This is a genomic window from Vibrio sp. YT-19(2023) (assembly GCF_033337395.1).
Genome location: NZ_JAWOQN010000021.1, coordinates 1 through 57671, shown reverse-complemented (window position 1 = coordinate 57671; position 57671 = coordinate 1). Strand labels below are relative to the sequence as shown.

At 44.0% G+C, this 57671-nt stretch carries 54 protein-coding genes and 1 pseudogene (1 of these 55 running past the window's edge); 26 read left to right on the top strand and 29 right to left on the bottom strand.

What is annotated here, in order from left to right; translation table 11 throughout:
* Nucleotides 1-51 carry the final stretch of a hypothetical protein gene (locus R7E78_RS16185; protein WP_005373524.1) on the top strand. Its footprint begins 123 nt before the window's first position, so only the last 51 of its 174 coding nucleotides appear in the window; its start codon lies beyond the left edge, outside the window; its stop codon occupies nucleotides 49-51.
* Between the two features lie 90 nt (nucleotides 52-141).
* On the opposite strand, the gene R7E78_RS16180 is transcribed toward R7E78_RS16185, so the two are convergent.
* Nucleotides 142-756, bottom strand: coding sequence for a response regulator (locus R7E78_RS16180; RefSeq protein WP_031777156.1), 615 nt, complete (start codon nucleotides 754-756; stop codon nucleotides 142-144).
* Between the two features lie 4 nt (nucleotides 757-760).
* The gene (gene narQ / locus R7E78_RS16175; RefSeq protein ID WP_025998659.1) at nucleotides 761-2497 is read right to left on the bottom strand and encodes a nitrate/nitrite two-component system sensor histidine kinase NarQ; all 1737 of its coding nucleotides are present in this window, start codon (nucleotides 2495-2497) and stop codon (nucleotides 761-763) included.
* Nucleotides 2498-2744: 247 nt separating this feature from the next.
* Between narQ and napF the strand changes: the two genes are divergently transcribed.
* The 6 genes from napF to R7E78_RS16145 all read left to right on the top strand — a co-directional run bounded on the left by napF (nucleotide 2745) and on the right by R7E78_RS16145 (nucleotide 7359).
* Nucleotides 2745-3230, top strand: coding sequence for a ferredoxin-type protein NapF (napF, locus tag R7E78_RS16170; protein ID WP_318058055.1), 486 nt, complete (start codon nucleotides 2745-2747; stop codon nucleotides 3228-3230).
* Between the two features lie 47 nt (nucleotides 3231-3277).
* Nucleotides 3278-3586: a chaperone NapD gene (locus tag R7E78_RS16165; RefSeq protein ID WP_005373535.1), complete on the top strand. Its 309-nt coding sequence runs from the start codon at nucleotides 3278-3280 to the stop codon at nucleotides 3584-3586.
* Nucleotides 3583-6072, top strand: a complete 2490-nt coding sequence (gene napA, locus R7E78_RS16160; RefSeq protein WP_005389060.1) for a periplasmic nitrate reductase subunit alpha — start codon at nucleotides 3583-3585, stop codon at nucleotides 6070-6072. Before R7E78_RS16165 ends, napA begins: the two co-directional genes overlap by 4 nt.
* A 78-nt stretch (nucleotides 6073-6150) precedes the next feature.
* The gene (locus R7E78_RS16155) at nucleotides 6151-6606 is read left to right on the top strand and encodes a nitrate reductase cytochrome c-type subunit (RefSeq protein ID WP_005389061.1); all 456 of its coding nucleotides are present in this window, start codon (nucleotides 6151-6153) and stop codon (nucleotides 6604-6606) included.
* A 28-nt stretch (nucleotides 6607-6634) separates the two neighbouring features.
* Nucleotides 6635-7213 (top strand): NapC/NirT family cytochrome c, encoded by a 579-nt coding sequence (locus R7E78_RS16150; RefSeq protein ID WP_005373542.1) that lies wholly within the window; start codon nucleotides 6635-6637, stop codon nucleotides 7211-7213.
* A gap of 11 nt (nucleotides 7214-7224) precedes the next feature.
* Nucleotides 7225-7359 carry a TIGR02808 family protein gene (locus tag R7E78_RS16145; RefSeq protein ID WP_005373546.1) on the top strand — a complete coding sequence of 45 codons (135 nt, stop codon included), beginning with the start codon at nucleotides 7225-7227 and terminating at the stop codon, nucleotides 7357-7359.
* A gap of 170 nt (nucleotides 7360-7529) precedes the next feature.
* On the opposite strand, the gene phaC is transcribed toward R7E78_RS16145, so the two are convergent.
* The 4 genes from phaC to R7E78_RS16125 form a co-directional block, all read right to left on the bottom strand.
* A complete protein-coding gene (gene phaC, locus R7E78_RS16140) occupies nucleotides 7530-9305 on the bottom strand; it encodes a class I poly(R)-hydroxyalkanoic acid synthase (protein ID WP_318058054.1) in 1776 nt (591 codons plus the stop codon).
* A 66-nt stretch (nucleotides 9306-9371) separates the two neighbouring features.
* On the bottom strand, nucleotides 9372-9719 hold the full coding sequence (locus tag R7E78_RS16135; RefSeq protein ID WP_005373550.1) for a phasin family protein: 348 nt from the start codon (nucleotides 9717-9719) through the stop codon (nucleotides 9372-9374).
* A gap of 44 nt (nucleotides 9720-9763) precedes the next feature.
* Nucleotides 9764-10972 (bottom strand): acetyl-CoA C-acetyltransferase, encoded by a 1209-nt coding sequence (locus R7E78_RS16130; protein WP_031777157.1) that lies wholly within the window; start codon nucleotides 10970-10972, stop codon nucleotides 9764-9766.
* Between the two features lie 12 nt (nucleotides 10973-10984).
* Nucleotides 10985-11725 (bottom strand): SDR family oxidoreductase, encoded by a 741-nt coding sequence (locus tag R7E78_RS16125; protein ID WP_005373555.1) that lies wholly within the window; start codon nucleotides 11723-11725, stop codon nucleotides 10985-10987.
* Between the two features lie 739 nt (nucleotides 11726-12464).
* Here R7E78_RS16125 and R7E78_RS16120 point away from each other — a divergent pair.
* Nucleotides 12465-13085: a LysE family translocator gene (locus R7E78_RS16120; protein WP_021035942.1), complete on the top strand. Its 621-nt coding sequence runs from the start codon at nucleotides 12465-12467 to the stop codon at nucleotides 13083-13085.
* 15 nt (nucleotides 13086-13100) lie between these two features.
* On the top strand, nucleotides 13101-13367 hold the full coding sequence (locus R7E78_RS16115) for a hypothetical protein (protein WP_017635186.1): 267 nt from the start codon (nucleotides 13101-13103) through the stop codon (nucleotides 13365-13367).
* 60 nt (nucleotides 13368-13427) lie between these two features.
* Here the strand turns inward: R7E78_RS16115 and secF are convergent, their stop codons facing one another.
* From secF to R7E78_RS16095, 4 genes are all read right to left on the bottom strand, one after another.
* On the bottom strand, nucleotides 13428-14330 hold the full coding sequence (gene secF / locus R7E78_RS16110) for a protein translocase subunit SecF (RefSeq protein ID WP_005373567.1): 903 nt from the start codon (nucleotides 14328-14330) through the stop codon (nucleotides 13428-13430).
* A 2-nt stretch (nucleotides 14331-14332) separates the two neighbouring features.
* On the bottom strand, nucleotides 14333-16171 hold the full coding sequence (gene secD / locus R7E78_RS16105; protein ID WP_005373570.1) for a protein translocase subunit SecD: 1839 nt from the start codon (nucleotides 16169-16171) through the stop codon (nucleotides 14333-14335).
* A 164-nt stretch (nucleotides 16172-16335) separates the two neighbouring features.
* Nucleotides 16336-16815, bottom strand: a complete 480-nt coding sequence (locus tag R7E78_RS16100) for a hypothetical protein (RefSeq protein WP_318058053.1) — start codon at nucleotides 16813-16815, stop codon at nucleotides 16336-16338.
* Nucleotides 16816-16983: 168 nt separating this feature from the next.
* The gene (locus R7E78_RS16095; RefSeq protein WP_005385650.1) at nucleotides 16984-17652 is read right to left on the bottom strand and encodes an SH3 domain-containing protein; all 669 of its coding nucleotides are present in this window, start codon (nucleotides 17650-17652) and stop codon (nucleotides 16984-16986) included.
* Between the two features lie 103 nt (nucleotides 17653-17755).
* Between R7E78_RS16095 and R7E78_RS16090 the strand changes: the two genes are divergently transcribed.
* Entirely contained in the window at nucleotides 17756-18304 is a 549-nt protein-coding gene (locus tag R7E78_RS16090; RefSeq protein ID WP_017635183.1) for a hypothetical protein, read from the top strand.
* A gap of 526 nt (nucleotides 18305-18830) precedes the next feature.
* Here the strand turns inward: R7E78_RS16090 and R7E78_RS16080 are convergent.
* Nucleotides 18831-19454: a class I SAM-dependent methyltransferase gene (locus R7E78_RS16080; protein ID WP_318058052.1), complete on the bottom strand. Its 624-nt coding sequence runs from the start codon at nucleotides 19452-19454 to the stop codon at nucleotides 18831-18833.
* 5 nt (nucleotides 19455-19459) lie between these two features.
* The gene (locus R7E78_RS16075; RefSeq protein ID WP_005373581.1) at nucleotides 19460-19915 is read right to left on the bottom strand and encodes an Lrp/AsnC family transcriptional regulator; all 456 of its coding nucleotides are present in this window, start codon (nucleotides 19913-19915) and stop codon (nucleotides 19460-19462) included.
* 148 nt (nucleotides 19916-20063) lie between these two features.
* On the opposite strand from R7E78_RS16075, the gene R7E78_RS16070 reads away from it, so the two are divergent.
* Together R7E78_RS16070 and R7E78_RS16065 are read left to right on the top strand one after the other, a co-directional pair.
* The gene (locus tag R7E78_RS16070; RefSeq protein ID WP_318058063.1) at nucleotides 20064-20990 is read left to right on the top strand and encodes a DMT family transporter; all 927 of its coding nucleotides are present in this window, start codon (nucleotides 20064-20066) and stop codon (nucleotides 20988-20990) included.
* A 95-nt stretch (nucleotides 20991-21085) separates the two neighbouring features.
* Nucleotides 21086-21748, top strand: a complete 663-nt coding sequence (locus R7E78_RS16065) for a flagellar brake protein (protein ID WP_005373585.1) — start codon at nucleotides 21086-21088, stop codon at nucleotides 21746-21748.
* Nucleotides 21749-21750: 2 nt separating this feature from the next.
* Here the strand turns inward: R7E78_RS16065 and R7E78_RS16060 are convergent, their stop codons facing one another.
* From R7E78_RS16060 to R7E78_RS16025, 8 genes are all read right to left on the bottom strand, one after another.
* Entirely contained in the window at nucleotides 21751-22788 is a 1038-nt protein-coding gene (locus R7E78_RS16060; protein ID WP_017635179.1) for a DUF2955 domain-containing protein, read from the bottom strand.
* A 12-nt stretch (nucleotides 22789-22800) separates the two neighbouring features.
* The gene (locus R7E78_RS16055; protein WP_017635178.1) at nucleotides 22801-23859 is read right to left on the bottom strand and encodes an HlyD family secretion protein; all 1059 of its coding nucleotides are present in this window, start codon (nucleotides 23857-23859) and stop codon (nucleotides 22801-22803) included.
* A 35-nt stretch (nucleotides 23860-23894) separates the two neighbouring features.
* On the bottom strand, nucleotides 23895-24350 hold the full coding sequence (gene slyA, locus R7E78_RS16050; RefSeq protein ID WP_017635177.1) for a transcriptional regulator SlyA: 456 nt from the start codon (nucleotides 24348-24350) through the stop codon (nucleotides 23895-23897).
* Nucleotides 24351-24645: 295 nt separating this feature from the next.
* Entirely contained in the window at nucleotides 24646-27222 is a 2577-nt protein-coding gene (gene luxQ, locus R7E78_RS16045) for a quorum-sensing autoinducer 2 sensor kinase/phosphatase LuxQ (protein WP_017635176.1), read from the bottom strand.
* The gene (locus tag R7E78_RS16040) at nucleotides 27222-28319 is read right to left on the bottom strand and encodes an autoinducer 2-binding periplasmic protein LuxP (protein WP_005385634.1); all 1098 of its coding nucleotides are present in this window, start codon (nucleotides 28317-28319) and stop codon (nucleotides 27222-27224) included. Before R7E78_RS16040 ends, luxQ begins: the two co-directional genes overlap by 1 nt.
* Nucleotides 28320-28649: 330 nt before the next feature.
* Nucleotides 28650-28967: a GIY-YIG nuclease family protein gene (locus tag R7E78_RS16035; RefSeq protein ID WP_053304534.1), complete on the bottom strand. Its 318-nt coding sequence runs from the start codon at nucleotides 28965-28967 to the stop codon at nucleotides 28650-28652.
* Nucleotides 28964-29614 (bottom strand): YceH family protein, encoded by a 651-nt coding sequence (locus R7E78_RS16030; protein ID WP_005373594.1) that lies wholly within the window; start codon nucleotides 29612-29614, stop codon nucleotides 28964-28966. Before R7E78_RS16030 ends, R7E78_RS16035 begins: the two co-directional genes overlap by 4 nt.
* Nucleotides 29615-29779: 165 nt before the next feature.
* Nucleotides 29780-30004, bottom strand: a complete 225-nt coding sequence (locus tag R7E78_RS16025) for a hypothetical protein (protein WP_005385630.1) — start codon at nucleotides 30002-30004, stop codon at nucleotides 29780-29782.
* Nucleotides 30005-30224: 220 nt separating this feature from the next.
* Between R7E78_RS16025 and R7E78_RS16020 the strand changes: the two genes are divergently transcribed.
* Both R7E78_RS16020 and R7E78_RS16015 read left to right on the top strand, forming a co-directional pair.
* Nucleotides 30225-30539 carry a DUF496 family protein gene (locus R7E78_RS16020; protein WP_005373603.1) on the top strand — a complete coding sequence of 105 codons (315 nt, stop codon included), beginning with the start codon at nucleotides 30225-30227 and terminating at the stop codon, nucleotides 30537-30539.
* A 121-nt stretch (nucleotides 30540-30660) separates the two neighbouring features.
* The gene (locus R7E78_RS16015; protein WP_005385628.1) at nucleotides 30661-31998 is read left to right on the top strand and encodes an MATE family efflux transporter; all 1338 of its coding nucleotides are present in this window, start codon (nucleotides 30661-30663) and stop codon (nucleotides 31996-31998) included.
* Nucleotides 31999-32072: 74 nt separating this feature from the next.
* Here R7E78_RS16015 and R7E78_RS16010 read toward each other — a convergent pair whose 3' ends face one another.
* Nucleotides 32073-34709, bottom strand: a complete 2637-nt coding sequence (locus R7E78_RS16010) for an ATP-binding protein (protein WP_318058051.1) — start codon at nucleotides 34707-34709, stop codon at nucleotides 32073-32075.
* Nucleotides 34710-35324: 615 nt separating this feature from the next.
* On the opposite strand from R7E78_RS16010, the gene R7E78_RS16005 reads away from it, so the two are divergent.
* Nucleotides 35325-36758 (top strand): glyceraldehyde-3-phosphate dehydrogenase, encoded by a 1434-nt coding sequence (locus R7E78_RS16005; protein WP_318058050.1) that lies wholly within the window; start codon nucleotides 35325-35327, stop codon nucleotides 36756-36758.
* A 240-nt stretch (nucleotides 36759-36998) separates the two neighbouring features.
* Nucleotides 36999-37220 carry a hypothetical protein gene (locus R7E78_RS16000; RefSeq protein WP_005373607.1) on the top strand — a complete coding sequence of 74 codons (222 nt, stop codon included), beginning with the start codon at nucleotides 36999-37001 and terminating at the stop codon, nucleotides 37218-37220.
* 125 nt (nucleotides 37221-37345) lie between these two features.
* Here the strand turns inward: R7E78_RS16000 and R7E78_RS15995 are convergent, their stop codons facing one another.
* From R7E78_RS15995 to R7E78_RS15980, 4 genes are all read right to left on the bottom strand, one after another.
* Complete coding sequence (locus R7E78_RS15995) at nucleotides 37346-37675, bottom strand: hypothetical protein (protein WP_005373609.1); 330 nt, start codon at nucleotides 37673-37675, stop codon at nucleotides 37346-37348.
* 329 nt (nucleotides 37676-38004) lie between these two features.
* Entirely contained in the window at nucleotides 38005-38619 is a 615-nt protein-coding gene (locus R7E78_RS15990) for a LysE family translocator (protein ID WP_318058049.1), read from the bottom strand.
* A gap of 109 nt (nucleotides 38620-38728) precedes the next feature.
* On the bottom strand, nucleotides 38729-39643 hold the full coding sequence (locus tag R7E78_RS15985; RefSeq protein WP_203492366.1) for a LysR family transcriptional regulator: 915 nt from the start codon (nucleotides 39641-39643) through the stop codon (nucleotides 38729-38731).
* A gap of 40 nt (nucleotides 39644-39683) precedes the next feature.
* Complete coding sequence (locus tag R7E78_RS15980) at nucleotides 39684-40139, bottom strand: Lrp/AsnC family transcriptional regulator (protein WP_005373615.1); 456 nt, start codon at nucleotides 40137-40139, stop codon at nucleotides 39684-39686.
* A 327-nt stretch (nucleotides 40140-40466) separates the two neighbouring features.
* Between R7E78_RS15980 and yjeH the strand changes: the two genes are divergently transcribed.
* The gene (yjeH, locus tag R7E78_RS15975) at nucleotides 40467-41729 is read left to right on the top strand and encodes an L-methionine/branched-chain amino acid transporter (protein ID WP_318058048.1); all 1263 of its coding nucleotides are present in this window, start codon (nucleotides 40467-40469) and stop codon (nucleotides 41727-41729) included.
* On the opposite strand, the gene R7E78_RS15970 is transcribed toward yjeH, so the two are convergent.
* Entirely contained in the window at nucleotides 41730-43175 is a 1446-nt protein-coding gene (locus tag R7E78_RS15970; RefSeq protein WP_318058062.1) for a PLP-dependent aminotransferase family protein, read from the bottom strand.
* A gap of 100 nt (nucleotides 43176-43275) precedes the next feature.
* On the opposite strand from R7E78_RS15970, the gene R7E78_RS15965 reads away from it, so the two are divergent.
* Nucleotides 43276-43932 carry a pyridoxamine 5'-phosphate oxidase family protein gene (locus R7E78_RS15965; RefSeq protein WP_005385609.1) on the top strand — a complete coding sequence of 219 codons (657 nt, stop codon included), beginning with the start codon at nucleotides 43276-43278 and terminating at the stop codon, nucleotides 43930-43932.
* Here the strand turns inward: R7E78_RS15965 and R7E78_RS15960 are convergent.
* Complete coding sequence (locus R7E78_RS15960; RefSeq protein WP_318058047.1) at nucleotides 43913-45235, bottom strand: ATP-binding protein; 1323 nt, start codon at nucleotides 45233-45235, stop codon at nucleotides 43913-43915. The two genes, R7E78_RS15965 and R7E78_RS15960, sit on opposite strands and share 20 nt — an antisense overlap.
* Before the next feature lie 3 nt (nucleotides 45236-45238).
* Nucleotides 45239-45931: a response regulator transcription factor gene (locus tag R7E78_RS15955; RefSeq protein WP_171342616.1), complete on the bottom strand. Its 693-nt coding sequence runs from the start codon at nucleotides 45929-45931 to the stop codon at nucleotides 45239-45241.
* A 366-nt stretch (nucleotides 45932-46297) separates the two neighbouring features.
* Between R7E78_RS15955 and R7E78_RS15950 the strand changes: the two genes are divergently transcribed.
* Together R7E78_RS15950 and R7E78_RS15945 are read left to right on the top strand one after the other, a co-directional pair.
* Nucleotides 46298-47839: a hypothetical protein gene (locus R7E78_RS15950; protein WP_318058046.1), complete on the top strand. Its 1542-nt coding sequence runs from the start codon at nucleotides 46298-46300 to the stop codon at nucleotides 47837-47839.
* 12 nt (nucleotides 47840-47851) lie between these two features.
* The gene (locus R7E78_RS15945; RefSeq protein WP_031780978.1) at nucleotides 47852-48541 is read left to right on the top strand and encodes a hypothetical protein; all 690 of its coding nucleotides are present in this window, start codon (nucleotides 47852-47854) and stop codon (nucleotides 48539-48541) included.
* A 91-nt stretch (nucleotides 48542-48632) separates the two neighbouring features.
* On the opposite strand, the gene R7E78_RS15940 is transcribed toward R7E78_RS15945, so the two are convergent.
* Nucleotides 48633-49634, bottom strand: a complete 1002-nt coding sequence (locus R7E78_RS15940; protein ID WP_318058045.1) for an AraC family transcriptional regulator — start codon at nucleotides 49632-49634, stop codon at nucleotides 48633-48635.
* A gap of 107 nt (nucleotides 49635-49741) precedes the next feature.
* On the opposite strand from R7E78_RS15940, the gene R7E78_RS15935 reads away from it, so the two are divergent.
* The 6 genes and pseudogenes from R7E78_RS15935 to R7E78_RS15910 all read left to right on the top strand — a co-directional run bounded on the left by R7E78_RS15935 (nucleotide 49742) and on the right by R7E78_RS15910 (nucleotide 57504).
* Nucleotides 49742-50059, top strand: a complete 318-nt coding sequence (locus tag R7E78_RS15935; protein ID WP_318058044.1) for an MFS transporter — start codon at nucleotides 49742-49744, stop codon at nucleotides 50057-50059.
* Nucleotides 50060-50067: 8 nt separating this feature from the next.
* Complete coding sequence (locus R7E78_RS15930) at nucleotides 50068-51291, top strand: HlyD family secretion protein (protein WP_047101169.1); 1224 nt, start codon at nucleotides 50068-50070, stop codon at nucleotides 51289-51291.
* Between the two features lie 101 nt (nucleotides 51292-51392).
* On the top strand, nucleotides 51393-52715 hold the full coding sequence (locus R7E78_RS15925; RefSeq protein WP_225466123.1) for an ABC1 kinase family protein: 1323 nt from the start codon (nucleotides 51393-51395) through the stop codon (nucleotides 52713-52715).
* Between the two features lie 112 nt (nucleotides 52716-52827).
* Nucleotides 52828-54174 carry a magnesium transporter gene (locus R7E78_RS15920; RefSeq protein ID WP_047101165.1) on the top strand — a complete coding sequence of 449 codons (1347 nt, stop codon included), beginning with the start codon at nucleotides 52828-52830 and terminating at the stop codon, nucleotides 54172-54174.
* Between the two features lie 805 nt (nucleotides 54175-54979).
* A pseudogene (gene codB, locus R7E78_RS15915) lies at nucleotides 54980-56217 on the top strand (cytosine permease).
* A gap of 9 nt (nucleotides 56218-56226) precedes the next feature.
* A complete protein-coding gene (locus R7E78_RS15910; RefSeq protein WP_318058043.1) occupies nucleotides 56227-57504 on the top strand; it encodes a cytosine deaminase in 1278 nt (425 codons plus the stop codon).
* Nucleotides 57505-57671: the final 167 nt, after the last annotated feature.

Here is a 57671-nt window from a genome sequence, read left to right as displayed (position 1 = left end):
GAGTGTGGTAAGCACAACAGTGACTTGTACTCTATTCGCCCAGACAAGTAAAAAAACCGCCTAACAGGCGGTTTTTTTATTCGTCAGAATCAATATAACTGTTTGATTTTATTTATTATTACAGATTCAAATCCAACAATGTTATTTGATGTCGCCAAAGCGCTCAAGATAAAGGACGGTTGCTGCAGTACGAGAAGGAACTTGAAGCTTTTTAAGTAAACTCTTCATATGTACTTTAACCGTAGACTCAGAGATAAAAAGACGATCGGCAATTTGCTTGTTGCGGAAACCTCTTGCCACCTCTCTTAAGATCTGAGATTCACGATCGGTCAGTGTATCAAACACGTCCTCTTGCTCTGAGCGTTCACTCAAATACTTAGAAACTTCTTGGCTGTATGCCTTGTCCCCTTGATGCGCTTGTTTTAGCAACTCAACCAACTCATCAGGCTCAGTGTCTTTCAATAAATAGCCATCGGCACCACTTCGAACTATTGCTTCTATATCTGCTGGGCTATCTGAAACGGTTAGAATGACAATTCTGGCTTCACAGCCATCTGCACGCAGTGCTTGCAAAGTATCAAGGCCAGACATGCCTTTCATATTAAGATCAAGAAGTACAAGATCCAGTTCTAGCTCATGCGCTTTCGCTACTGCATCCGCGCCATTACTTGCTTCTGCAATGACCTCAAACTCAGGCTCAAAGCTTAAAAGCTGGTGGATACCTCTTCGCATGAGTGGATGATCATCCACCAGCATTACTTTACACACTGTCACTGTTTACTTCCTTACTATGTTGGAATTCTAATTTTACGGTACAACCTTTGTTTATCGATGCTTCGATGTGCAGATCGGCATGCAGTCTAGCGGCCCGCTCTTGCATGATACTCATACCGTAATGATTTAATTTTTCGTCTTGATGTTCAAAGCCTATTCCATCGTCGCTAACGGTTACTGTGACTTTTCCATCATTATCGAGACATTGAATGTGAATATTATCTGCTTGCGCATGTTTGATTGCATTAATTGCCGCTTCTCTTATCAACTGTAGTAAATGAACCTGCTGATGTGCATCCAGTTCAGTTGATGAAAGTCTATTTTTTAGCGTAATGTCCGCAGCAGTTTGTTCACTGAGCGTTTCAACCATGTCTTGCAATGCTTGGCCAAAACTGCCCTCTTTAATCGTAAGACGAAACGTCGTCAGTAACTCGCGTAACTGCGTATACGCGGCAGATAAGCCCGTATCTAGCTCAGCAATAACTTGATTAGCCTGCGCGATCGCCTTTTCGTCAGGCAAGTTCTTTACGCTTCTCTTTAACAAAGCGACCTGAATTTTTAAGTAAGAGAGTGCTTGAGCCAATGAATCATGCAACTCCCGAGCAATAGTGGCTCGCTCTTCCATCAGCAGAATTTGTTCTGCTTGGCGCTGCGCCCGATTGTAATACACGGCGCGTGATAAAATCTGCACGAAGTTGTCAATAAGAGCCTCGTTCGGACAAGGTAACCCTGCTTTCCAATATAAATAGCCCAAGTGCTCACCATCTAGCATCAGGGCTTTACCGTGGCAATCTTCATCACAATCTTGGCAGCATTCTTCTCCTTCCATCAATATCCAGCTCGGTTCTCCTAGCTGCTCGATTTCAAGTTTGACCGCTTTAATGCCCTCAAGACTGACGATATGCTGCAAAATCGCCTGGAAATTGTCTTGATTAATACGCGACGCCGTGAGTTCTTTTGACGAGTCGTACAGCACTTCTAAAGACTGGTTGGCATGCTGCAATTTACGTGTTTTCTCATCAACCGCTTGTTCTAATCCTCGGTACAACTTACCAAGGTCTGTCGCCATCCGGTTAAAGGTTCGAGTCAGTATTCCCATTTCATTATCGCTGGATACATTGAGCGATATATTGAATGAGCGATTTTTAATTTGCTCGCTAGCAAAAACTAAGGCACGCAGAGGCCGAACAACTTCGAGGCGCACAAAATGAACGACAAACATACTGACACAAAGGATGCCACCCAACCCTAACCCGCCGATCCAGGCTAAGTTAATCAGTTTTTGCTCCGAAAAGCTTTGCAGCTTAAATACAAACTCATCGATTTGTTCAACAAAACCGGCCACTAGGAGTTGATATTCTGCCGGGTTGTCTCCTCTAAGCACCGCCTTGAGTTCATGCCATCTGATAATAAGGCGGTAGTAATCGTGAGTGATGTCTTCAGGCACAGACCAATGCTGAAGCGCTTTCATTGAAGGTGAATATATCGAATTTTCAAATGCGTCAATATGTGAAGAATAGTCAACAGATTTAACCTGAATATCATTCGCTAGACGGTAGCTTTGCATTCGCATCGAGCCAGCAACATTGACGGCTTCAGCATCGTTCAAACTGGACGCTAACGTAAAAATCGCAAAACCAGTCGTAGCAACTGAGAGCAGCAAAATAAGAAGCATTGCGGACGCAATCGTGCGCGTCACCGACTTTTTCACATTTTTAAACAATCTGAGTTCCTCGCCCATTAACAATCCTATTTGTACGTGCAATGAACCCATTACCTTTCAACTTTATCAATATGTGATCACCTGCGACGGAATTTATTGATCCAAAACAATATTGCATACCATTTACCCCCTAAGAGGTATTTATACAAATATGTCAAAAACTACAATTTCGTTAGTTTAAATGACAGTTTATTAATGAAAATTGTGGACTATGCTTAGTTTGGGTTCCAAGTTTCGAGGTGACTAAGTGGTAGACCTTTCCAGAAGAAGACTCTTTGCAAGAAAAGCGCCCCCCGACAACGTCGTACGTTTGCCTTGGTTAACTAAACCGCAACAGTTTACGGACGATTGCACTCGCTGCGGTAAATGCATTGAGGCCTGTGAAACAAAGATTATAACCAAAAGTGATGGCGGATTCCCCTCGGTCGATTTTTCCATCGATGAATGCACATTTTGCTATCAATGTGCAAACGCCTGTCCTGAGCCCCTTTTCTTGCCAGAAACAGAACAACCTTGGCAAGCAAAAGCAAGTATCAACGATAACTGCTTAGCAAAACAAAATGTCGAATGCCGAAGCTGTGGGGATATGTGCGACCCGATGGCGATTCAGTTCAAATTAGAACTGGGGAAAGTAGCACAACCCAATTTAGACCTTGATGAGTGTAACGGCTGCGGCGCCTGTGTTTCAGTGTGCCCGACTTCATCCATCAATGTGAGCAATACAACAGCCTAAGCCGAATGTCGTCGGCCAAAGGCAATAAAAATAAATGAGAGAGCTATATGTCACTAAATGAAGTGCATATTTCAAGTTTGGTAGTACATGTGCTGCCGGAACATTTGGACGAAATCAAACAAAAGATAGAAGCACACGAAAATGCGGAAATCTATGGTGACAGTCCTGAAGGCAAGATTATCGTCGTACTTGAAACTGAGAACCAAGGTTTCATCACAGACACTATCGATGCCATTAACAATTTACCGAACGTCTTAAGCACGGTATTGGTTTATCACCAAATCGAAACTGGGCTTGAAGAAACGGATGAAGAAGACACTGGAACACAACATTCCCAAATCGAGGGTGAAGTATGAAAATGACAAGACGTGCGTTTGTGAAAGCAAACGCGGCTGCATCAGCTGCTGCTGTCGCAGGTGTGACACTACCAGCATCTGCAGCCAACCTGATTGCAAGCTCTGATCAAACCAAAATCACATGGGACAAAGCACCTTGTCGTTTCTGTGGTACAGGCTGTTCTGTTCTTGTTGGCACTCAAAACGGCAAAGTGGTAGCAACACAGGGTGACCCAGAAGCACCAGTAAACAAAGGTCTGAACTGCATCAAAGGTTACTTCCTTTCTAAGATCATGTACGGTCAAGACCGTCTAACTCAACCGATGCTACGAATGAAAGATGGCAAATTCCACAAAGATGGTGAATTTACACCTATCTCTTGGGATGACGCTTTCGACATCATGGCTGAGAAATGGAAAGCTTCCCTCGAGAAAAAAGGCCCAACAAGCGTAGGTATGTTTGGCTCAGGCCAATGGACAGTAATGGAAGGCTACGCTGCATCAAAGTTAATGAAAGCAGGCTTCCGATCAAACAACATTGATCCAAACGCTCGCCACTGTATGGCTTCTGCCGTTGTAGGTTTCATGCGCGCATTCGGTATCGATGAGCCAATGGGTTGTTACGATGACTTTGAGAACGCAGACGCTTTCGTTCTTTGGGGCTCAAACATGGCAGAGATGCACCCGGTTCTATGGACTCGCATTACTGACCGCCGCCTAAGCCACCCTCACGTTAAAGTGAACGTGCTTTCTACTTACTACCATCGTTCATTTGAGTTGGCAGACCACGGCTACATTTTCAATCCTCAGTCTGACCTTGCAATTGCTAACTTCATCGCAAACTACATCATCGAAAACGATGCAGTAAACTGGGACTTCGTGAACAAACACACGAACTTCACTCAAGCAGACACTGACATCGGCTACGGTCTACGTGACGATGATCCGCTACAAAAAGCAGCGAAGAACCCGAACTCTGGCAAACTCACTTCTATCTCATTCGAAGAGTACAAGAAATCAGTAGCGCCATACACAGTAGAAAAAGCATCTGAAATCTCTGGTGTTGAGAAAGAGAAGCTTATCGAGCTTGCGAAGCAATACGCGGATCCAAACACGAAAGTGATGTCTCTATGGACGATGGGTATGAACCAGCATACTCGTGGTGTATGGATGAATAACTTGGTTTACAACATCCACCTACTAACCGGTAAGATCTCGACTCCGGGGAACAGCCCATTCTCACTAACGGGCCAACCATCAGCATGTGGTACCGCTCGTGAGGTTGGTACGTTTGCTCACCGCCTACCAGCGGACATGGTGGTTGCTAACCCTAAACACCGTAAGATTGCAGAAGACATCTGGAAACTGCCAGAAGGTACGATTCCACCAAAACCTGGCTTCCACGCCGTATTGCAAGACCGTATGCTGAATGACGGCGTTCTGAACTGTTACTGGGTTCAATGTAACAACAACATGCAAGCCGGTCCAAACATCAACACAGAGCGTCTTCCAGGTTACCGCAACCCAGAAAACTTCATCGTTGTGTCTGACCCATACCCGACAGCAACAGCACAAGCAGCAGACCTTATTCTTCCTACCGCTATGTGGATTGAAAAAGAAGGTGCTTACGGTAACGCAGAGCGTCGTACCCAAGCTTGGTACCAACAAGTGGGCACAGTCGGTCAAGCAAAATCCGACCTGTGGCAGCTAATGGAGTTCTCGAAACGCTTCAAAATGGAAGAAGTGTGGCCTGAAGAGCTTCTAGCGAAAGCGCCTCAATACCGTGGTAAAACAATGTACGACGTACTTTACCGCAATGGTAACGTCGACAAATTCCCTATCGAAGAAGCTCGTGAACTGAATGACGATGCTCACCACTTCGGTTTCTATGTTCAAAAAGGTCTGTTTGAGGAATACGCAACATTTGGCCGTGGTCACGGTCATGATTTGGCTCCATACGACCGCTACCACCAAGTACGTGGTCTACGTTGGCCTGTTGTTGATGGTAAGGAAACACAGTGGCGCTTTAAAGAAGGTTCAGACCCATACGCGAAAGAAGGTTCTGGTTGGGACTTCTACGGCAATGCTGATGGCAAAGCGAAGATCATTTCCGCGCCATACGAAGCGCCACCAGAAGTACCGAACGATGAATTTGATATGTGGTTATGTACTGGTCGTGTTCTTGAGCATTGGCACACAGGCACCATGACTCGTCGTGTACCTGAATTATACAAAGCAGTACCAGACGCAGTGTGTTACATGCACCCAGAAGACGCAAAAGCACGCAATGTTCGTCGTGGTGAAGAAGTACTCATGGCAAACAAACGCGGTGAAGTACGCGTTCGTGTTGAAACTCGCGGTCGTAACCGTCCGCCAAAAGGCTTGGTATTCGTACCGTTCTTTGATGCACGTATTTTGATTAACAAGCTTATCCTAGATGCGACTGATCCACTGTCTAAACAGACAGACTTTAAGAAGTGCCCAGTCAAAATCACTAAGATTGCTTAACCTTCAGATACTGAATGCTACGGCCGTCATTATGGCGGCCTAATAAAGAATTTAAGCCATAAAGGCGGAGATGAAATGATGAAAAAATTACTTGTCGCAGTTTTATCTGTAGGTGCGTTAGTGACAGGCATTGCGCAAGCTGAGTTGGATAATCCTGGTGGTATTGGTGGTCTAGAATCTTTACGTGGAATGTCTCAATTGGAAGATACGCGTCCAGCAGACGAGTTCAAAGACTTCCCTAAAGATCAAATTGTTGAAGACAGCTATGTTTATCAACCACCGTTGATCCCACACAGTATTCGTCACTACGAAATTTCGTTAAATGCTAACAAGTGTCTTGCATGCCATAGCTGGAAAAATGCAAAAGAGTCAGGTGCGACTAAAATTAGCGTAACGCACTATGTAAACAGAGAAGATGCGGTACTGGCAGATATGTCTCCACGTCGTTACTTCTGTTTGCAATGTCACGTTCCACAAACGGATGCAAAACCACTAGTGGAAAACGAGTTTAAGGCAGTCGATTCGCTTCAGTAATTGAAACGCGAGTACTAAGAGGTTACTTATGAAAATACTTAAAGCGTTTTGGAAGAGACTGTCGAGCCCGAGTAAAGCTGCCGCTGGTGTGGTTTTATTTCTAGGCTTCGCTGGTGGCCTTCTATTTTGGGGCGCATTCAACACAGGTATGGAAGCAACCAACACAGAAGAATTCTGTTCTGGCTGTCACGCGCCGATCGTTGCTGAAATTCAAGAAACAATTCACTACTCCAACCGATCTGGTGTTCGTGCGATTTGTTCAGACTGTCACGTTCCTCATGAATGGACGGATAAGATCGTTCGTAAAGTACAGGCATCTAAAGAGCTATTTGCACACTTCGTAACGAAGACGATCGATACGCCAGAGAAGTTCCAAGAGCGTCGTGGCCACCTCGCAGAGCGAGAGTGGGCACGTATGAAGAAGAATGACTCTCTTGAATGTCGTAACTGTCATGAGTTTGATTTCATGGATTACTCTCAGCAAGGATCACGTGCGGCAGAACAACACTCCACCGCTCTAGCTTCAGGCGAGAAAACATGTGTAGACTGTCACAAAGGTATTGCGCACAAACTACCAGACATGAGCGGCGTTGAAGGCTGGCACTAAGGAGACTTACCATGAGTACATTAGAATCTGTAATTTGGCATATCCTTGGCTACAGTGCTATGCCAGTGATTATTCTTTCCGGCTTTGTGGCGGTAGCAGCAATCTCTCTCTGGCTGCTGTCATTTGGTAAGGATAAAGAGGTGTAACGTAACGCATCTCTACTCGTCAACTAGCCTATTTGTTGACACTGAGCGCCGAGCAAATGCTCGGCGCTTTTTATTTATTGCTCAATGGTACTTGCCAACCATAAACAAGCAATCATACATAAAAAAAGCGACCATAAAGGCCGCTAAGATTTACTGCTATAGGGAGTTATTTAAGATTCTTTTACTGGCAGAACCTGTTTGACGTATTGTCCTGGCGCTTCATCAATAACCGGATGGTTTTCTGAGCCAATAGGGAAAGGCTCAACTTGCTCTTTAGGGTTGAATTGGAGTAACCACTCGTTCCAGTGTGTCCACCACGATCCCTCTTTGTGTTCCGCGTTATTCAACCACTCATCAGCAGAGTCATCCAAATTATCGTTCAACCAATAACCATACTTATTTTTAGCTGGAGGGTTCACGATGCCCGCAATATGACCAGACTCACCGAGGACAAATGTTTTGTTGCCACCCGTGTTCAGCGCACCACGGTAAGTTCCCTGCCATAACGCAATATGGTCTTCTTTCGTTGACACAAAATAGCTAGGAATTTTGATCTTATTTAGATCAATCCACACTCCACCAATTTTGACGCCTTTATCTTGCACTAGCTTGTTCTCTAAATAGAGCTCGCGAAGCAAGAAATTGTGAGATGCAGCGCTGACGTTGGTGCTGTCACTATTCCAGTACAACAAGTCAAAATCGACTGGGCTATTGCCTTTCAAGTAGTTGTCTACGTAGTAGTTCCAGTACAAGCTGTTTTCACGCAGTAAACTAAACGTCACGCTTAAGGAACGGCCGTCCATATACCCTTTTGCGTTATTTTGCGCTTCAATTGCACTAACAATGGTGTCATTGATATACGCGCCGACTTCACCTGGTTGAGAGAAGTCGAGCAACGTGGTGAAGAAAGTGGCAGACTTAATGCGCTTCTTCATACGTTTTGCAGCGTAGTACGCAACCGTGCTTGCTAAAACAGTACCACCAATACAATAACCAGCCGCATTGATTTGCTCTTGTCCTGTTATATCTTCAATTGCAGCGACGGCTTTCGCCACGCCTTCTGTCACGTAGTCACCAAACTCTATGTGCGCTTGTGCCTTGCCTGGATTGCGCCAAGACATCATAAATACACTGTGCCCCTGCTCTAACAACCATCGAACCATTGAGTTCTTTGCCGTTAAATCAAGGATGTAGTATTTATTGATGAAAGGTGGGACTATGAGCAGCGGCGTCGCATTCACTTTCTCTGTTAGAGGTCGATATTGAATCAACTCAAACAATTCGTTTTGAAAAACCACATTGCCCTGTGTCGTCGCAACGTCATCGCCCACGCGGAATGCATTGTTATTCGTCATACGAATTTTTAAAATGTCTGCGCTCGACTCAACGTCTTCTTTCAACTGCTCTAAGCCTGCCAGTAAGTTTTGACCGTTTTGCTCAAGTGTCAGCTTCAAAAGCTCTGGGTTAGTGGCGATGAAGTTGGAAGGAGAAAGGGCGTTAATGGCTTGGCGAGAGAAAAAAATAATACGTTCTTTCGTCTTTTCATCTAAGCCTTCCAAAGACTCGATGGTGTCCAGATAGGTCTTACTAAATAAAAGGTAGGATTGTTTGATGAAGCTATACATGGCTTCATTTTGCCACGCTTCGTTTGAGAAACGCTTATCCCCTTTTTCAGCTTCGACGATTTGTGCTTGGTTCCCTGCCAATACAACATTCTGCCAAATTTGCAGCTGCTGTTCCCACCACTGTGCTTGCAGCTTTAAAATCGCAGCAGGCTGATTCGCAGCTTGTTCGAACAGTTTGGCAGTATCCTCAAAGTTCACTTCTTGCATGGCCTGGTTTAAAGGAGAGTTCACGACTGCCTTGTTCACTTCGAAATCATGCCACCACTGATGATTGGTTTCCTGAAGCTTCACAAGATAGTCCGAAAAGAAGTGTTGAAACATAGTCTTACTCCTATATTCGGAAAAAACAACGCCGCCCAAATCTAGGGGCGGCGAGAATCGGACAAATTACGCTGGAGTAACAGTCTTAAGATTTTCCGAAGTCATTTTCTCAACGTCTTCTTTGAACTCTTTTGCAATCGCTTGAAGCTTGTTGCTGTCATCCATCATTTGTTGAGAAAGTTTAGTAAGTACGCTTAGTTGCTGGCTGTTGAAAGCAGTCAATGACGTTACGTCTTTGATTTCTGTCGCTGCTTTCATCTGGTTTAGACCCACTTCACTGTATGTGCGAATGGCGTTCAATTGAAGCTCGGTCAACACTTCTACGTTTTTTGTCACTAGCTTGTTGAACTTCAAGTAAGGTTCTAGATTTTTTTCAGTTTGATCGCTAAATGTTTTGAAGAAATCTGTGTACATGGTTTGTCTCCTAGAGAAAGAATTAAAAATGTCCGTTTAAATAATTACTTAACTGTCTTTACAACCACAGCCGTGCCCATGCCGCCGCCCACACAAAGTGAAGCAACGCCATATTGACCATTTTGCTTATGAAGCTCGTGAACCAGCGTGACTAAGATTCGGTTTCCAGATGCACCAAGCGGGTGTCCTAGCGCGATAGCACCACCGTTAAAGTTCGCTTTATCTTGAATCGCGTTAACTGGAACTTGGTTTGTTTCCGCCAACTGATGAATCACGCCAAGTGCTTGCGCTGCAAATGCTTCGTTTAACTCGTAAACGTCAATGTCATTTACTGTGAGTTCCGCTTTTTCGAGTGCTTTATTGACCGACTCTACAGGACCTAGGCCCATGATCTTCGGATCAAGACCCGATTGCGCATAGCTTACGATCTCAGCAAGCGGCGTTAATCCATGCGCTTTAACTGCGCTTTCAGACGCCACGATAATCGCACTCGCGCCATCGTTAATGCCTGATGCATTACCCGCAGTCACAGTGCCTTCGCGGTCAAAAGCAGGACGTAGCTTGCTTAAGGCTTCCATTGTCGCGTTCGCTTTTGGGTATTCATCCGTATCAAACATCACGGTTTCACGGCGTTGCTTTACTTCCACTGGCACAATTTCGTCTTGAAATTTGCCAGCTTCGATAGCGGCTACCGCTTTCTGTTGGCTAGACAGCGCGTATTCGTCTTGCTGCTGGCGAGTTAAGCCGATTTGTTTTGCTACGTTTTCTGCCGTCACACCCATGTGATATTGGTTGTAAACATCGGTTAAACCGTCCGCTACGAGCAGATCTTTTAGCTCCAGATTGCCCATTTTGTTGCCATCACGAATGCTGCTTGGTGCGGCAAACGGAATCTGAGACATGACTTCAACACCCGCTGCAACAACGATCTCAGCATCGCCACTACGGATATGGGACACGGCATCCATGACCGTTTTCATGCCACTACCGCAAACCATGTTTACGCCATATGCAGGAACAGATTCAGGAATCCCCGCAAACAGTGCCGCTTGGCGGCCAACACCCATTCCTTGACCTGCACCAACAACGTTGCCAACAATCACTTCGTCAACCTTGTCGCCAGGTAACTTTGCCGCTTCCAACGCGCCTTTAATCGCTACTGCTGCCAGATCGCCAGCAGAAGTATTTTTCAGGCTGCCACCAAAAGCACCAATTGGAGTACGCTTCGCCGCTACGATAAATACTTTTTCCATCATCTTCTCTCCTTAGTGCATGTATAGGCCGCCGTTCACCGACAAAGTCTCTCCGGTGATGTAGGCGCCCGCATCGCTGACCAAGAAGCTCACTGATGCTGCAATTTCTTCTGGTGTCGCAAGACGTTTCATTGGAATTTGGTTCGTGATGGATTCCAGCACTTCTGGCTTCATTTGCTCAACCATTGGCGTACCCGTGTAACCCGGAGCGATAACATTAACTGTCACACCCGAGCGAGCACCTTCGTATGCTAAGGCTTTAGAGAAACCGATCATCCCAGCTTTCGCCGCCGAGTAGTTTGCTTGACCAAACTGCCCTTTAAGACCATTGACTGAAGAGATATTGATGACACGACCACCGCCTTTTTCGCACATTGCAGCAAAGAGGGGTTGCGTAACGTTGAATAAACTATTGAGGTTGGTATTGATGACATCATTCCAAGCTTGCGCAGTCATCTTTTTAAACACGCCATCACGTGTGATTCCTGCGTTGTTGACAACAACATCAATGGTTCCTTCCTCCCCAAGCAATTGCGCCAATTTCTCTGCACACTCTGTCGTGTTTGTTACATCCAACTCAAAAAGGCGAACCTGATCTTTGGTAAACCCTTTGCTGTTGAACCACTCCAGCGCACATTCGTAGTTACCTGTGAAATAAGTAGCGATTACACGGTAACCGTCATTGACTAATTGAGAGGAAATAGCAGAACCAATTCCGCCTTTTGATCCAGTGATCAAAGCGACTTTCTTCATTGAAGACTCCATTCTTAACGGCATTTAAAAAGCAAACTTAATACACTGATGAAATAGTTCACCAACTGACGTGTTTATTTATTCTTTTGACAACCAATCCCGTGCTGCCTTTATTTTAAGTTAACCTAGAAATATTACATTTCAAATAAAAAACTCACCCAATTGCATAAGATTGATTTAGATCTCATTACCCGTTAAATGTTATAAAATGGTTAAATTTACATAAGTCATTGTTTTAAATCACACTTCCATAAAAGCCACACCAACAGAAATAGAAACATAATTATTAAATATCATGAACTTACATACAGAATGGTAGACGTTACATTATGTCATGATTTAAGATCTGAATTTTAAGCTTATATGATTACAACAAACTTGAGATTAGAATAATAATTCAATTATCGGTAAAAATAATTATCAAACATATCATTTAATTACTGCATTTAATGATAATTTAGTTATCAATTCGATTATTTTAATACAATGATGATTAATACCGATAAAATATAATAAATTGAATATATTTAATCTAAAAATGATATAAGAGCTTGTCTCATACTGGTGCAATACGCACTATTATGACGCATAGATTAAAATATAATTTCATTTTAAATTTATATATTCGAAGAACATCAACTAGCTACTAGTGAAAGTAATCGCTCGCTTTGTAGTAGCATCCTTTTCCACTTTGCACTATCTTTGTGGCTTCTCTTTAATCACTAAATCATCAACAGATATGAATCTTGCATTGCTCAGTATGTTCATCCCTACTTTCTTTTTTGTCTCAATCACGCCTGGTATGTGCATGACTCTCGCCCTAACGTTAGGTATGAGTATCGGTTATCGTCGCACGTTATGGATGATGATAGGAGAACTTCTCGGTGTCGCGCTGGTGTCAGTCTCTGCGGTGTTAGGTATCGCTGCGATTATGCTCAATTATCCTTGGATGTTTATCGCGTTAAAGTTCATTGGTGGCGGTTATTTACTCTATCTTGGAGTTGAAATGTGGCGATCGCGAGGGAAACTTGCGATTAATGTCGACAACTTAGAAACACCAAAGAGTGACAATATCGCACTTATCATGCAAGGCTTCGTTACCGCAATCGCAAACCCAAAAGGCTGGGCATTTATGATTTCTCTTTTACCGCCTTTTATAGACCAAAACGCAGCACTTGCACCGCAACTGATCATACTTGTCTCCATTATTTTACTGTTTGAGTTCATTTGCATGTCTCTGTACGCTACTGGTGGTAAAGGGTTGAAACACGTCTTAGGTCAGTCTAAGAATGTACGCCTAATGAACCGTATCGCAGGCACTTTAATGATGGGAGTTGGTGTCTGGTTGCTACTAAGCTAAGGCAAACTGGAAACAATGAAAAATATTCTGAATAAAATCGCTAAAGTCATGGGTGAAGTATTGGACTTTCAAGCCCGAGTTTGGGTTGTGAACGTCTATAGCGGTGAGCATAAAGGCGAGTCTTATGTCGTTAATGAAGATGCTTTCTCTGTACCTCTTCAGTGGATGAAGAAGAAAGGCTACCAAGAGTCGATGTTGAATAAAGTCGAAGCAATGAAGCGCTCACAAGTCTTAGAGTTCGATTTGGGACTTGTGAAACATCGCTTGATGCGCGTGAAATAAGCACAAAAAAGCGCCACTCAAGATGAGTGGCGCAAGCACTTTTACCTTAAAAGAACGATGCTATGGCGCAGCGTCGATCTCAACAGGCAGATAATGTTTCGGCTCCAGTTTCAACCACTCCGGCAGCACAGTACCAATCGAAATCGAAGACCATGTACCCGACAGAACGCCAATAAACATGGCGGTTGAGAAACCAGCCAAAGGCGCTCCTCCCATAATCCATAATGCACCAACAGTGATCAATGTCGTACCAGATGTCACCATAGTGCGTGAAAACGTCGCGATAACAGCTTGATCATTGATGTCTTCTGTTTTCCAACTCTGTTTCGCAATCAACAGCTCACGGATTCGGTCTGCAATGATGATCGAGTCATTCAATGAGTAACCTAAAATTGCTAACACCGCTGCAAAAACGGTTAAGTTGAACTCCATTTGAGTAATTGCAAAGAAACCAAGCACTAAGATCACATCATGGGCCAAAGCAAACAGTGAACCACTGGCCAAACGCCACTCAAAACGGAAACACAAGTAACCGAGAATACTCAAGACACAAATCAACAATGCTAAGCCACCTTGTTCAAACAAGTCTTGGCCAACTTGAGCGCCAACTATACTGTTGCTGACAACATCAACTTGGTGAGAGATTGGCTTCAACACCTCTTCTACACTTGGCAACGTTTGTCCATCTTCCGGCGCAGAGTAACGAATCACCCAACGGCCATCTTCACCAGAGCGTGTCACTGACGCAGATTCACCAAGCTTTGGTTGCAGAACGTCAAGCAGATCATGGTTAGTTAGCTGCTTATCTACCTTTACTTCTGTCACCATACCGCCAGTGAAGTCCAAACCTAGGTTCAACCCTTTAAAGCCTAGAGCGACGATCGCGATCACCGTTAAAATGATGGAAACTAGCGTAGTAAAGTAGCGAATTTTACGAATATTTTGTTTTAGCATTTCGACCATGATTAAACCCTCACATCACGACGGGCATCGCGGCCCCAAATTAAATTGATCATTGCTCGAGAGGCAAATACGCCTGTAAACATACTGGTTAACAAACCTAATCCGAGTGTTAAGGCAAAGCCTTGGATTGGGCCATTACCGATGGCGTACAAAATCACGGCGGTGATCATGGTAGTAATGTTGGCATCAAGGATGGTCGAGAATGCGCTGTCAAAGCCAAGGTCAATCGCTTGAGCGAAGCTGCGACCTTCACGCATTTTGTCCTTAATACGTTCGAAAATAATAACGTTGGTGTCCACTGCCATACCGACGGTTAACACTAAACCGGCAATACCCGGAAGCGTTAGAACCGCTCCTGGTAACAAGGCGATTAAGCCAAGCAAACAAAGCATGTTGGCACAAAGCGCCACGTTTGCTACCCAACCTAAGCGGCGGTACCAAAGTGCCATAAAGGTCAGTGTTAAACCCATACCTAAAGCCAGTGCTGCAAAACCGTTTTCAATGTTTTCTGCACCCAGAGAAGCACCGATTGTTCGCTCTTCCACAATAGTAACCGGCGCAGTTAGTGAACCCGCTCGAAGTAATAGCGCCAACTGCTGTGCATCGTCCATGCTACCTGCACCAGTAATACGGAACTGGCTACCAAGTTGAGATTGAATAGTTGCGACGCTGATAACGCGCTCACTACGCTCAGTTACACCGCGATCGTTTGTTTTGTACTCTCGGTAAACGGTCGCCATTGGCTTGCCGATGTGAGTTGCTGAGAAGTCACTCATTTTCTTACCACCAGCGTGGTCAAGAGAAATATTTACCTCTGACATGCCCATTTTGTCGACACCAGCACGAGCGTTCACGATGTGCTCGCCCGTTAGAACTGGTCGTTTTGCCAAAATCACAGTACGACCGTCATTATCTTGAAGAACAAGATCTTGGCTGCTGTGTGCTTGGCTCGCATCTTTCACTTCATAAAACGCCAAGCTTGCTGTTGCACCAATAACGTTTTTCGCTTGAGCAGGATCTTGTACACCAGGGAGCTCAATTCGAATGCTCTCTTTACCTTGGCGTTGCACTAGTGCCTCTGTGATACCAAGTTCTTCAATACGACCACGCATGATCTTCAGGTTTTGTTGAAGAGTCGACGATTGAAATTCTTGGATATTTTGTTCACTCGGTTCAAGCACAAAGCCACGAGATGAACTTTTTGAAATCCAGCCCGGGTAGTTTTGACGCAAAAACTTGTTCACTTCCGACAATGCTTGCTCGCTGTCACTGTTTACCGTAATTCGGTTGCCACTTTCTGCTCGAACTTGCACACCACGAACACGTTGATCACGTAGGTTCGCTTTAATTTCATCAATCAACGCATCACGTTGTTCTTCAAACGCTTTATTCACATCAACATTCAACAGAAACTGAACGCCACCACGAAGGTCAAGACCGAGCTTAATTGGGCTAAAGCCCATCTCATTCAACCATTCTGGCGCAACCGATACGTATGAGAAAGTGATGCTGTCGTCTTTATTTAGCTCTTTGTTTAACAACGCACGAGCTTTACTTTGCGCATCTTCACCATCGAATACAATGGTTGTTTTGCCGTCTTTTTCGATGATTTTGTCGGCTGAAATATGGTTGGTTTTTAGCAGTTGATTCAGATGAACAACCGACATTTCACTGTTGTTTTGATCCGCAAACGTCAACTGGATAGAAGGCTGTTCGCCAAACCAAGTTGGTATAGCACTTAGGGTTAAAATAATGACTGTCGTGATTAATACGACATATTTCCAAGCTGAGTAGTGATTCATCAGCTTTCTGTTCTTTTGCTGCTTTGGCGTTTTTTTCATGTAAACATCATCCCTTCACAATGAAGTGAAGCTTTTAATAACAAGGCTTAACACACGACAGATGCTCCCAGAATAAATTCAGGGTATGAAATGCTCAGAACGCTCACGTCCTGTCGAATACAATCGTCGTGTTAAGAGTGCACAATGGTGCAAATAGATGGTGTTTAGGCAGAAAACTGACTATTGAGTGCGACGTACATGGCATTGGTATCTTTCCAACCAGAAATGCGATGATCGCTTGTGAAATGATAAAATGTGGACTGGTTGTGACGCCAGTTAATGTCCATCAAGCTGTATGCGTAACCCGCATCAGCGTAAAACGGAGTAGTGAGATCGCCGACAAAATCTACGTGCTCGTCATCAAGCCCTTCCCGTAAGTAAGACGTCCAGCGCTGAGAGTTAAACAAAGCAACGGAATCGAGACTTGCATAGCCTTCAGATACTGGAGATTGAGAGCTTTCTTCTGAAACTTCAGAAAAATCGACGGAAGAGTTTGGCGATACACTTACGGCTACAAAAGGTTGTAGCTTAGAAAAGTGCGGTACGTGAGCCTTGTGGTCGATTTGCGCAGCAGATACATGCACTGGTAGCAATACCATTGCAAATAGCAGCAAAATCAACTTTCTAAGGTAAATCCAAGGCATAGGAACTCACTAAAAACACAAAGAGCCAAGTTAGGTCACTTGACTCGTTGATAGTATTCCTATTGATTATGGTTCACAACTAAAAAGTTATAAATCTCTGATTTCAGGTTTGCATCGTTATTGCATTTATCAAAACGTCTTTAGAAAACTAGTGTAATTGGTGGTGAGTTATCGATAAAAAATATCGCCCTTATCAACATCTAAGTAGATCTTGTTCTCTTGCTCCAAACCGCCACAATAGATGAAGTAAACGTTGCGCTTTTTGAACGTCACAGAACGAACCCAGCCTCCGAGCTCCTCAAAATCACTCGGATCACAGGTTTCATCGTCTAACAATTGCTGTGTTTTCTTACGGAAAATATCCAAGTGAACTTTTAAATCATCCGACTTCTGTAGGTATTCATCCAATATCTCTAAGCGCTCTTGCTCTTTAATAACTGGCTCTGCATCCGATAACCCTTCAGCATTCAACCATTCGGCTTTTTCTTCTCCACCCTCTTCATAGACAAGATAGCCGGAGATTCGGTACCACCCATCTACTTTTTCTAACACCGATACTTTTTCTCCCTTATAGAGCGTATCGACAACTAAAGCATTAGGGTTAGGCTTGTTGTAAACATTGACACGACGCTCAATAACGTAGTACTCGGTAACTTCCGGGGGAACGGCTTCTAAATCCAGAATCGGTTTGGATGTTTCTTTTTGCAGTGACGATTGCTCGACTTGTGTAGCCTTTGGTGCTTCAGGTTCATCTTTCTGCATAAAGAAGAAATAGTATCCAGCCCCCGCTCCGCCGAGCAACAGCATGACAATCAATGCGACGAGAATTTTCTTCATGCCCTTTTCCTTTTCATTCTTTATTCTTATCCCACCAGCAGCACGCATGTCGTAGAAATTTGGGTATATACTCAAAAGAGCAGGTCAACTAACGCGAGCAATAATGATCAACAGACTCAATTGGATACTACTATTTCTTCTGTTCCCGATAACGGGGCACGCCAATATTCAATGTAACCCATCGTCGTGGAATGACAATCTTACCCAATTCAATCGTTTAGAGTCCAATTACAATCAGCATGTTGAGGTATTCAATACACTTTTGACCGAACATAAACAGCGTCAGTTATTGTCCGAAACCTTTTCACTGCATGAGCTCGTGCTACTTTGGCGTGCCAAGTCGAACCAAAATGTGTTCAAAGCGCAATTAAAAGCATCGATTCAATACAAAGAAGAGCTCACAACTAAAGCGAATCAGCTGCTTAAATTGAGCACACAATCCCAATGGTCAGCAAATGGGTGGGAGATACTGGCCCAGAAGTGCCGCGAGTCAAACAAAACAGCCAATCAAATAACTGCGGAATGGTATAACACCAACGCTTTGGAACTTGCTGAAGATTACAAGCGCCTCTCTTCACAATATCAAACTCTGTCACAAGTCTATGATAAAGAAGCCCGAGCGCTTCAATACGCTCAAGATGTTTCGAAGTAAAAACAGAGCCAGTTTTGAATAGACGATGTTGGTTTTTCACTCCAATATTGGACGTTATTCGTGCTTTTTATCTTTCCTTAGTCGTGAATGATATCAAATGTAAATAATGGGATTGTTCCCTTTGACAAACTTGACTAAACCATGACCAAGACAATCAATTTATAGAGACATACGTCACATTAATGCTTTACTTATGGACATTTTTTGGTTAGTTTAGCCATTAATAAAATTTAATAAAAAGTCACATTTGGCTGGAGATGATGCTACAAACATGGTTATCAATCGATTAAGTAACAGGGAATGTCCTAATGCTACCAAAGCCAAGTTTTTGTCAGTAGTTAGGCACGTAAAAGAGTTCGGTTCAATCAGTGATTTGGATCTGTGTAAAATCTTCGGAGAAACAATATGGAGTGATGGGAGGGAATACCATTCAGCCGCGTTCTCATTCAAGGTTGATAGATACACAGGTAACTGTGAAATCTCACAATACAAAAACCAATAAGGCTTAAGAATTTATAAGGCGGAGTCAGGAAACGGACTTCGCTTTTTTGATCATGGCAATCGTAAAGTCGTGCTCGGAGTACCCCTCAATCAATCGTGTATTCGGACACAGCAACCGACAATAGCGAAAGACACCTTCTTTATTGTGCGACGCTAACATTTTCATGCTGGGTAGTTTGGATTCATCCAACAAGTTAAACACACAACCTTTCTCTGTCGCTCGGTACATTTTATCAATCATTTCAATGGTATGATTTGGGTTGGTGGATTGATAGTTCAATGATCCGGAAGCAAAAACAAAGTCGCAACGAGGCAATACCAACGTTGAAAAGTCGCCACATATAAACTTACTTTGCGTACGAAAATCTCGTTTTCTGGCTTCAGAGATATACTGTTTTTGCTGATCAATGCCAATATAGCTTTGAGGAAGCCCCCCCGTAAGTTCGATAAACGCTAACAAGTCTCCGTAGCCGCACCCAATATCTAAAATACTTGAACCGTCTAACGTTAACCCTCGGCACAACGCCTCAAAACGGCTGATCTGACTATACTTATCTGCCCATCCCAGAGTTCGGGCTCTGTCTTTACCAAACTGTCTATATCGCTTTCGATGATAGTGGGCAATCTTAAGTCTATCGAAAAATTTCATCTTTCTTATGCATAAATCGGCAAACTGCCATTTCCTTTCACTTGTCTAATCGCTAGGTGGGTATGAATATCTTTCACATTTTCTAATCGCTGTAACTTTCTAGTAAATGTTTCATAACCAGCGAGATCTTTACTGACCACCTCTAACAGGTAATCATAGGCCCCTGATACGACATGGCATGAGATCACTTCATCCATCTCAACAACGGCATGTTCAAACTCATCAATCGAAGAAGCTTGGTGGTTATTTAAACTCACTTCAACAAATACAGTCATCGCGATGCCTACAGTGTCTCTGGACACAATAGCTCGATAACCACTTATTACACCTTCCTGCTCCAAACGCTTAATGCGTCTTGCACAAGGTGATGCCGATAGCCCTACTTGGTCAGCAAGTTCTGCCGTTGTCAGAGTGGCATCCTTCTGCATTAGGTTGATAAGTTGCCTGTCAATTTTATCCATTTATTCTTCCGTGCCTTTAATCACCAACAATTAACACTTATACGCAATTTATCACCAACATCAAGCCTAATTACGTCAAACTTTGCCTCCCTTTGGCAAGAGTTTTATTCAACAATTAACACATCATTTACAAATGGACATGTCGATAATGATCTTGGGATACGCAGCTATATTAACGACCTTACTGCTTTGGTCTGGTTTCTTTATTTCTTTAAAAGGGGGCGCAATTTCTGCCTTGCAGCCAGCCGATATCGCGTTAGTTCGCTTTCTAATCCCAAGTATAATTTTATTACCATTTGTGATTAAGCATAAACAGTCGCTGCGCGTAGTGCCTAAACGCTACCTGGTTGGTGTTGTGGTTGGAAGCGGCCTTCCCTATCTTCTGGTCGTCGGAACGGCTATGCATTTCGCTCCCGTGGCGCACGGCAGTGCATTAGTACCTGGCACTTTGCCATTGTTTGTTTCTGCTATCGCGGTACTTTGTTATCAACAGTCGCTGAGTGCTCACCGCTTAATCGGGCTTTCTACGGTGCTGTTAGGGATTTTCATATTCCTTCTTTCTAATAGCGGCGCAGAGTACAACTGGTCTCAATTACAAGGGCATATCCTGTTTCTAACTGGCAGCATCATGTGGGCTGCTTTCACCATCAGCGCTCGTGTCGCCAATCTTAATGCACACGTCTGTGCAGGATTCGTTGCAATCGCGTCTTTGGCTCTGCTCATCATCGCCGTTGGTTTCGGGTGGGTAGACAGTTATTTGGTGGTAACACCGTTCAGCCAGTGGCCATGGGAGGAGTTATTTGGCCACGCGATGCTACAAGGTGTTGGCGCAGGTTTAATCGCTTCTTTCACTTTCATTTATGCAATTAGGATCATCGGTGCCGAAGCCAGCGCTGCTTTTGGTTCATTAACTCCAGTCGTCGCGACACTTCTTGCCGTTCCAATTTTTGGTGAACAACCAGATTCTCTCACTTGGTTAGCGCTGATGTTGGTCACATGCGGCAGTATTGTGGCAAGCCAAATCTTTATGAAAGATGGAATGAACCAAACTTATCGCCCACCACTTCACAGATAGCGATGATTTTACAAAAACTTATGCCTTACTATCTTGAATAACAAAATGGCGTTTTGATAGCCTCAGCTTAACTAAAAAATTAAAACGCCAATGTGATGCCAGCCACTCATACTAAAGATGAACTGCATAGGTTTCTCAAACCGGGAATGAAGCTTTCTACTAATTTCGAATTTGGGCCTAAGGATCAATATACGTATTCCACCACCTATCTGGGGATGAAAGAAAATGCTTATTTGATTCTTGATATACCAATGCGTTTGCTTGAAGAGCAAGTGATGAGAAAACTCCCCAACGCCGATGTCATCGTGCGTGGTGTATCAGATACGGAGTTAGGCCATGTCATTGCGTTTAAGTCCAGCGTGCTGACGACGACCGTTCGACCATCCCCCCTTTTGTTTATCCGCATTCCAGGAACATTTGCAACCAAACCAGTTCGGGAACATGAGCGTTACAAGTTGCAAATGGACTGTAACGTTATTCATGCAGGGAATGTCTACGACGGTAGCCTTATCGATTTCTCTCTAGCAGGTGTTGGTATATCAACCTTGATTGAGCCCGAATTCAACGTGGGTGAGAGTGTTACCATCGAATGCCCGTTAAGCCACTATATCGGAGAAGAAAATCGATGTGTCATTGCCAACATTAAGAAATTGGTGAAGGGATGGGTAGTTGGAATTAAGTTTGCTAGTTCCATTGAGATGACTCACGAACTAAAAACAGAGTTACTGGAGCAATCCTTTCTAACCAGTAACGTCTGAACTTACTGCTCGCTAAAGCGCGTCGCCTCAAAGCTGTTGAGTATTCTGTGAACCGTATAGGTCACAAGCAGCGTCGCAACAATAGCAAACAAAATACTGCTCACGCGATACAGCGCACTGAACATTAAGTCACCATCCGGAGTAAGGTATTGGCCGAAAAGAATACCTAACGTGGTTAAGCCGCCAAATCCGGCTCCCGAACCGCTAGACTCTTTCACGTGCATATAACTGAACATCATAGCCCCAATCCAAAGCAATGGAACGATAAACAATAAGGTATCCGACCAATCGTATAATACAAGTTGTCCTACAATACCAAAGGTCACCCCCATCAAGGTCCCCATTGCTCTTTTTCGCGCATACCCTAAAGCACCGTTCCAATGCATAGGAAACAATAAAAGTAAGGTTGTCGCCTGAGCAGACATAGAGTCACTGAGGTCAAATAGCTGGAATACAAGGAAAGACATTGTAGCGATACTCGCCCCCATAAGGGCTTCATGACGCATGCGATGACTCTGTTTAGGCTGCGACGGTTTCGCTGGTGGCTGACGAGGTTCCGCATCGGGAATCAAAAATGTCACCACATAAGCAACGATCACTGAAATAACATTCGCTTGCAGATTGCTAAAGATTAGGTCATTTAAGTCAGTGGTTGGATAACTCGCAAAGTGCAGCATGATGCTTAAGCTCAGTACGCTGTTCGCTCCAAATAAGAATAAGCTCCCTTTTGACATACAGGCGAATTTATACAGGAACAACCCGAATGCAATGATTGTCATCATGCCTGGGTGCCCACCAAATAACCCACCAAGCACACCAACTTCTAATCCACACACAACCGCTGAAAAAATCAGTTGTCGTGCGGCATGTAGACTCATGACTGGCACCATTCCAAGTAACAGCATCGGGGTTACAGTAAAGAATACGCCATAGTTCCAACCAAATACTTTACATAAAGTGAAACCAATGGTCGCACCAGTTGCAATGCGCAAACACTGACGGAAGTCGTTTTCCGACATGGGGTGGTCCCATAACTTCATATCGCCTCCTCGTTAATAAATATAATGAAGAAGACTCAAGAATTGGATCTGGCACCTCGCTAACCAACCAGATAATGAGTTTTCTGGCAACAACTGCACGGTTGCTCGTGCCCCTGCTGGAAATGCGCGCTGCTGAGGTTCATCGATAGCTAAATGTAAACGTAAGCGCTGCGCGTCTCTCACCCAACGGTTTGAGTCAGTTGGTGTTGCTAAGCGACCATCCGCATCGAATTGACCCGAGCTGACCCCGGCATCCACACTCGTAATACGAGCTTCAAATACATCACCAGGTAAGCTATCAAAAGCCACTAACGCACGGCTGTTCTGATTAAAGTGTCGTAAACTCTTTTCACGAAAGTCGGCAATGATATCCACGTCATCGGAGACTAAAGCGACAAGAGGTGTACCAGCTGCCGCATAGGCCCCCGTCTCCAGCTGCAAGTTAGCGACAACGCCATCATGTTCCGCCGAGACTTGAGTGTAAGACAGATTAAGTTCCGCTTGTTTTAGCTGGTTTTGCGCCACGCGGATATTCACATTCGTTGCGCCTAAATCACCGCGGTTTACTTCCAACTCTTTTAAACGAGCACGTGCGGCCAGTAAGTTCGCTTTAGCTGCCGTTGCACTGCTCTGTGCGTCATCGCGCTGCTGTTGCGAAGTACCATTACGGTGAAACAGAGTATTAAGACGTTTTGCTTCGCGAACTTTTTGTTCCGCCACGATTTTGCTCGCTTCAACGTCTGCTTTTGCCGCAGCAATAGAAGCATCAAGTTGTTCGTTGTTTTGAATCACACGCTCAAGGTTAAGTTGAGCCTTTTCTACGGCGAGCTGATAAGGCTGGGGATCAATCTGAAATAGTAGATCGCCTTGGCTTATTTCTTGGTTGTTGGCAACATAAAGATGCGTAATCTGCCCACTCACACGGGGGGCCACTTTAGTTACCACACGCGTTGCCATTGCCTGAGGCGTCAACGGCATGGCGAGATCTGCAACTAGAAAATAGGCAAAGACAAGGACAAACGCGACGCAAGAATATTTGATCCAACGTGCGAATTTTTGATCTGGAGTCATAGGCGTTTACTTCTCTTTTTATTCGGTTTTCTGACTTATTCGCTAAGTGAATCAAGCGCATTGTGAGCAATCTGATCAAGAATCAATGAAAGCTGCTGAAGTTCCTGGTCGTTGATGTCCGTTAGGAGCTTGCTTCGAACTTGAAGAATTCGAGCCTCCATTTGCTTTAGTAGGGTTTTCCCCTCTTCTGTGAGGCTAACAATACGTGCTCGCTTATCGTGTTCACAGCAATGGCGAACGATCAGAGATTGCTCTTCTAATAATTTTAATGTTCGCATCAACGACGCTAACTCGATCTCAAGCGCTTCAGCCAAATGCTTCTGACTGATGTTGTCACCCATTCGATAAAGCTTCCATAACGCAGTCCAACGCGGATACGTTAGGTTTAAAGGCTCTAACTCGCGATCTGCAACCATTTTCCACAAACGAGCAACACGAGATAATTTTTCAGCCAGAGAAAGGTCTCGCAAACTGTTGATGTCTTGAATCATAAGATCTACTCAATTACTTAGCGTGCTAAGTAATATAAAATAGTTAGCACGCTAAGTAAATATCTTTTTGTGATTGAAATCACGTTGGGTGTGTCAGTGAAGGGGCAGAAATCTAAGTAACACAACACTATGTTTGAACTTGAAATGCAGCGATGTACACAACAAACGTCGAGACCAATAAAGTCTGATTTGTATAAGAGTAAAAGGGTCAGATACAAAAAAGCACAACCCACTGTCATGGTGTTGTGCTTTTCAGATAATGAATAATTGGGTTATCTCGTAGTGAGCCAATTCCTTATGTTCGCTCAACTAAGAACCGCTGCTTAAAATCCACAAATGCTTCATGGAGCGCATTTTCTTTAATCGGCTTGAGAAGCACGTAATTCGCACCCGATTCCATAAAGGCGTCACTGGTTTCTTTCGCGGTGTCAGCAGTACACGCATAAATTGGCGTGCCTAGTTTTAGCTTTTGTCGGATCTCTTTGGTCGTTTCAATTCCACCAAGATGCGGAAGTTGGTTGTCCATCAGTATCAAATCGTAAGTATGATCTTTTAAGAATTCCATTGCTTCTAACCCATCTTTCGCCCAATCAACCTGCATTTTGTACTTGTTACAAAACGCTTTTAGAATGAATGCGTTAGTATGGTTATCCTCTACCAACAACACTTTGAGACTCTCTGCAAATAGTTCACCTGGCTTAACTCGCAAACTCGAATCAAGAGGGGTGAGTACTCGCTCACGATCTTTCACTGGCATTGTAATGACAAAAGTCGTTCCTAAGCCTTTCTGACTGCGGACTTGAACATCACCTTCCAGCATGTCGACGAGGCTCTTCACAATGGTCAGCCCTAAGCCACTGCCGCCGTATTCTCGAGTCGTTGTTGCTTCTTCTTGAACAAAAGGTTCGAACATTTGGTCGAGTTTGTCAGACTCGATGCCGATACCTGTATCCGTAATTTCCACGACCAGCACGCTATTGTCAGCGCCATAGAACTGCTCAAGTTCAGCATGCAAGCGCACGCTACCCGAGGGCGTAAACTTTACTGAGTTACTGACTAGGTTGAATAAAATTTGGTTCAGACGAACTTGGTCAGTAAAGATTTCAACATTGGGATCTATTTTGTTTTCAATGACAAGGTTGACGCCTTTACTTTCACAAATAGGACGATAAATGTTTTCTAACGTTCGAATTGTATCAGTGAAAGAAAACGGGTGCTTTTGGATATTAAACTTACCCTGCTCAATCTTCGAAAAGTCCAAAATATCATTCAAAACAGCAAGTAAGTGCTCACCACTATGTCGAAGTACGTCAATTTGGTTATTCTGCTCTTCTGTTTCCACAGAGTCTTTTAGCAATTGAGCAACCCCTAAAATTCCATTGATTGGCGTTCGGATCTCATGGCTCATTTTAGCCAGAAAGTCGGCACGGGCTTGAGCAGATTTCTCTGCTTCTTTGCGCGCCAAGTTACTCTGTTTTTCCGCCTCAATTAGCGTGGTAATATCCTGACCTTGAACAATAATACCGCTAATATCTCCATCAACTCGAATCGGCGATAAGTTCCAGCGATATACTTTATCTCCAATTGGCACATTAACGCCTGTCAACGTAGCTCCCTGAGCCGCCATGCGAAGGTGTGGCATCAACTTTTCTTTGAAACCTTTGAACACTGGGTGCATGGTTTCAACATCGTTTTCCATGACTAACTCTTTGCGTGCTGCCGGATTGATTTGGACAAGCACACCCGATTCAGACCACACCATAATAGGTGATAACGCAAAGTTAAACAGGTCGCGGAAAGAGCGCTTTTGTGCTTCAAGCTCTTCAAAAGTGTTTTCTAGTGTCGAACCAATATGATCGAATTCCTCAATATCTGACCCCTCAAAACGCTCAAATCCTTTTTCTTCACGAGCCGAGCGGGTATATGCCATCAGGGATCCTAACTCTTCAACTACTCGATTCTCGATCCATTCTTTAGTCATTAGCGCAATCATGACCATACCGATAACTGAGGCTAGCATTGCTAGCAGGTGTTGGATTTGCAATGTCACCACGCTCTGATTGTCTTGCACAGTAAGCAAGCACAAGTCAGTCTCGGCGGCATTTACCTCAATAGGGGTTTTGATGATCAATAATTGGTCAAGCTTGTGCTGGGACTCTCGTCGTTTGAGTACGTCAAATATTTGATAAGCTTCATCTCCTACTAATGAGCTTGCCAATGGTGTGTTGTTAGCGACCAACACAACATTGTCGACGTTGCCTTCATTTTTTAGCCTTTCCATCAACCCAAAGTTATTATCTAAAACAACAACATTGTAAGAGTACCCCATCACTTCACCGGTTTTAGGTTGTAAAACGGGTACGCGACGAAGTAACAGATGGCGAGTTCCCATCGGGGTCTGTGAGGGTAGATAATACCAGTTGTTGCTAAAGGTCACTTGACTGGCAAGTCGGCTAAGTATCAGGTTGTTGATGCCATAGAAATGCGCGTTGCCATCGTCCCAAATAATACCTTGATGATCGGTTAGGAAACGAAACTCCGGTGTATGGGAAGGATCACTCTGGTCAATACTCATGAAAAAGTAATTGAGTGCCTCTTCATCACGTTCTGTATAAAAATCCAATACAACATCACTTTTCGAATTGCTGTTGTGATGAATCTGAATCGCTGCAAAATGGCTATCAAAAATGTTCAGGATCAGGGCAGAGGTCTGCTGCTTGGTTCGGTCGACTTCCTGCCAAATAATCTGCTTCGAGAAGTAATAACTCTGAACAAAGATGCCTAGAATGATCGGAGCAAGTACGAGAATAATTATTTTGGTAATAAGCGTCGACAGTGAGCGACGCTTTCTTGTTTTTGATGTAGTTGTCATCAATTATCTGAGTATCTAAATGCACGTTTTCTTAATGCTTCAATTCTTTCTGGAGAGTCCGATTTGGTAACGACTTCAAAATCACCAGAGTAAACGGTGGGAACTGGCTTTCCTTCTAAATCCCACTTAATGGCCTCAGCCATTGCAATACCTGTATCATCGTTCATACGCATAACGGTAACGTCTAACTCCCCTTTAGAAAGCGCCTCTAACTCTGCTGAACCGCCGCCCCAACCATTGATCATGACATCATCACGACCTAACTCTTTAAGAGCGTCAACAGCACCTAATGCTACATCGGTAGAACACGCGTAAATGAAGTCAACGTCCGGATACTTCTCCAAACTGGCTTTTGCAGCTTCATACCCAGATTGCTTTGTTGCTTTGGTGTAGTAAGCAGATTGTAGTTCAAATTGATTATCGCGGTTCACTTGGTTGATAAAAGTGTTGCCTCTGATGTCACTAATGTAGCCCTCTGAGAAGTAGAGAACACTATAGTGGCTATGTTTAGGGAAACGCTTGCCAAACTCAACGGCCAATTCACGACTTCCTTCTGCGTGGTCGAAACCAACATAAAGAAACGGCTGATGATGTTCCCAATCCCTAACAGGTGTGGTGATATTTTGTAAAATTAACTTGGTTTTCTTTGAATCTAAGACATGCTCAACAAACTTACGATGTCTTGTGGTATCTAGAGTAAAGATCAAGTAATCGGAGTTGCTTTTCAGCGCCTCCATTAAAGACAAACTTTGCTGCTTTATATCTGCATTAGGACGAGTAAACACTTGATTTAGTTGATAGTCGATATCAAGCTTATCTAGGCGTTTTTCAAACGCATCGATGTTTCGAATCCAATAATCAGAGATCTGCTGCCCTGGATAAACAACAGAAATTTTCAGTGGACGCTTTTTGTCTTTTGCTACGGGTACAGGGGTTTCTCTTACCACTTCAGCCAACGCACTAGTTAACTGCTTCTGTTGTGGAAACTGGTCTAAAAACTCTTGATATGCCCAATACCCATTAAGAACTTGGGTAGCCTGCACATTCGGCGCAAAAGCGGCCATTGAAATCAGGGAGAATACTAACGCTTTTTTCATCTACTGCTCTTTTAGCTTTTTTATGAGCCTAATTCAGCTCTATTCATTACCTAGCCGAGTCATCCTATACTCTTGTAATCTACCTTCCTCTTAGTGCCTGTTTCAATAGTAAATTGGTTCTTGGTCTGAGTGGATGCAAATAAAGTACATTGAGTCGCTTCCTTTGTCTCGATAACGTAGAGACATTTCGCGCTTTTCATATTCAGGCCCTTTAAACAGAACACCAGCCCATTATGCGTCAGTTTATTCCTACATGGTACTCCAAAAACAAAAAGAAACCGCCAATGTGACATAGGCGGTTTCCGTGTATCTTTGCGTAGCAAGGGCTTATCAGAGTGCCACTATCTCTAACATCATTTGTTGATGTTCGTCGACGACAATATTTGCTTTTGACATAACGAGCAGCTCTTTTTTCGCTTTAGTTAGTTGCTTAATATAGTACTCTGCTCGCATGGCAAGCGTCTTTGACTCAAAATCCGATGACCATTCCAATACCAAAGGGCCTTTTCCCTTCAAAGCTTTCGCTCCTTTTCCGGTTTGGTGCTGATTGAATCTTCGTTCAACATCATTGGTAACACCACAATACAACGCGTTGCGGTTATTTCGTATCAGGTAGACACTCCAACGCTGCGTTGTATTTTCCATCATGAAAGCAGTGACTCAACCTTAGCTTTTAATTCATCCAGCTCTTCTTTCAGCTGAGCGACTTCGAGCTCTAGCTGACTTACTCGATCGGAGCTCGAGCTTGCAGCAGACACAGGCGCTGCAAGTTCGGACGCATCAACATCACCACAGAACAAATGCATATAACGCGACTCCCGCTTACCAGCCTCACGTGGTAATTTGACCACTAATGGTCCTTTCTCTTCGCTTGCTAAATGCTCAAGGACCGTTTCCACTTCTTTTACATCATGAAATGTCGCGAGACGATTAGTACGAGTACGAATTTCCCCAGGTGTTTGAGCACCGCGCAAAAGCATACAGCATACAATGCCCTTCTCCTGCTCTGTCAGCTTTAAATCACCAAATTCCGTATTACAGAAACGGTGTTGATACTTGCTGACGCGGCTGTTGAACGCACTTTCGTCACTGACGAGCCTGCGCTCAATAAGAGCATCAACGGCATCGAGAACGTCTGACTCAGAGAGTGACATCACGGGATCACGGTTGCTTTTTTGATTACACGCGTTGGTTAATGCGTTTAGGCTGAGGGGGTAAAGATCTGGGGTAGTGACTTCTTTTTCGATCAAGCAACCAATAACTCGTGCTTCAATTGCCGTTAGCTCAACTTTCATAATGCATTTCCTTATTATTTTTGCATTTGACTTTGTACCTAAATCGCTTCGAAATCATACGCCATAAATTCACACAGCAGTGCAAGAAGCGTTAGCGGTTCAGGTGTTGGTGTCAGGCTAAAGCATAGCGTAAGACCTGACACCCCTTACGAATAGGGTCAGGTATCAATGCTCCGAGAGAATCGGCACTCTCGTCAAATTGCCATCTTGGTCGACCATCATTATTTTTGAACGATTAAGCTCAACTTCGATGATTTCGAGTTGCTCGCGAGCGTTGATATACGCCGTTTTTAACTTTTCAGCCACAGAGCGAGTGACTTGCTCATTATCTTGACTATTTACTTGCTCCGCAGTGTTACCAGAGTCCATATCAAGTTCATCATTTTGCATTCAATAGTGTTGATAATATAGTGAAGGCCACGTTATGACAATGAATCGATGGATTCTACGATGTTGGCCAAAACTCGAAGAAAGCAGCACGATTATATGGACACAACGCAATTGGTTGAGAAATGTTCAACTCTGCATTGCTATTGATCTAAAGACTGTTATGCCACTGGATGTTGTGCTTTAATCGAGGAAGATATTCATAAAATTAGGAAAGAGAACTATGAGTAGCGTATTTGAAATCGTTAACCAAGCTCGTCGTAAAAACAAACTAAAACGTGAGCTTCTTGATAACGAGAAGAAAGTTCGTGATAACCGTAAACGTGTTGATCTTCTAGAAAACCTTCTAGACTACATCAAACCAGAAATGACTCACGATGAAATCGTCGCAATCATCAAAAATATGAAAGCAGACTATGAAGATCGTGTTGATGACCACATCATTAAAAGCGCTGAGATCTCTAAAGCACGTCGTGACATCAGCCGTCGCATTCGTGAGCTGACTGAAGAAGACAAGCAAACTAGCGGCAAAAAATAAACGCGTAAGCTAGATTTTCGAACCCCGAGCAAGAATATCTTCCTCGGGGTTTATTTTTGTCTCTAAACTAACCGCCGTGTACAATCAATCTAACTCTTATTCCTAACGCATTCAGCTTTCTATGTCTTCAACTACGACAAGTACACAACCAACGCTTGCAAAACAATTATTTACAATGACCTGGCCAATGCTTTTTGGCGTTCTGTCTTTAATGAGCTTTCAGCTTGTGGATAGCGCGTTTATCGGTCAGCTCGGCGTTTTACCGTTAGCCGCTCAAGGTTTCACTCTGCCTTTGCAAATGGTCATTATCGGCATTCAAGTCGGTCTAGGGATCGCAACGACAGCGGTCATTTCTAAAGCTCTTGGGGCGAATGAAAGTCGGTATGCCAAACAACTTGGCGGATTGGTATTGATGATCGGCTCAATTGGTGTCGCTATTTTTGGCGGGCTAATTTGGCTTTTGCGCTACCCCATTTTAGCTCTATTAAGCGCTCCAGAATCTGTTATGCCGATAATCGACAGTTACTGGCCTTGGTGGTTATTAAGCTCATGGACTGGTGCGGTTTTGTATTTTTATTACAGTATCTGCCGAGCTAATGGCAATACAATGTTACCTGGCACAATGATGATGATAACCAGCGGCGTGAACCTTGTACTCGATCCGCTATTTATTTTCACGTTTGACTTGGGTATTAACGGAGCGGCAATAGCAACCATCGTCGCTTTTGGGTTTGGTATTTTAGTCGTCGCTCCTCGCGTGAAAAAGAATCACTGGGCAACGACACAATGGCAAGATCTTAACGTAGCCAAAAGTGTTGCATCTATCGGTAACATTATGGGCCCCGCGATGATTAGCCAACTGCTGCCACCGTTGTCTTCCATGCTAGCAACAAAATTATTGGCAAGCTTTGGAACCGCAGCAGTCGCCGCTTGGGCACTTGGTTCACGCTATGAGTTCTTTGCTATCGTTTCGGTCTTGGCGCTGACAATGTCTATGCCTCCAATGGTTGGACGCTTACTTGGAGCAAAGAACTATGAAGATATCCAAAGGCTCGTCAGTATTGCCGTAAAATTCATTCTAGGTTTCCAACTTTTGATTGCTGCCATTACATTTGCCGTCGCAAACCCACTCGCATTATTGATGACAAGTGATGTGCAAGTGGAGCAAGTCTTGGAAATGCATTTACTGATAGTGCCGATCAGTTTGGGTTCGTTAGGGGTTTGTATGCTAATGGTTTCTCTTTGTAATGCATTAGGCAAATCTTACACCGCGCTCACTATTTCAGCGCTGCGCTTGTTTGTCTTTTTCCTACCGTGCTTGTGGGTTGGCGCTCAAATGGATGGAATCCGAGGTTTACTCTTAGGCGCTTGTATCGGCAACCTGTTAGCTGGTGTTTCCGCATACCTAACCTATCGCCAAACCATACGCAAACTCGCAGGCGCTCAAGCCAACGCGTAACGATGAATAATCAGAACTAAGCCCCTGAAATGGGGCTTAATCGTTTTGACACCTTGTCTAAGTTGAAATGTTAGCTAGGCGAGTTTTAATTCACTAAAGAGCTCAAACAACTGGTTCGATTTATACGGCTTAGGTAAATAAGCATCCATGCCTGCCGCAAAACAGTTGTGGATGTCTTCTTCCAAAACACTCGCAGTGAGTGCGATAATCATCGTTTTTTCACGTCCTGCTTTCTTTTCCCAACGACGAATTTCTTTCGTCGCGGTCAGTCCATCCATCACGGGCATCATGCAGTCCATTAAAATTGCATCGAATTCTTCTCCCTTTGTGATGGCTTCTAACGCTTCTTGACCGTTGCTTGTTATCAAATAGTCATAACCTGCTTTATCCAGAAAGAAACTCGCTATTTTCTGGTTCATCAAGTTATCCTCCGCAATTAAGATCCTCCGATGAGAGCGCGACGCTCGATATTCAGAGCTGACAACATTATTGGTGACATTGTCACTTGATATAGTCTTTTCAACCTTAGCTAAATCATCAATGACATGCTTAAATCGATTGCCAAGGAAAGGTAATGTGAGTACGGCATGTACTTTTTCTGCATTTTCGTAGGGAGTGGATAAATGATGCTGGCAAATAATCACACGGCGAAGATCGTAATTAAATGATAGATTATCCAAGATTTCATCGGTATTAGCGTCGTTACTGTGGCACAGAAATATGACATCAAAGTCATCATTTATCGCTTGCACTTCATTCACATTATTAACACCAAAGAGATTGATTTTCGCTAAGCGACACTCTTTTAATACTTGGTCGGCGTAGTCGTAATTTGAGCAGATCAAAAGCCCTTTATTAATCACCTCAGAACGCCAGCCAAACACCGGAATTGCTTCAACCTCAATCGAGAATTCAAAGCATGTGCCCACTCCTTTTGTAGATGTTGCTACGAGCTTGCCCCCCATCATCGACACAAGCTGACAACAAATTGCCAAACCCAACCCTGTACCGCCAAATTGCCTCGACACTCCTTCATCTTCCTGAGTAAAGGGTTCAAAAATCGTGGTTAACTTATCTTGATCAATGCCTATTCCGGTATCTTCTACTTTAAACGTCAGCACTCCACGTTCTTTCTCAGGTAACTCTTCATAACTAACATCAACGCATACATGCCCACTTTCGGTAAACTTAACCGCATTCGATACCAGATTCGTAACTACCTGTTTGACACGATGATCATCGACCATCACGCGAATGGGGATATTTTCAGCTAAATTAATACCTAACTTTAGCTGTTTAGATGTTGCTTTGGATTGGAATAAAATCATCGACTGATACACGACTTCTCGGATATCCGCTTCTACTAGTGACAGCTCCAATCGTCCAGACTCGATTTTAGAGAGATCCAATATATCGTTAAGTAAAGTAAGCAGCGTTTGAGATGAGGAGTCAATGTCATCAACAACTTCTTGTTGATGCGAAGACAACTCACTTTGAGAGAGTATTTCTGTCATGCCCATGATCCCGTTAAGGGGCGTGCGTATTTCATGTGACATGTTGGCAAGAAACACAGATTTTGCACGATTAGCCGATACTGCTGACTCTTTTGCATGCAGTATTTCTTCAGTTTGTCTCTGCATTTCTTCAACCACTCGATTCACTTGCTGAGCAAAAATGGTCAGTTCATCACTTCCATCAACTTTGACTTTTGTTTGCTTCTCTTCGGAGTTGATCAACGCGTTTAAAGTATGAATGATCGCATCGAGTTTGCTGTTAACTCGGAACCAAGTACTAAATCCGAGCCAACAAAGCAGGATAACCACTAAGGCGACGCCAAAACTGATCATCGCTATATTGGCCTTTTGTTCATGAACCTGCGTGAGAAGCGACTGCTCAGTTTGTTTGGTGAACCCATCAATGAGCACTTGTAAGCGCTGCACACGAAAATCGAGTTCTTTTAAATACGCGGCGTAGTCACTTTGTGACATGTCTCCTGACATTAATTGTCCGCGAGACGCCAAGCTTCTCTGATATCTCGGCGAAGTAAACAAGCCAAGCAATTTATCCACTTGCTCGTATGACCCACCTAAGTTTAAAAACGCATCCAAATTTTGCTGCTGTCGGTCAATCGCCTGATAAAACATACTTTGACTTAGCCGACTCTCAGGGTCTTGGACTAAACGGTTCGTCAGCCAAGCTTCTTTCTGTGTCCAAAAAGAGAGCTGAGCAAGGTAGGCAATAAAATTTTGCATGCGAATGCCGTCGTCACTGCCATACCATTGATGATTTTGCAACAAAGAGCGCGACATATTTTGGAGCTGTTGAAATGCCCAATCACCCAGGTCGTCCATCTCACTCAATCTACCTGACAATACCCCCTGCATGGCTTCTTTCAGTTCATCAGCATACTCAGCAGTATTAGGGTTACACACAAACTTTTGATGCAAAGAAGAAATAACTTCACCTTGTTCTTCAATATTAATGGCTGCAGAGACTTGAAGATCAGGCTGTCGGCGTACTTTCTCTATGGAGTAAATAAAGTGGGAGGCCTTGGATATCAATTGGAAACCTTGAATATTGCTAACCGTTTGATTGAGACGGCTCACGCGCAACGCATTATCAGAAAACTGCTGAACTGCAAACACCACTATTACCACAGCGGGTAATAGTGCGAGGAGTGCTAAGCGTGTTTTTATTGATAATCTCAACATCCATCAGCCTAATGGTTGATTTCATCCGTTTATTTAATATTAGACTAGTTTCTTGCATTGAAAGGCATATACGACATTGTTACTTTCAAACAACATTCACCTACCTAGATTATGGTTATTGTGAGTATTTTATCATCGGCTAATGAAGTGGCAATTGTGATTCAAGTCATATTTTTTGATCTTAAAGTTGGATGCAAACAATAAAGTTTCACTCACAACTAAGAGTCGCATCACTTTTCAGGAAATCATCTATTGTATGTTTACCTATTGAGTTGCCTTATCGAGTCAAATCACACAAAAATGCAAAATATCCATTTTTGTCAACAAAACTAATTTGAAAGCAAACGTTATCATCGCAAAAAAAGTAAGTTACTTTCTAAATGTCAATACGTGAAAACCACTGCTTTAGTCACATTAATCCACCACTAACGTCCCCTTAAGTAGTGTTTTACACTGGATTTAATTTTCCTAGCAGAATAAGGACTCCGACCTTAGAATCCGCACACATAACTATTACAACCCGATTACATAACCCACCACACTCTTGCACGCTGCCGAAGAGGCAACAGCAGAGAGTATGGTTAGCCCCCAAAACGTGAAAGGTCTAATACAACAATGAGTCCAGAGAAATATCTCCAAGACTGGCAAACTAGCCAAACGATTGCTGAATCTATTTCCCCTCTAATTGGTAAGCTATATCGTCAAAAAGGAATCGAAGTGGTTCTGTTTGGTAAAACGCTTATTAATGCTACTACTATAGACATTCTCAAAACTCATCGCGTTGTAAGACGTTATACCGGTAACCCACTTTCGCTTGAGCACACGATGCCTATTATTCAAGCGCTTTGTGAAATGAGCATTTCTTCATGCCGTGTCGATGTTGGCCAATTGGCAACTATGTACTGGAATGAACATGACGATACAAGCTCTCTAAACGATTTCCTTATCACTGCACTTGATGGCGCTCGCGACGCAGATTCTTCATTGAAAGCGCGTGATGTGGTTCTTTACGGGTTCGGTCGCATTGGTCGACTACTTACTCGCCTTCTCATTGAGAAAAGTGGTCCAGGTTACCCACTAAGACTACGTGCGATTGTGGTTCGTGGCGGTAAAAAAGGCGATTTGGAGAAGCGTGCTAGCTTGTTGCGTCGTGACTCAGTTCACGGTCAGTTCAACGGTAGCATTGTTATCGATGAAGAGCGTAAAGCACTGATCGTTAACGGCAACTACATCCAAATCATCTACGCAAATAACCCAAGCGAAGTGGATTACTCAGCTTTCGGTATCAATAACGCGCTAGTTGTTGATAACACAGGTGTTTGGCGTGATTCTGAAGGCCTGAGCCAACACTTAGCGTGTAAAGGCGCAGAGAAAGTACTGCTAACAGCACCAGGTAAAGGTGACATCAAAAACGTAGTATTCGGTGTAAATGAGTCGGTAATTAAAGAAGATGACACCATCATCTCTGCGGCAAGCTGTACAACAAATGCAATCACGCCAGTCCTTAAGGCTCTGAACGATAAATATGGTGTTCTTTCTGGCCATATTGAAACCGTGCACTCATACACAAACGACCAAAATTTGATCGACAACTTCCACTCTGGTGACCGTCGCGGACGTAGTGCTTCACTAAACATGGTTCTGACTTCAACAGGTGCGGCAAAAGCAGTTGCTAAAGCATTGCCAGAGCTTGCAGGCAAGCTAACAGGCAACGCGATTCGCGTACCGACACCAAACGTATCTATGGCAGTCGCTAATCTAAACTTAGGTGAAGACGTAGACCGTGATTCACTGAACGATTACTTGCGTGAAATGGCGTTGAACTCTGAGCTTTCGGCACAGATTGACTACACCGATTCAACAGAAATTGTATCAACTGACTTAGTTGGTTCTCGTCATGCAGGCGTCGTAGATGGTCAAGCGACTATCGCACAAGACAAGCGTTGTGTACTTTACATCTGGTACGACAACGAATTCGGTTACAGCTGCCAAGTTGTGCACTGTATGGAACAAATGATGGGTGTTCGTTACCAAACATTCCCTCGATAGGTGAACTTTGCTCCACAACGTTAACCACATAGCGTAGCGGACAATATCTCATATTTGTTCTAAATAATAAGCGCCATGCGCATTACTAATATTTTTCCCCGTTTATACGCCTGATCACCCTCAGGCGTTTTTTCGTTTCATTCATTTGACACTCTCCGGACAAAGTGAACGTCAGCATTCATGTTTTGTTCATGTTCACAGCATTAATCTGAGCACATAAATTACAGAGAGGTCATGATTATGAATCGGATTATTGTAACTGCACTAGCACTGATTACCGGCTTTTTTACGTTAGTATTTAGCTTGATCATTGCGATTCCGTTGACCATCGCAGCATTAATTACCGGCAAGCGTATTGAAAAGCGCGTCAAGAAAATGCAGAGAGAAATGCACGAAGAATATGAATTTAATACAGGTAAAGCAGATGCGATTGAAGGTGAATTTGAAGAGGTTCGCCGGTAAGTAAATAAGATTTAGATGAGTTTCTCTCCCCCGACCGCTCCTGAGAAACTTCTTGCTTTCACCCTGTCCTTAAAATGGCAGGGTGCTTTTTTGAAAAGCACAATATTGAATAAACACCTAGCGGTTTATTGCTTTATCTTTTTGTTGTAGGAGGCTGTGTAACCAGCCTCCCATAAATCACCATCGACACCAGAGTATGGGTTGGATTCTTTCGGAGCGCCGCTTAGGCAAGCATCTTTGCCTTCCTTCTTAATTTCATCGATGTGATTTAAAACAAAGTCAAAGTGTTTAGGATCAGCCTTTTGTAGTAACCCGTACAAAAGGCCAAAGCCAAGCATCGTAAATACAAACAGTTCAAAAAACACCCAAATGCTCTTTGTTGAAAAGAATATCCAAGCAACGCTGCAAACACTGGTCAAAATTACTACTGGAGCTAAATCTACTATTCTTTGCATATTGCTCTCACCTTCTAAACAGTCATGAAGTCTCTACCCCTTTCATAGGGTAAGTAAGAGGAAAGTCCGTTTTTATCCAATAAAGCACTCTCGACTTAATATGCGACACTGTTAGTATTAACGTTAAGTGGCTATCGTTCTCATTATAACAATGCGTTGGAAAGTAGCTTTCACAGCAAATGAGAACATGAACCAAAGTAACACTATTGACAATATTAATTTTAGCAACGTTTAGCGTCAGAATTACGTAAATTGTGTAAGGGTTACTGAGAGTAGACAAAAAAGCAGCCACACGGGCTGCTTTTAGTATTTCTGTCTTGCGAGCTTGTCTATACCGTTACGACCACTCTAAGAGCCAGCAGCATGAGTACTACTCCTGACAAACGATCAATCAACACTGCCTTAGAGCGAATTCTGTCAACGACTTTAGAGCTCGATAGCACTAGGGTAATAAAGGTGTACCAAAGCCCATCCACAACAAACGGCGTGGCAACAATGATCATCTGATTACTCAAATCATTACCGAGCGCGACAAACTGACTGAATAATGCGATAAAAAACAAAGCAATTTTGGGACTTAAAATCGAGATAAAAAAGCCTTCTCGCGCAGACTGGATTACCGTTGTTTCCTCACCTGACTCCAACTTCGCAGCCACACCACCTTTTGAACGCAAAGCATTAAACCCTAAATACGCAAGATATGCCGCACCCACAAGGCTAATCGTCTTGAACAGCATCGGGCTTTGCTGCAAAACAACAGCGAGCCCAATCAAGGTAATAAACGCATATATACCAATGCCAAACGCATGAGCCCAAGCCGCAGCTAATCCATTGATACGTCCACCAGCCAACGAGTGCTTAGCGACAATAGCTAAGCTGGGACCTGGTGACATAGCCCCTAATAAACACACGGTAAAAAGTGATAACCAAACTGTTAGTGTCATAAGAATCTCCCCTCTTTGAAGCTCACTCTATCAACGGAAGAGGTATAATTAGAAATCAAAGTTATTCATACTAATCATGACTTCAAGTCATAGCTAAACGGTGTACGTATTAGCGAATGGAATATTCAGAAATTTGCATTACTGAGCGAATCTCTTCTCGCACCCATTTATGCGCAGGATCCGTGTCGTATTTGGGGTGCCACATTAACCAATATTGATGAATAGGTGTTTCGAGTGGTAATGCTTTATGGGTTAAGTCCCAATGCTTAGCGAGGTTAACGGCAATATGTTCAGGAGCCACCATCAGGTGCTCACTTGCAACTAAGCGATTGATCGCAGCAGAGAAGAATGGAACCTTAAAGGTAACGTGGCGGGTGTGCCCTAGCTCTTTCAATGCTAAATCAGTGTAGGAATCTTTGTCTCCGCCGCCAGTCACTTTGATGTGTGAATATGAAATCAAGTCTTCAACACTGATCTGGTCCTGCTTTGCTAACGGATGAGAAGATTTCATCAAACAGACTGATGAATCCTCACCAATTTTAACGCTCGACACACTCTGTGGTTTTTCTGGATACATAGAAGACGCGATATGGATGCCCGTCTCATGAAGTTTATCAAGAAAGTTGGGTTGCCACAGTCGGTACGCCATATCTAGCTGTGGCGCTTGTTCACCCAAGTGAGAGGCAATATCGGGCAATACGTATTGCGCCACGTAGTCACTAGAAGCAATAACAAGCTCACCTTGCCACTGCCGCGGCTCAAAAGGTTGGTCATCGAGTAAATGGTCAAACTCAGCCAGTAATGCATCAAGCTTTGATTTTAACGCTATTGCTCGTGGCGTTGGTATCAGTTGATTACCTTGACGAATAAGCAGTGGGTCACCACACAGATCGCGCAATTGTGCAAGCTGTCGACTGACGGCAGACTGCGTAATGTGCAAACGGTCTGCGGTCCGGCTGACATGACACTCCTCTAAAAGTACATGCAAGGATCTAAGTAGATTCAAATTAATGTTGTTTAACATATTCGCTCAGAAGGGTTTTCAACATGGCATCCATTCATGGTCACTTCACAAACAGGTTCCCAGTCGTGTTAAAGAATTCAGCTAAGACGGTATGAGTCATCAGGTTTCGAAGCTCTGGATATCGTTGAATTTGATCTCTGATTTCGTTCAAGCGAGCCATCGTAGGCACTTCGACAAAAACCATCATGTCCGTCTCACCGCTGATCGCATGACACCATTTTACGCCATCAATTTTGTATAACTCGTCCGCGTATGATTCGCAATAATACGTAGAGGTTGATTTATCGAACTTTAAGGCAAAATAGGCGCAAATCGAATCCCCACCCGAAGGCGCAATTTCAGCGTGATACCCTAGAATCACTTTGTCATGCTCTAGCTTGCGAATACGGGCCGTTACCGCAGAACGAGAAAGGTTTACTTTATCCGCAATTTCAGTCACCGACAGCCGAGCGTTGTGCCTGAGCAGATCCACAATCTTATGATCAAACTTGTCCATACCGTTACCAAGCTTTCCTTATTTTTCTCATTCTATACCGATTCTAACTGCATAAGAAACCAACATTTTGTTGGAATTATTTAAAACAACCGTCATATTGACGGTTTAGTAAATCATTTTGTTATTAACATTTTGGATATGCTATTTGGCGGGCATGAGATGAGTGCTGTTATCCATTTCAACAGAAAATAGATAACACATTGAAATCAAATTCCCAACTTAAGTACTCAGCACATAAATAGCATCGCTTAAACACATAAAACGAAATAACCAGAAGCCACAAGCTTTTTCGTAATAAGCCTCATAACATTGGATGAATCAATTCGCATGGAAGAGCTCAAAAAAGACATTTCACTCACATCAGGTATCGCACAGTTATCCACCACATTAATGGGAACGGGGCTGTTTATGATCCCGGCTATCGCAGCAGGTATAGCTGGCCATTTTTCACTATGGGCTTGGATTTTATTGTTCATCGCGATTTGTCCTATTGCGCTGACTTTTGCTCAACTGGGTAAACGATACCCCAACGCGGGCGGAACAGCCTTTTTTGTACGCAAAGCCTTTAACACCAAACTGGAAAGTAGTGTCGCTTGGCTATTTGTTAGTGTCATTCCGGTAGGGGTTCCGGCCGCGATTGCACTCGCCGCAGGCTTCCTACAACAAATATTGCCAGAACCTATTAGCAACAATCTGTTTGCACAAATTCTGACGGTAGTACTACTTGTGTTCGTCAACTTGATGGGCACAAAATCATCAGGTCATTTACAAACTCTTATTGCTTTGAGTGTCTTCGCACTTGTTGGCGCATTTTTATGGAAAGGCGACGTTAACAGCGCCGATCTTGTGATGCCCGCCATCACACAAGAGTCAATTTGGCCTATTACCGCAGCGTTAGGCGTGATGTTCTGGTGTTTTGTTGGCACAGAGGCTTTTGCCCATATGGGGGAAGAGTTCAAAAACCCTCAAAGAGATTTCCCTATTGCCATTGTGGTCGGTTGTTTTGTAGCAGGGGCTACCTATTGGGCATGCTCTGTCGTTATTTTAAAATTTGGCGCGTATGGTAACGCTCAATTTGATAACGCATCCATCCCCTGGCTTAGTGCCCAACTACTAGGCGATGGAGCCAAATGGATAATCAGCTTGATAGGTTTCTCCGCTTGTTTCGCGAGCGTTAACTTATACACACAGAGCCTAGCGCGAATGGTCTGGGCTCAAGCTCGTGAACATCGTCCTTCTAGTCCACTAGCCAAGATTTCACGTCGTGGTGTCCCTTTCTCAGCCACCATATTAGTTGGCGGCATATTATTGATATCTTGTGTGATAGGAACCCTATCACAGCTCGATCTGGAGTTTTTCCTAAAACTCGCAAACAGTGTATTCGTTCTGGTTTACATGTTGGCGATGTTAGCCGCTTTCAAATTGCTTCGAGGATTTGGTAAAACACTCGCGGGACTGTCCCTACTGCTTTGTACCGGTGTTTTTATATGTTTAGGCTGGTCAATGTTTTATGCACTTGGCATTTTTACTCTACTTTTACTGCCTTGGAAACAGTGGCGACATAAGCGACAAACACGTGTAGTTGAATAGTCATCGCTTCCCATTTCGAAATATGTGAGCTAAACGTTGGATACCAGCGTCTATGTTCTCTAACGCGATATTGCCGTAACCAAGCACGGCACCATGCCAGTGACGTGCTTGAAAATCTGGGTGTTCATAATAGCTCAAAGGTCGCAAGATGATCCCTTCATGCTCTGCTAGTTTTATAAAACGCTGCTCATCCATACCGCCTTGCCATTTCAACGTAACATGAAGCCCCGCCGCTTGGCTAACGACGCAAACACGGTCGCCAAAATGCTGTTGAATGGATACATGCATCTGTTCATGCTTAGTTTTGTACAGTCGACGCATTTTTCGAATATGACGTAATAACCCACCTTCAGTAATAAAGTCTGCCAATGCTTCTTGTGTATGCGTCGGCGAATCACCACTTAACGCATCCTTAACCACTAAGCATTGCTCTACTAAGCGTTCAGGAACTACAAGGTAGCCAAGCCGCAATCCGTTAAACATCACTTTACTGAAGGAACCCACATACAACACACGATCATCTCGACCCATTTGAGCTGCTAGCCCCTGTAAGCTGGTATAGGGACGATGAGCAAACTGAAATTCGCTGTCATAATCATCCTCGATGATCCAACTTGATTGTTCGACCGCCCAGTTGATGATCTTTCCTCTTTGCTCGGTATTGAGTGTGGTACCCATCGGATATTGATTACTTGGTGTAATATACAGCGCATCGGCATCGCTTGAGGTCACCGCTTCCACATCAAAACCTAATTTCTCTGTTACGAACAAAGGCTCAAATTGATAGTTTTGGAACTGAATCAACTTCCGCATTTGCGCGTAACCTGGTTGCTCTATCAGAACCTTATCACCTTGTTTGAGCACTACCATCGTCGCAATCGACAACGCTTGCTGCGCCCCAGAGGTAATAATAATGCGCTCTGGAGAACAATTCACTGAACGGCTTGATGCGAGGTAGTCAGCTAAAGCACAGCGCAATGCCCAACTACCCTGAATATCTTGATTCCCCAACAAGCAAGTACGAGACATATGGCGAGTGAGTAACTTTTGCCATTGCGCCATCGGAAATGCGTCCAAATCCGGCACACCCGGTGCAAATGCGCGGTTGATATCAAAGTGAGCTTTCGGTGATGAGTCTCTCTGAACTGAACTAGGTTCAGGCAAGTACTGCTCTGGCAGTTCTACGGCAACATAAAAACCAGAACCTTTTTGGCTGTTCAAGTACCCTTCCGCCACTAACTGTTCGTAGGCAGAAATCACGGTGTTCCTACTTAGATTAAGCTCTTGTGAAAGCTTCCGCGTAGAAGGCAGCTTCCCATTCTTCATCCACAGTCCTTGAACAATTTTCTTGCGAATAGCAAAAAACAACGCTTGCTGACGCGTTCCATCACTGTCTTTTAAATGCAGGTCACCGATATCAATCAAAGACAAACTGGATCCATCTATTAGTTAAAACTGGCTCTCTTTAAGCTACCAGTTAAACGCTACATTGCAATCAAAGAATGAGGATCAATCGCTCGTAATCGTGAGCAAACAAGGAGAGAAAATGCTATCCAACACCAATAGAACGGAAATTAAGAAAGGCGCACATAAAGCCGTCTCTGATGTTAGCAAACTGCACGCCATCATAGATGAAAGCCTAATCGCTCATATTGCGATAACCAACGAGTCAGGCCCTGTGGTCATCCCTATGCTGGCATGGCGCGTCGATGATTACGTGTATATCCATGGTGCCAACAACAGTCGACTGTTACGCTCACTCAAACAAGGAGTGCAAACGTGCTTAACCTTTACTTTGTTTGATGGTTGGGTATTGGCTCGAAGTGCGTTTCACCACAGTGCGCATTATCGCAGTGCTGTGGTCTTTGGCCAGTTTGAGGTGGTGGAAGATAACCAAGAGAAAGACAGGTTGCTGAATCACTTTATTGAACAGATCGCTCCGGGGAGAACAGAACAAGTCCGTTTGAGTAATGAAAAAGAACTCAAAGCCACCATGCTACTGCGTATCCCGCTCACGGAGGCATCAGTGAAAATCAGCAATTTTGGCGTCAACGACGATGCGGAAGACATGGACATCCCTGTTTGGGCAGGTGTCCTACCCTACCGAACCGTCGTAGGTCCACTGCAAGCTTGTGACGATTTGTATGAAGGTATCGCAGAGCCAGACTACCGCAGTGCCTACTCTAACCGTTGGCAGGAATAAGCACCGTAAAACGTGCGCCGCCTAAGTGACTCTCGCCGACAGAAAGCTCCCACCCCAGTTGCCGCGCTGCACTGATAGCGATGGCAAGCCCTAAACCAAAGCCTTTCATGTCGGCGTTGCGGCTTTTGTCTAAGCGCGAAAATGGCATAAATACTTCTTCTCGCATCGCCTCAGGGATGCCCGGACCATCGTCCTCAATATCGATGCTCCAGCAATCCGCTACCGTTCGAATCGTCACCTCAACGCAGGATTCACCATAACGCTTGGCGTTTTGCAGTAAATTATCGAGGACGAGGTTACCCAAAGTAGGCTGAAAGTGAATCAATTGGTTCGCGAGTTCATTCTCTGCTCTCAACATGGCGGACTCTAAGCCTAGGTAACTCATGCGGCTTTTACACCAAAGTGGCAGTTCCATGGTTTCAACAGAATCGATCCATGAGTGGTTTTTCACACTCAAGCGAGACAGCATGACGATGTCGGATGTTAAATCCGTCACTACATCAACGTATCGTTCAATATCGTCATGTAACTCTGCCTGCATTTCACCACTCGTTTGTCGAGCTAAATCCGTCGCTAGCTGAATACGACTCAGCGGAGTGCGCACTTCATGAGGAATAGCTTGAGTAAAGATGTGTGTTTGGCGTACTCGTCTCTCAATCTCTTCAGACATGCAGTTGAAGCCTTGGGCGAGCTCTTTCACGGGTTGCGAAAATTGCTTTAGATCGACTCGCGTATTCAACTCACCAGAACCAAATTGTTGTTGCGCAGCCGTTAGTTGCCGAATTTGGCGGTCAAGACGTCGTACAGGTATGTAAACCATAATGCCTAAACTGCATACAACAACCAAAAGCAGAGTAAGTATAAATACAATCTCAGAATCTTCATTCCAATCAACGTGTGGGCTAAAGAAGTCCGTTTTTTCTTTGAAAACTAAACTCTTCGAAGTGTTAGGCAAAGGGAATACCGCAGCATAGGTACTGCCGTCAATAAGATAAACAGGTATCCCTTGCATTCGGTACAGCAGATTACAATCTCGACAAGGCGGTGATCCGTCCCAGTTTTCAACCAATGTTAAATCAAAGATAAAGAAATCTTGCTTGCCGTTTTCGGTTAACTTCTTGTAGAGAGAATCCGGAGTACCTCGTTGCTCAATGTATTGATCGACAAAATAAGCACCATCGTTCAAAAAAACACCGACTTCTGTTTTGCGCATGTACTCTTCCCCTATAAAGAGAAACAAAGCAACTGTCAGCGCAAGGCCGGTTACTAACCCCACATATAGACGAGTAAACAGGGAAAACACGCGTCATTTACCTGTCAGCATGTAGCCGTGGTGACGTATGGTTTTAATGGTAGCCGTATGGATATGAGCCTTGGAGAATTTCTTCCTTAGCGAGGATATACGCATATCAATCGAACGATCAGTAATGCAGTATTCAATGCCTCGGGCAAGACGACAACATGATTCACGAGATACTGGCTTATCGACATTCAGCATCAGGAGCTCTAAAATTTCAAACTCAGAACTCGTTAAACCAATATCTTTTTGCAAATAAAATGCTTGGGAGCGACGAAGACAAAGACTAATGCCATATCGACTCAGCTTTTCTTCTTCAACGATATCAACTTGACGACAATAGCGACGCAACGCTGCTTCAATACGGGCGAGAAGGATATTGCCTTTTATCGGTTTGGTAAGGTAATCATCAGCACCGAACTTAAATAAGCTCACCTCGCTCATTTCATCATCGGTCGCAGTCAAAACAATGATAACACCATGATAAAACTTACGCGCCTCTTGGCATATTTCTGCGCCATTCTTTCCTGGTAACATCAAATCTAACAGCACTAGGTCAGGCTTGAGTCCCCTAATCGTTTCTAATGCATTTTGACCGTTATCGATGACAGTTACCGTATACCCCTCGGCTTCGAGGTACATTTTGGTTAATCGAGCAATCTCAGAGTCGTCTTCTATCAGTAAGATTGTATTACCCACCATGAATCATTTACTCCACCAATATGATGGAGGGAGTATATCGCTCGTCCTATACTGCGCAACCTACTTAAATGATAATTTTAATAAAACGCAGGCTTACATACGCTTACAAACCATACATATACGATAATCCTAATCATTCTATACCCCTAAAGCCATGCAATAACCTGAGGTTTTATTCATTATCAGAATATAGCTTCACATAGAAAATAAAATTCGGAATAAAAATCCACTATATTTTTAAATATATCGAATAATAGGTCTTACCAAAAAATAATATCAACATATATGACTTAGTTTGCTTATATAGACAGGACTTTATGTTGCTTCTAAGTTTCCTGCTCTAATAAAGTCTACGAGTAACATGAAATGAGATATTCCAAATTAACACCTTTAGCCATATTTTGCGCGATAAGTCTAACTGCTTGTGGCGGCAGTGAATCTAATTCGAAACCATCGACAACGACACCTCCAACACCACCAATGCCAACATTGAGCACTGTCACAATCCCAACTGTCGTTTCTACAAAGTTTCCAGCCAAGTTAAAAGTGGCTGCTGATTCGGGCTTCACCCACTATGTGAAAATCTCCCTTTCCGAAGCAAACAACAACGATACATTTCACATTGTGGCTGTTGATGACGGTGCGAATAATGAAAAAATCTTTCGTGCAGCCAAAATCATCCAACACCTTCTCACAAACCAACCAGACTCTAAGTACGGTGCTGACAAGTCTCGTATCGCTAAGACATTAGCCGAGCGTGATGCCACACTAATGCTGACCGAAAACGACGAACAGAATGATGAGATTTTAACCAAAATCTTTATCAACGAACTGATTCGCCAAGACAAACTGAACGACGCAGTTACAAACTCGGGCTTAGCACACTCTTTTGATACGAGTTCTCTAGAAAAGTTTGTTGTAAGCATGATGGTACTTAACGAAGATGATATGGATACACTTGTCACATCTATCGCGTCAACATTAGTAACTAGTAAAGAAACACCAAACTGGCTAAGGAATAGCCAATCTTTAATGTATCGAGAACTGACAGTTGAAGGCGATTGCCATTACATGAGTAATTTTGCCGATTACTGCGCCAATCTTGGCAAAAAAGCCGAACGAGACGCCGCTTTTGAAGAAATTTTACACTTGGTCCAAGCGCAAGGTATTGCACCTAACACGGCGACTGCGGCACTGCAAAATGACATTCAAGCTCATGCGTTAAGCATCTATAACGATATTCAATCGGGCAAACCGACGGTGTGGCGCCCTACTCAGTATGACTGGGACGATTGGAAATCGGACGACTTCGATCCTGAAAGTGTTAAAAAAACGGGCCCTTCATATTCCCACGAATATTTTGCTGCCGCTTTTGAAGCTTACATGGGTGTAGCAAAAGCAAACGGACATGGTTTAGATGGCTACCAAGCGTTAACGCGTGAAGAAATGCAAACCCAAGATCCACAAGCCGTTGATTGGATCAGTGGCTTATTCCACGGATACTTGCAATATACCGCGAATATCGACTCTGCGGGCGTCAAGCTCTACACAGAAAAGACAAATCCAGGCACAGTACCTACCTTCCGTATGGCTCCCAACAAAGACGGTTCGATAGAAGCGTACACCTACAAATCTCAGTGGCTAACAAAAGTGAAGATCATTGGCGACGACGCGATGAATGTGATCGGTAATGATCAAAACAATACTTTTGAAGGCAACAGCAAAGACAACAGCATTTATGGTGAAGGCGGTATCAACACCTATATCGTGCCACACAAACTGGCGGAATGTACTGTTATCAAAGCAAAGAGTGTTTCTGTTGAGTGCCCAAATACAGGCACTGACGAGTTGTACGACATTCAGAACATCCAATTCACCGACCAAACCCTAGATGTAACCAAGCTATAAACAATGAAAAACATGAAGAAACTTATTCTATTCGCTCCCTTGCTCCTTGTTGGTTGTGGTGGCCTAGCCGTCATGGATCGTACTGATGCCGTAAAAGCACAACCAGAAATGCTGATCAAAACCGACGGTGATTTTTGGGGATTCGGTGCAGATGGCCATTTTGATTTTGCTGGTAAGTACAAAGGCAAGTATTCACGCAGTGCTTCTAACTCAAGTTGGTTTAACCGTATCTCTTTCAAAGAAGGTTCAATGGGCGCAGAAGTGACTCGTATCGACAGCGGGGAAACTTGGCTTTTGAACTGCACCGGAGGTGGTATGTCGGTTAACTACATGGGCGTCGATTTTGGTGGGAATGATCCTTACACCTGTGACATTACTCAAGATGGTAAAAAAGTCGGTGAGTTTGCGATGGAGCCAAAATCCGCTCTCATCGACATCAGCTTTGAGAAGAAAGAGACAGGCGTAGTGCGTATTGGTAGCACCCACTTTACTGTAGAAACTGTACATACTAGTCCTGACGCCATGATGGCGGTAGACATTCCATTGGGGTATAGCTTTAAGGAAGGCACACAAGAAATTGCCGCTGTGCAGACGAACGGTACCATTGCGGTACAGATGCTCCCTGAACTTAGCGAACAAAAAAAGGATGTAATTGCCATCGGCGCTGTTGCAAGTGCACTAAGTTGGCGCCCTAAAAAATAGCCATTACATAAAACAACAACACGCAAAAAAACAAAGCCCTCTACTTTTTTGAGGGCTTTTATTGCTTGTACTCATAGAGATAAGTGGAGCACTACTTCTCTAATCTTCCCGTATACTGCTTGGGCGTTAATCCACGATGTTTCTTAAACATACGATTGAAGCTCGCCACATTGGTGTAACCAAGGCGCGTGGCAATGTCATCAATACTCACGCGCTTACTCAACAAACCAGCTGCAATATTACTCAATACATAGCCAGAAACCGTCGAAAAATTGAGCCCTAATTTATGCAAACGACGTTGAAACTGCTGTTCAGATAAATCAAGCAGAGAAGACACGCGCTCTAACGTTGGCAATCCATAATGGCTGCTGTAATTCACCACTTCATAAATCACTTTCAACTCGTCTTCTGGATCGGGCATATTAAGCAAATCATCCAAATCGGAAAAACTCATCGCTAGACGGTTGTCTTCTCGATGGCTCACTTGGCGGGAGGCTAATCGGTCATCTCCCGGGATCCATATCTCTGTTTTTGGCTGACTCCATTCCACCTCGCAGCCGAAATATTCCCGGTATCGCTTAGTATTTTTTCTCGAGCCTGAAACCTTGACACGTAAAGGCTGGTAATCTTTGCCAAGAAATTCGCGTAACACCTTAATCATAAATACCGCACAGCGGATACTATCGTGCACCTTTACTGACGTTTCTATAAACGGGTTGTGGTAAGTCCATTTGATGATTTTACCCGACTGTTCGCCAGCAAAAAACGCCCCTGATTGTAGGTTGCTCACACCATAATTCACTCGCCGAATGGTACTGGCTAAATCATTGCCGGAGAATAACCAGCGTCCCACTGGCCCTAGCTTTTGCAGTTCAATACCTCGGCTGAGACTCAACACCACATCCGGGTCAACACTGGCTTGTTCAACACAACGATACCATTCCGCAACGGCTTTTAGCGGGATCAGTGTCATTGGGTTACGAAACACCGATGCTGGGATCCCTAACTCATCCGAGTCCAAATTGTATTTAGATAACGCGAGGTTATGCATGTTTAGAATGCCCATCGCGCGAATAAACCGAACCGTTTTCATAACCAATCACATCAAATTTAATCCTGTAGCGATTGAATCTGTCACAAAGACAGCCGCAAATCAAATTCAGATCACAATACGCCAACAGTTTGATAGAGGAGTGTTTAATGAGTTTACTGAGTGTCCCATTTGTCGGTACAGGCGCAGATACGGCGTTACATGTTGTCGCTGCTGTCGTTTTAATCGCGAGTGTCGCGGGCGCGTGTTACGGCTTTTGGAAAATCCATGAATTACCTATCAATAAAGCACACAGCAAAGACCATCATCAGATAGGGCTCATCACTGCGCTGACCTGGATAGGGTTTGTCTGGCACTGGGTTTGGGTGCTAGCCGTGATCTTTGCATTCGTTGATATGGAAAAAGCCATCATCAATCTGCGTGATACATGGAAAAGTAAACCGCAAACAGAAACACAGCCAAAATAGGAAGCAAAATGTTAGAAGGTTTAGCGGTATGGGCACTCTTCATCTATCTGTTGCGTTTGGTTGGCATGCCTTGGAACAAAGCAACCAAATCGTTCGCTTATCTTGGCGGCTTGGGTTGGCTAATGTTCGTCTGGGTAGGTTTGATTAACTTCACCCCGATGGATTTATCCGGCGGTTCTGTCGTGCAGTCACCACACATCCAATTGCGTCCAGATTCAACCAATGTAAAAGGTAAAGTTGACCACATTTACATTGAGCCGAATCAGCAAGTTAAAGAAGGTCAGCTCATTTATGAACTTGACCCAACGCAATACAAAATCGCATTAAATCAAGCGAACGTATCCGCTGATTCTGCTCGCGTTGCATTAGCTACAGCAAAAGGCGACATCGAGATTGAAGAAGCTAACCACGAAGCGCTAGTGCAAGATCTAGAAACATCAAAGAGCCAGTTGGAAGCGGCGAAAGTTGACTACAAATTGCAGAAAAAAATGCTAGATCGTTATGTTGAGCAAAACCGAGTGGTGCACAACACCATCACGGAAAGCGATATCGACAAACAATCGAGTGCGGTTGATATGGCACGTCACAACGTGTTGACCCTTGAGTCTCAAATCAAGAAGAAACAAGTCGATATTTCCCGTGCAAAACTGGCGATTCATAAAGCGGAACTTGCAGTTGAAACCAAACAAGCCGAACTGCGCCAAGCGAAAGAGCAAATTGCAAAAGCGCAATGGGATTTGAATAGCACAAAAGTTCATGCCCCAACAGATGGCTTTGTCACCAACTTTATCCTGCGTGAAGGTCAGCGTGTATCAATGATGCCGCGTATCAACATGTACACCAACGAAAAGTACGTACTAATGCGAGTGAACCACCAGGCGATTCGTAACATCAAACCGGGTCAGCCAGCGGAATTCTCTTCGTCCGTTTACCCAGGTAAGATCTTCTCAGCGACCGTCGAAGGCATTGTTGAAGCAACAGGTGAGTCACAAGGTAATCTACTGGGTTTCGATGATTCCGTACGTGTCACCACTGGAAAGAACTTACAGAACAAACACCACTTTGTTCGTCTTAAGATTGATGAGCCAGAAGGCTACGACATCCCTGTTGGCTCTGTTGGCCTCGCATGGGTCAGCGGTGAAAAACCGATAGGCTTTATGGCCTTCTTAGATGTGATTCGCGGGATCATCATCCGAATGAAGTCTCAACTGTACTTCTTCTACTCTATCTAAACTCGCAAACCGCCAGTTACGCTGGCGGTTTTCTTTTCATTTGTATCCAAACATATCCTTTTCCCGTATAACAATTAGTTAGTAAATAGCGGAGAAGATTCATGTCGGCAAAGGAAAGAAGCCTACCTACCCATCGCATCTCAAGATTCAGCAAGTTCGCTTCACTTGCTACCCGTGTCGCAGGCAATGTGATTGCAGAAGGCACGAAGCAGATAGCCAAAGGCAACAAACCAAAAGCGAAAGACCTCTTGCTGACGCCACAGAACATCGCGCGCTTAACTGACCAACTTGCTCACCTGCGTGGCGCTGCAATGAAGCTTGGTCAAATGCTATCAATGGATGCTGGTGATGTTTTAGAACCTGAACTTGCCGATATTCTTTCCCGTCTTCGTTCCAACGCAGACCCAATGCCTGCAAAACAACTCAACGCAGTAATGGAAAGTTCGCTGGGAACGAATTGGAAAGCTGAGTTTCTGTCATTTAACTTCAAACCAATCGCCAGTGCATCAATAGGACAAGTGCACCAAGCCTACAGCGATGCGGGCGATAACCTAGCCGTCAAAGTGCAATATCCGGGCATACGGAAAAGTATCGATAGCGACGTCGATAATGTCGGTACAATGCTCAAGGTCGTTGGGTTGATTCCCGAGTCTGTCGACTACAAAGGATTACTCGAAGAAGCGAAAAAGCAGCTACATGACGAGGCCGATTACGCACGAGAGGCACAATTTGCCATTCGTTATCATGACGCTTTGAAGGAGCACCCTCATTTTGTGGTGCCCAAGATTCATACTGAAAGTTGCTCAGACTCCGTTCTCGCGATGGAATTCATTGATGGCAGTCCGATTGAGCAAATCGAACATTATGATCAGAGTACGCGAGATTTTGTCATGCACAGCCTACTCGAATTACTGTTTCGAGAGCTGTTCGAATTTAAGATGGTACAAACCGACCCAAATTTCGCCAACTACTTATATATCGAAAACACTCGTCAAATCGGCTTGCTAGATTTCGGGGCCACTCGCGAGTACAGCGAGCGGTTCAGCACTGGTTATCGCCAAGCTTTCGCATCTGTCGTTAACAATGACGAACAAGGCTTGAATGATGCGCTTGAACAAATAGGCTTCTTCAGCCAAACCATCCTTCCAGACCAACGCCAAGCGATTCTCGATCTAGTGAAAATGGCATGTGAACCGATGTTAGTTGATGAGCCTTATGACTTTAAAGCCAGTGGCTTAGCACAAAAGCTTCGCGAAGCTGGCACTATTTTGAGCATGGAACAAGAATACTGGCATACTCCACCAGCAGATGCCCTATTTTTGCACAGAAAAGTAGGCGGAATGTACTTGCTGGCAGCCCGTATTGGCGCAAAAGTGAACATTCGCCAATTGGTACAGCCATATCTCACCATCAACAGCAAATAGCCTATTGTTTTTCTGTTACTTTCAAGTACCTTGAGCAAGGTTAAGATGCATAGTTGTGCATCTCAATAACATGCCATACTTCCATAAAACGAATTAACTATCGGGGTACTCGGTGAGCAAGTTTCAAGATCTCTCCACTCTAATCCAGCAAATTGGCCAAGCCGAAGAAGTGGATCAAGTCGCAACGCTCAATGAATCTATTGAAGCGGGCCTCGAGCCCGGCGCGGTTGCCCTGATTCTAGAAGCCTTTCCAATCGACGATCGTGTTCGCTTATGGCGAGCTTTACCACTAGAGCTACATATCGACGTGTTAACGGAAATGCGTGCGGACGTACGTTTCTCTATCATCAACGCGTTATCTGAAGTCGAGCTAAAACTCACTCTCGCTAAACTCGACAACTTATCGCTCATCGAATGGGCCGATTCGTTACCAGAGTCGATCATAAACGAAGCGCTCTCGTTGATAGAAAAAGATGAGTTGGAACTTTACGATCAAGCAAACGAGTATGCTGATGAAGAACTCGGCCACTGGGCTGAACGTAAGATCATCACCCTTCCCTTCAACATTACGATTGGGACAGCTAAGCAGTTAATGGAGCGCTATAGCTACGACACGCCTCAACAGGTATATCTGATTAATCGTAATAAACAGTATCGTGGAACGGTCAATTACTTCGATATCTTACGTGGTGACCCCGATATTCGCTTAAAAACACTCGTTATTGAGGCAGTGACGGTTCTAGACAGTAAAATGATGCTTCCTGAAGCGGTAGAGGCATTAGAACACAGCACACTGCCCGCTCTCCCTGTAACTGATGCAGACCAAACACTGATCGGTGAAGTCGATTGGCAGTTTGCATTGAGTACACAGCGTGAAATCTACGAAGCACGTTTGATGGCCGGTACAGGTATGGATGAAGGCGATGACTTGTTTGCGCCAGTATTAAAAAGCTCGCAAAAGCGCGGTGTTTGGTTAGGCATCAATTTGCTTACTGCGATTTTGGCGTCTGTCACTATCGGACTATTTGAAGATGTAATTGCGCAGGTGGTGGCTTTGGCGGTGCTCATGCCAATTGTTGCATCCATGGGGGGCATTGCTGGCAGCCAAACGCTCACTCTAATGATTCGTGCGATGGCGCTTAATCAGATCACCCCAGGTAACCGTTTCAAGCTATTGAAAAATGAGTTGGGTATTGGCTCTCTGAACGGCATTGCTTGGGCGTTAATCATCGGCGGGCTCGCCGGATTGTGGTTTCAATCTCCGGTTCTTGGGGGAACCATCGCGCTCGCCATTATCGTCAATATTATTACCGCAGCTTTATTTGGTGTGCTGATTCCCATTATTCTGGATAAGTTTAAATTGGACCCCGCTTTGGCTGGCTCGGTGATTCTAACAACAGTGACAGATGTAGTTGGTTTTTTCGCCTTTTTAGGAACGGCGAGTTTAGTCATGCTTTAAAAGGTTCATTGTTTATTAATCAATCATTAGCATAATAGAGTCAAATTGCATAACGCACTTGCAAATTGCAAACATTACTCAAACTTTAAGCAACGCATGTCACAGAAACTACGTATTTTAGGGCATATTAAAGTTGGCACAGTAACTGCATTATATAAATCGACCCTTCTTAAGCCGAGGGTCACCTAGCCAACTGACGTTGTTAGTGAACTTGATTTTGTTCACATGTATATAAGCCAATCGCACTCTTTGCGGTTGGCTATTTTTTTATGTGGCTATTGCCCTCTTATCCTCTGACCGAGCTCGGTTGTACTTTTCTTACCCACAACAGATTGTTTACTGTTTATAAAATTCAAATATTCGCCCACTAAACCATTAGAAATGCCAGCTTCAACAAAAATAATCACCTACATAAAATAAAACCAAGAAAACACACCCAAGAAAAGAACAAATAACGTCCAAACCAAAAATCCCATCATGAAATCGTTTTCTTTTCATAGAAATCGACTGAACAATCCAGAGTTATAGATAAATTTAATCCATAAAAACAAATGGCAATTCAAAACACTAATTTCACATAGAAAACCTGTCTATAAATCATAGAAAATACGTAAAAATAAATTTTTCAATTTTAGAATTCAAAAATTAAACCATTGTTATTAAAGGAAAAAATACAAACCAAAAACCAAGCAAACGTTTAAATTTCAACTTTATCATTGACTATTAAATTTACATCACGATAATACGCGCCGTTTGCCTGAAAACCAGGTGCTATAATTAAATATTTCAATGTGCGGAGGTAATAATGGCTGGAGACAATAATTACAGTCTTGGACCAGTTCCCAACACGGCCAGAAAAGGCGTGGCATCACTTACAATGGTGATGTTAGGACTCACTTTTTCTCCGCAAGTATGTGGACTGGGGGTTCTCTCGGTACTGGGCTCTCCTTCAATGATTTTTTCCTCGCTGTTCTCATCGGTAACCTAATCCTCGGTATTTACACTTCTTTCCTCGGTTACATCGGCGCTTCTACTGGTCTCTCTACTCACCTTCTTGCTCGTTTCTCTTTTGGTTCTAAAGGCTCTTGGCTTCCTTCCGCTCTTCTTGGCGGTACTCAAGTTGGGTGGTTTGGAGTTGGTGTCGCGATGTTTGCGATTCCGGTGCATAAAGCAACGGGCATCGATACCAACACGTTGATCCTTGTATCCGGTTTGCTCATGACCGCGACCGTTTACTTTGGCATCTCCGCACTGATGGTGTTGTCAGCAATTGCCGTTCCTGCCATTGCGCTACTTGGCGGCTACTCTGTCATCGAGGCAGTAAATAGCGTTGGTGGTATTGGCGAACTACAACAAGTTCAACCAACCGAGCCACTCGATTTTTCAATAGCTCTCGCGATGGTTGTCGGCTCTTTTGTCAGTGCTGGTACATTAACGGCGGATTTCGTACGCTTTGGTAAAAAGCCGCGCAGCGCCGTGATGATCACCATGGTGGCATTTTTCATCGGTAACTCGTTAATGTTTATCTTTGGCGCGGCAGGTGCGTCGGTGACGGGTCAATCAGACATTTCTGAAGTGATGATCGCGCAAGGTCTTCTTATTCCAGCTATCATCGTTCTTGGCTTGAACATCTGGACGACCAACGACAACGCGCTCTACGCATCGGGTCTTGGATTTTCCAACATCACAGGCTTACCAAGTAAATACATCTCAATGGCGAACGGTCTTGTTGGCACACTTTGCGCTCTCTGGCTCTACAATAACTTTGTTGGCTGGCTGACCTTCTTATCTTTGGCAATTCCACCGATTGGCGGTGTGATCATCGCTGACTTCTTCACGAACCGTAAACGCTACGCAAACTTTGAAGCCGCCCAATTCCAAAACGTTAACTGGGCTGGCATTATCGCTGTCGTGATTGGCGTTGGTGCGGGACACTTCCTGCCTGGCGTAGTGCCGATTAACGCTGTACTTGGCGGCGCAATTAGCTTCCTGATTCTTAATCCTATTCTTAACAAAAAAGCACTGGCTACACAGCCAGCGTAAGGAACCATCATGACAACACTACTGATCAAAAACGTAAAGCTAAAAGGACAAGAAGGTCTGCAGCAAATTTTGATTGAAGATGGTCAATTCAAGCGCATTGAAAGCAACGATGTGGAGCTTAGTCATAACGGTGACATCATCGATGCTGAAGGCGGTATGGCGGTTGCGCCTTTCTGCGAGCCACACATTCACTTAGATACAACTCAAACCGCAGGCGAGCCTAGCTGGAACATCTCTGGCACATTGTTTGAAGGTATTGAACGTTGGGCTGAGCGCAAAGAAATGCTGTCGATTGAAGACGTGAAAGCGCGCGCAAAACAAACCTTAAAATGGCAGATAGCAAACGGCGTACAACACGTTCGTACCCACGTCGATGTTTCAGACCCTACCCTAATTGCCCTAAAAGCGATGGTAGAAGTGCGTGAAGAGATGAAAGAGTGGGTAGATATCCAAATCGTCGCCTTCCCGCAGGAAGGAATTCTCTCTTACCCAAATGGCAAAGAGCTGCTAGAAGAAGCCGTCAAATTAGGTGCGGACGTGATTGGCGCGATTCCACACTTTGAATTCACACGCGAATATGGCATTGAATCGCTGCACTACGTATTCGAGTTAGCGCAAAAATACGACCGCCTGATCGACGTGCATTGTGATGAAATCGATGACGAACAATCTCGCTTCGTTGAAACACTGGCAGCATTAGCGCACAAGTTTGATATGGGGAATAAAGTCACGGCCAGTCACACCACAGCGATGGGTTCCTACAACGGTGCATACGCATCTCGCCTGTTCCGTTTATTACGCATGTCCGGTATCAACTTCGTGGCAAATCCATTGGTGAACATTCACTTACAAGGCCGTTTTGATGATTACCCAAAACGTCGCGGCGTAACACGAGTGAAAGAGATGCTGAATGCCAACATCAACGTCTGCTTTGGACACGATGATGTATTTGACCCTTGGTACCCACTAGGCACTGCAAACATGCTGCAAGTGCTGCATATGGGTCTGCACGTGTGTCAGGTGATGGGTTACGACCAAATCAACAACTCACTGGATCTGGTCAGCACCAATTCAGCACGTACACTGAACATTCAAGACAAGCACGGCATTGAAGAAGGCAAACCAGGTAGTTTACTGATTCTTCCCGCAGAAAATGGTTTTGACGCAGTACGTCGCCAAGTGCCGGTTCGCTACTCTGTTCGTCACGGTAAAGTGATCGCAGAAACACAGCCTGCGACAACTCATATTCATCTTGAACAAGCAGAGCAAGTAACGTTCAAACGCTAAAAAGATCGGCGAAAAGAAAAAGGCCTGACGACATCGTCAGGCCTTTTTTCTACTGGTTGTGCCGTCCTAAATAAGGTTGACACTTTCCACCCCCCAAAATTGGAGAGTGTTATGAAATCAACAACTAAAAGAACTCAGCGCGATTACTCCCTCGCTTTTAAACTCAC

Bases quoted from the DNA above. Each gene is read 5' to 3' on its own strand.
- R7E78_RS16180 (WP_031777156.1), bottom strand. From the start codon at position 756: ATGCTGGTGGATGATCATCCACTCATGCGAAGAGGTATCCACCAGCTT.
- R7E78_RS16165 (WP_005373535.1), top strand. From the start codon at position 3,278: ATGTCACTAAATGAAGTGCATATTTCAAGTTTGGTAGTACATGTGCTG.
- napA (WP_005389060.1), top strand. From the start codon at position 3,583: ATGAAAATGACAAGACGTGCGTTTGTGAAAGCAAACGCGGCTGCATCA.
- R7E78_RS16155 (WP_005389061.1), top strand. From the start codon at position 6,151: ATGAAAAAATTACTTGTCGCAGTTTTATCTGTAGGTGCGTTAGTGACA.
- R7E78_RS16150 (WP_005373542.1), top strand. From the start codon at position 6,635: ATGAAAATACTTAAAGCGTTTTGGAAGAGACTGTCGAGCCCGAGTAAA.
- R7E78_RS16145 (WP_005373546.1), top strand. From the start codon at position 7,225: ATGAGTACATTAGAATCTGTAATTTGGCATATCCTTGGCTACAGTGCT.
- phaC (WP_318058054.1), bottom strand. From the start codon at position 9,305: ATGTTTCAACACTTCTTTTCGGACTATCTTGTGAAGCTTCAGGAAACC.
- R7E78_RS16135 (WP_005373550.1), bottom strand. From the start codon at position 9,719: ATGTACACAGATTTCTTCAAAACATTTAGCGATCAAACTGAAAAAAAT.
- R7E78_RS16130 (WP_031777157.1), bottom strand. From the start codon at position 10,972: ATGGAAAAAGTATTTATCGTAGCGGCGAAGCGTACTCCAATTGGTGCT.
- R7E78_RS16125 (WP_005373555.1), bottom strand. From the start codon at position 11,725: ATGAAGAAAGTCGCTTTGATCACTGGATCAAAAGGCGGAATTGGTTCT.
- R7E78_RS16120 (WP_021035942.1), top strand. From the start codon at position 12,465: ATGAATCTTGCATTGCTCAGTATGTTCATCCCTACTTTCTTTTTTGTC.
- R7E78_RS16115 (WP_017635186.1), top strand. From the start codon at position 13,101: ATGAAAAATATTCTGAATAAAATCGCTAAAGTCATGGGTGAAGTATTG.
- secF (WP_005373567.1), bottom strand. From the start codon at position 14,330: ATGGTCGAAATGCTAAAACAAAATATTCGTAAAATTCGCTACTTTACT.
- secD (WP_005373570.1), bottom strand. From the start codon at position 16,171: ATGAAAAAAACGCCAAAGCAGCAAAAGAACAGAAAGCTGATGAATCAC.
- R7E78_RS16100 (WP_318058053.1), bottom strand. From the start codon at position 16,815: ATGCCTTGGATTTACCTTAGAAAGTTGATTTTGCTGCTATTTGCAATG.
- R7E78_RS16095 (WP_005385650.1), bottom strand. From the start codon at position 17,652: ATGAAGAAAATTCTCGTCGCATTGATTGTCATGCTGTTGCTCGGCGGA.
- R7E78_RS16090 (WP_017635183.1), top strand. From the start codon at position 17,756: ATGATCAACAGACTCAATTGGATACTACTATTTCTTCTGTTCCCGATA.
- R7E78_RS16080 (WP_318058052.1), bottom strand. From the start codon at position 19,454: ATGAAATTTTTCGATAGACTTAAGATTGCCCACTATCATCGAAAGCGA.
- R7E78_RS16075 (WP_005373581.1), bottom strand. From the start codon at position 19,915: ATGGATAAAATTGACAGGCAACTTATCAACCTAATGCAGAAGGATGCC.
- R7E78_RS16070 (WP_318058063.1), top strand. From the start codon at position 20,064: ATGATCTTGGGATACGCAGCTATATTAACGACCTTACTGCTTTGGTCT.
- R7E78_RS16065 (WP_005373585.1), top strand. From the start codon at position 21,086: ATGCCAGCCACTCATACTAAAGATGAACTGCATAGGTTTCTCAAACCG.
- R7E78_RS16060 (WP_017635179.1), bottom strand. From the start codon at position 22,788: ATGAAGTTATGGGACCACCCCATGTCGGAAAACGACTTCCGTCAGTGT.
- R7E78_RS16055 (WP_017635178.1), bottom strand. From the start codon at position 23,859: ATGACTCCAGATCAAAAATTCGCACGTTGGATCAAATATTCTTGCGTC.
- slyA (WP_017635177.1), bottom strand. From the start codon at position 24,350: ATGATTCAAGACATCAACAGTTTGCGAGACCTTTCTCTGGCTGAAAAA.
- luxQ (WP_017635176.1), bottom strand. From the start codon at position 27,222: ATGACAACTACATCAAAAACAAGAAAGCGTCGCTCACTGTCGACGCTT.
- R7E78_RS16040 (WP_005385634.1), bottom strand. From the start codon at position 28,319: ATGAAAAAAGCGTTAGTATTCTCCCTGATTTCAATGGCCGCTTTTGCG.
- R7E78_RS16035 (WP_053304534.1), bottom strand. From the start codon at position 28,967: ATGATGGAAAATACAACGCAGCGTTGGAGTGTCTACCTGATACGAAAT.
- R7E78_RS16030 (WP_005373594.1), bottom strand. From the start codon at position 29,614: ATGAAAGTTGAGCTAACGGCAATTGAAGCACGAGTTATTGGTTGCTTG.
- R7E78_RS16025 (WP_005385630.1), bottom strand. From the start codon at position 30,004: ATGCAAAATGATGAACTTGATATGGACTCTGGTAACACTGCGGAGCAA.
- R7E78_RS16020 (WP_005373603.1), top strand. From the start codon at position 30,225: ATGAGTAGCGTATTTGAAATCGTTAACCAAGCTCGTCGTAAAAACAAA.
- R7E78_RS16015 (WP_005385628.1), top strand. From the start codon at position 30,661: ATGTCTTCAACTACGACAAGTACACAACCAACGCTTGCAAAACAATTA.
- R7E78_RS16010 (WP_318058051.1), bottom strand. From the start codon at position 34,709: ATGTTGAGATTATCAATAAAAACACGCTTAGCACTCCTCGCACTATTA.
- R7E78_RS16005 (WP_318058050.1), top strand. From the start codon at position 35,325: ATGAGTCCAGAGAAATATCTCCAAGACTGGCAAACTAGCCAAACGATT.
- R7E78_RS16000 (WP_005373607.1), top strand. From the start codon at position 36,999: ATGAATCGGATTATTGTAACTGCACTAGCACTGATTACCGGCTTTTTT.
- R7E78_RS15995 (WP_005373609.1), bottom strand. From the start codon at position 37,675: ATGCAAAGAATAGTAGATTTAGCTCCAGTAGTAATTTTGACCAGTGTT.
- R7E78_RS15990 (WP_318058049.1), bottom strand. From the start codon at position 38,619: ATGACACTAACAGTTTGGTTATCACTTTTTACCGTGTGTTTATTAGGG.
- R7E78_RS15985 (WP_203492366.1), bottom strand. From the start codon at position 39,643: ATGTTAAACAACATTAATTTGAATCTACTTAGATCCTTGCATGTACTT.
- R7E78_RS15980 (WP_005373615.1), bottom strand. From the start codon at position 40,139: ATGGACAAGTTTGATCATAAGATTGTGGATCTGCTCAGGCACAACGCT.
- yjeH (WP_318058048.1), top strand. From the start codon at position 40,467: ATGGAAGAGCTCAAAAAAGACATTTCACTCACATCAGGTATCGCACAG.
- R7E78_RS15965 (WP_005385609.1), top strand. From the start codon at position 43,276: ATGCTATCCAACACCAATAGAACGGAAATTAAGAAAGGCGCACATAAA.
- R7E78_RS15955 (WP_171342616.1), bottom strand. From the start codon at position 45,931: ATGGTGGGTAATACAATCTTACTGATAGAAGACGACTCTGAGATTGCT.
- R7E78_RS15950 (WP_318058046.1), top strand. From the start codon at position 46,298: ATGAGATATTCCAAATTAACACCTTTAGCCATATTTTGCGCGATAAGT.
- R7E78_RS15945 (WP_031780978.1), top strand. From the start codon at position 47,852: ATGAAGAAACTTATTCTATTCGCTCCCTTGCTCCTTGTTGGTTGTGGT.
- R7E78_RS15940 (WP_318058045.1), bottom strand. From the start codon at position 49,634: ATGAAAACGGTTCGGTTTATTCGCGCGATGGGCATTCTAAACATGCAT.
- R7E78_RS15935 (WP_318058044.1), top strand. From the start codon at position 49,742: ATGAGTTTACTGAGTGTCCCATTTGTCGGTACAGGCGCAGATACGGCG.
- R7E78_RS15930 (WP_047101169.1), top strand. From the start codon at position 50,068: ATGTTAGAAGGTTTAGCGGTATGGGCACTCTTCATCTATCTGTTGCGT.
- R7E78_RS15925 (WP_225466123.1), top strand. From the start codon at position 51,393: ATGTCGGCAAAGGAAAGAAGCCTACCTACCCATCGCATCTCAAGATTC.
- R7E78_RS15910 (WP_318058043.1), top strand. From the start codon at position 56,227: ATGACAACACTACTGATCAAAAACGTAAAGCTAAAAGGACAAGAAGGT.